A 56,439-nucleotide genomic window follows, 5' to 3' on the forward strand; every position below is an offset into this window, starting at 1 on the left:
GATCCATAGGGCAGTTTGGCCACGTGTTACTGAGCTATCTGCTACGAGTCTAAACTCGTGCAACTAGCATGGCTAAATCGGACTCCAATAGCAATGACCTCCGGCAGGATCAACCGGAATGCTATATGTACTCCCCGTGAGGGGAGGGTCTGTTGGCGGTGAATGTTCGTACACACTCACACATAATGGTCCACGTTCGATGACGCGATGATCGCCGACCGATCGGGCGTCACCGAACTACCAAGGCTAACATCAGATCCCATCTGTACGGCGGACCGCAGGGGTGGAATCCTCATCTCTTGCGGATATAGTCCTACGCCGTCAGGGGTACAAAACCCCTTCGGGTTCGACCTATCCGAGATGACGGGACGAGTTGAACGTCCCGCCGATCACACGTTCTTCGTGTTCACATCCGAATGCCCTCGTACATATAAGGGCGTCGGATCGCCACCACGCCGAAAACCGCATCCGGCGAGGTGGTGTACGATCACAACTGAACGCCCAAGCACGTATAAGGGCTCCGGATCGTCGAAGCCGGTATCACCGGCCACGAACACATCCATAGTGGAGCCCTCGTACTCGTATAAGGCCGTCGGAACGAACCGACGGAACGTTCGAGGGTGGATATGATGCCTCCCTCCGCGCCGGGTTGCGGCCGGAGGGAACGTGGCGGTGTGCGCCACGTCGTTCGCATTACAATCGAATGCCCGGTTCACATATAAGGCCGTCGGACCAGATCGGTATCGAAACCCGGTACCATGGCACGTTTTTCCACGAGAATGTGGCGAGGATGACGGTAATAAATGTAACAGCTCCTCGAGCTCGTCGAGACGTCGAAGTGAAAATGTCACGCGGGCGGAGGTCGGCCGGTCATCCCGCCCTTGTAGGGAGTCGGACCGAATGATACCCGCGTGCTCGCACTCGAGCGTGTACGCGCAAGAAGCCTTCGTATCGCGGGTCGGTACGGCGGGGGATGCATCGATGCCGATAAACCACGTGCGTCGTAAGAGGGAGACGAATGGTCCGGGACCCGTTCGCTTCGGAGTCGACGCCGTCCGCAGAGGAGATCTGCTCTGCGCTGGACGATCCCGACTGTCGTGAGATAATTCGGACTCTCGAGGAGCCACTGACGGCCTCGGAGCTATCGAAGCGGTGTGAGATCCCGCAGTCGACGCTGTACCGGAAACTCGAGGTGTTGACCGAGTCGACGCTGCTCGAGGAATCGACCGAGATTCGACAGGACGGGCATCACGCGAGCAAGTATTCGATCGCGTTCGACGAAATCACGCTCGGACTGGACGAGAATCGAGAGCTCGCGGTCGAGATCGAGCGGCCGGCCCGAACTGCGGACGAACGGCTCGCGGAACTGTGGTCGGAGGTACGAAAGGAAACATGAATCCGCTTCCAGCAGGCCCGACGGAGATGGCACTCGCTCTCGCAGTCGTCAAAACGCTCGTTCTCGTCGTCGGGGGCGTCATCACGTATTTCGCGTTCAAAGCGTACCGTCGGACGAGACAACCGGCACTGGGCTATCTCGCGCTCGGGTTCGGGCTCGTCACACTCGGGTTGGTGCTCGCCGGGATGCTCACCGAGGTGTTTCAGCTACACCTCGTGACCGGGATTTTGCTCGAGAGCCTGCTCGTCCTGGCCGGCTTCCTCGTGATCGCGTACTCGCTGTACGTGCAATAAACAGAGAATACGGATTACCGGTTCAGCGTGTGAATCGCGTGCCCGAGTGCGTTTTCGGCGGCTTCCATGACGGACTCCGACAGCGTCGGGTGGGTGTGGACCGTCGCGGCGACGTCCTCGAGCGTCGCTCCGAGTTCGATCGCGAGGCCGAGTTCGGCGATCAGCTCGGAGGCTTCGGGGCCGACGATGGAAGCGCCGAGGACGTAGCCGTCCGCCTCGTCGGCGACGATTTTGACGAAGCCGTCGGACTCGCCCGTCGTGAGCGCGCGGCCGCTGGCCCGGAACGGGAACTGTCCGACGACGGTCTCGAAGCCGGCCTCCTCGGCGTCGGATTCGGTCATGCCGACGGTGCCGATTTCAGGGTCGGTGAAGACGGCTGCGGGCATGGCCTGGTAGTCGATCGCCGCGGGTTCGCCGGCGATCACCTCGGCCGCGACCTGGCCCTCCGTGCTGCCCTTGTGAGCGAGCATCGGTTCGCCGGCGACGTCGCCGACGGCGTAGATGTGGTCGACGTTCGTGCGCGCACGCGAGTCGGTGTCGATGAAGCCGCGGTCGTCGGTCTCGACGCCGGCGGCCTCGAGATCGAGCGTGTCGGAAACCGGTTGACGCCCGACAGCTACAAGTACCTTCTCGGCGTCGAGCTCGAGGCGTTCGTCTTCGACGGGTTCCGCACTTCCACCGTCGGCAGCGGCCCGATCCGCGGGTTCGGCGACGACGCGGATACCCCCGTCGTCACGGTCGTGCCAGTTCGATGCCGTGTAGCCGAACTCGAAGTCGATCCCTAGATCGTTCGCCCGTTGCTTCACTGGGCGTTTGAGATCGTCGTCGTACCCGGGAAGGATCGAGTCGAGCATTTCGACGACGGTCACGTCGGTCCCGAGTTTGGCGTAGACGCCCGCGAGCTCCATCCCGATGTACCCCGCGCCGACGACGACGAGCGAGTCCGGAACCGACTCGAGTGCGAGCGCCCCTTTCGAGTCGAGGACGGGCTCGTCGGCGTACTCGAAGTTCGGGATCTGAATCGGGCGCGAGCCGGTCGCGATGACCGCGTGTTCGAACTCGAGCGTTTCCGAGCCCTGTCCGTCACCGCTGTGGGAGACGCGGGCGGTGTGGTCGTCCGCGAAGCGGGCCGTGCCCTCGAGGAGGTTGACCTGATTCGCCTTGCAGAGTTTCTCGACGCCGCCGGTGAGCTGGTCGACGACGCCGTCTTTCCAGTCCATCATTCCGGCGAGATCGATCGCCGGATCGGCGTGAATGCCCATCTCCTCGGCGGTAGCCGCCTCGTGTGCGACGTCGGTGGCGGTGATCAGTGCCTTCGAGGGAATACAGCCATAGTTCAGGCAGGTTCCGCCGTAGGCGTCTTTCTCGACGAGCGTGACGTCGAGATCGAGCTGGCCCGCGCGGATCGCGGCCACGTAGCCGGCGGGGCCTGCACCGATAACCAGTACGTCCGTGCCGGTGGTGACGTCTCCGACGACCATCAGTCATCCACCTCAATCGTGTGTAATAGTGTTGCGCTCATGTTCGGTAGCTTCTTGTTCGATCACTCGAGCAATAGGAGGCTCGGGTTCTCGAGGTACTCCATGACAGTGTTCGTAAACTGCGCACCGACGGCGCCGTCGATCAGCCGGTGGTCGAACGACAGAGAGAGCGTCATCACGGACCGCGGTTCGATCGACTCGGTCCCGTCGTCGTCGGTTACGACGCGCGGTTTGCGCTTTATCTCGCCGATCGCGAGGATCCCCGCTTCGGGGTAGTTGATGATCGGCGTCGCATACTCGCCGCCGATGCCGCCGACGTTGGTGATCGTGAACGTCGATCCCTGCAGTTCGCCGGGACTGATCGTTCGGTCGCGGGCCTTCTGGACGACCTCGTTCATCTCCGAGGAGAGCTGCAACAGTCCCTTCCGATCGGCGTCCTCGACCACCGGGACCATCAGTCCGACGTCGGTCGCGGTCGCGACGCCGATGTTGTAGTAATCGCGGTAGACGATCTCGTCGTGTTCCTCGTCGATGACCGCGTTCATCTCGGGGAATTCCTTCAGCGCCGCGACGACGGCTTTCATGATGAACGGCATGTAGGTCAGCCGGATCCCGCGCTCCTCGGCGCGCGGTTTGAGGTCGTCGCGGGCGTCGACGAGTGCCGTCACGTCGACCTCGTCGTGGTGGGTGACGTGTGGGGCGCTGTACTTCGACTCGACCATCGCCTCGGCGATGCGCTTGCGGACGCCCCGGAACGGCTCCCGGCGTTCGCGTTCGCCCTCGGCGAACTCCGTTCCCTTCGTTCCGACCTGCTCGCCGGCTTCGGCCGCCTCCCTGTCCGCTTCCTGCGCCCGTCGCTGCACCTCGGCGTACTCCCGGACCGCGTCGGGCGTGACGAACGCCTCGCCGTCGCGCTCCTCGGTGGCCGGGACTGCGTCGATATCGACGCCTTCCTCCTCGGCGAGTCGCCGGGTGGCTGGCGCGGCGAGCGTCCTGTCGCGGTCTGCGGAATCGACCCGTGCCGGTGGCTCGGACGTCGATTCGCTCGGACTCGAGCCCTCGACTTGCGCTGACGGTTCGTCTCCACCAGCGCTCGTCTCGCTCGAGCCGTCGGCTCTCGACGGCACGGATTCGGCCGCCGGTTCCGTCTCAGCGGAGGGCTGGGCCTGCGCGCCGGCGGCGGCTCCGCCGCTCGCGACCGCCTGCACGTCGGCCGCGGTGATCCGGCCGCCGGGGCCGCTGCCCTCGATACTCGAGAGGTCGATCCCCTCCTCGCGCGCCATCCGTCGCACGCGCGGGGGCGCGAAGATCCGACCCTCGGGCGCCTCGACCTCGTCAGCCTCGGCACCGGTCGCACCGGGACTGCCGGCGGGTTCGCCATCCCCGTCTCCGGTCTCGGTCGCCGTTTCGGACGCATCGACGCCGTCGGGCTCGCTCGCCCGCTCCCCCGTTTCGTCGGGCGTCGGTTCCTCGTCCGCTTCGCCTTCCACGTTGAACGAGATGATCACCGTCCCGACCGGGACCATCTCGCCCTCCTCGACGTGCAGTTCGCGGACCGTCCCGTCGACCGGTGCAGGGACCTCCACGAGCGCCTTGTCCGTCTCAACCTCCGCGACCGGCTGGTCCTCGGAGACCGTCTCGCCTTCCTCGACCAGCCACGAGACCAGCTCGCCCTCAGCGACCCCTTCACCGACGTCCGGTAGTTCGAACTCTCGGACCATGTTAGAACTCCACGGCGTCTCGAATCCCGTCCTCGATGCGCGCCGGCTCGGGCAGGTAGTAGTCCTCGAGCGCGTACAGCGGGAACGGCGTGTCGAAGCCCGTGATGCGCTCGACCGGCGCTTCCTGGTACAGGAGCGCTTCCTCCTGGATGGTGGCGGCGATTTCGGCACCGAGACCGCCCGTCTTGGGTGCCTCGTGGACGACCGCCGCGCGGCCGGTCTTCTTGAACGATTCGACGATCGTCTCCTCGTCGAGCGGCGACACCGTTCGCAGATCGACGACCTCGACGTCGATCTCGCCCGCGAGGTTCTCCGCCGCCTCGAGCGTCGGCCGGGTCATCGCGCCCCACGTGAAGACCGAAATGTCGCTCCCCTCGCGGCGGACGGCCGCCTCGCCGATCGGTACCTCGTAGGATTCGTCCGGCACTTCCTCGCGGAAGGCCCGATAGATGAGCTTCGGCTCGAGGAAGATCACCGGGTCCGGACTCCGAATGGCGCTGGCCAGCAGCCCCTTGGTGTCGTAGGGGGTCGAGGGGATGACGACCTTGAGTCCGGGCTGGTGGACGAACATCGCCTCCGTCGACTCGGAGTGGTGTTCCGGCGCGCGGATCCCGCCGCCGTAGGGGGCCCGGATGACCATCGGACACGTGTATCGGCCGCGGGAGCGCGTTCGCAGGCGCGCCGCGTGCGAGACGATCTGATCGAACGCGGGGTAGATGAAGCCCAGGAACTGCATCTCGGGCACCGGCCGCATGCCGTAGGCGGCCATCCCGATCGCCGTTCCGACGATACCGGACTCCGCGAGCGGCGTGTCGATGACGCGATCCCCGCCGAACTCGTCGTAGAGCCCTTCGGTCGCGCGGAAGACGCCGCCGTTCTTGCCGACGTCTTCGCCCATGACGACGACGTCGTCGTCGCGTTCCATCTCCGTGTGCAATCCGTCCCGCACCGCCTGTACCAGCGTGAGGTTCTCTGATCCTGATTCTGCAGCCATGTTATCCCTCCAGTAACGCGTCGTCGCCGTAATCCTCCCGGATCGATTCGAAGTACTCGAGCTGTCGCCGTAACCGTTTGGGCATCCCCTCGTACACGTGTGCGAAGATTTCCTCGGGATCGGGGCGTTCGACCGATTCGGCCGAATCGACGGCGTCGGCGACCGTCTCCTCGATCCGGGATTCGATCGCGTCGATTCGCTCCTCGTAGAGGATCCCGTTCGACCGCAGATACGTCTCGAGGCGCGGGATCGGGTCCTTCTGTTTCCAGCGTTCGACCTCCTCGTCGTCCCGGTAGACGGACGGATCGTCGGCAGTGGTGTGAGCCCCGAACCGGTACTGGACCGCCTCGATCAGCGTCGGCCGCAGTTCGTCTTCGTCGGGGTCTTTCGCCTTCTCGACCGCCTCCCTGGTGACTTTGTACACCGCCAGCGGGTCCATGCCGTCGACCTGGACGCCCTCGAACCCGTAGGCGGTGGCCTTCTGGGCGAGGGTCGCACTGGCCGTCTGCCGCTCGCGGGGCACCGAGATGGCCCACTGGTTGTTGTTACAGAAGAAGACGTTCGGGGTGTCGAAGACGCCCGCGAAGTTCAGGCCCTCGTGGAAGTCACCCTCGGAGGTCGCGCCGTCGCCGAAGTAACAGATGAAGGCCTTCTCCTCGTCGCGGAGTTTCGATGCCCAGGCCGCCCCGGTCGCGTGGGGGATCTGCGTCGCGATGGGAACGGCGACCGAGAAGATGTTGACGTCCTCGGGCACGTAGTTGCCCTGTTCGTGGCCCATCCAGTATAAGAGGGTTCGCTCGAGCGAGAGCCCGCGAACCAGCCCGACGCCGTGTTCGCGGTAACTCGGGAAGACCCAGTCGTCTTCCGCGAGCGCGTGGGCGCTGCCGACCTGTGCGCCCTCCTGGCCGGACAGCGGCGGATAGGTACCCATCCGCCCCTGCCGCTGGAGGCTGACGGCTCGCTCGTCGAACCGGCGCACGAGCCGCATCTGTTCGTACATCTCGACGAGCCGGTCTTCGGAGAGGTCCGGCACGTCGGCACCCTCTCGGACCCGACCCGCCTCGTCGAGCACCTGTACTCGTTCCTGGGGATCGCGCTGTAGCGTACTCACGGGAAGACCCACCTGTACATACTCGGGGTAACTATCGCTCAGGGTAAAGGAGTTTCCCAAATAGTTTACTATCAATGAGATTCTTGCCAATCAGTCGCAGAACTACTATGCGACGGTAGACGGTTTTGGGTAGAAGTGTGTCGAAATGGTTGTTTCTTCGCATTCGTCGAATATCACGCTCCGTGCGAAGGAGCGATTGGACGAAAGTGGAATTCTCTTGTAATATATCGACGGTCGAGAAGAGACGGACCGAGGAGGGGCACCGCCCGGTCAGGATTCGGTCTGTCGGGGCTGCGTTCGACGCGCGTCGGCTCTCGCCTCTGTAACGCTCTTCCCCTCCCGAAGGACCGCATCGACGAATAACTCGCCGGCTTTGTACGACGAACGCACCATCGGCCCGCTGGCACAGTAGAGGAACCCTAACTCCTCCTCGGCGACCCGACGCCACGTCTCGTACTTGTCCGGCGGGTCGTAGCGCTGTACCTCGAGGTGATCCCGCGACGGCCGCAGGTACTGCCCGAGCGTGACGATGTCGACGCCGCGCTCGCGGCAGTCGGCCAGCGTCTGGTAGACCTCGTGGTCGTACTCGCCGTGACCGAGCATGACCGAGGTCTTGGTGTAAATGTCGCTTTCGCGGTCGACCTGTTCGAGCACCGAGAGGGACTGGTCGTAGCCGGCGCGGCGGTCCCGAACGGGGAATTGAAGCCGTTCGACGGTCTCGACGTTGTGGGCGATCACGTCCGGATCGGCGTCGACGATCTTCCGGACGAGTCGTTCCTCGCCCTGAAAGTCGGGGATGAGGACCTCGACGAGAATGCCCGGATGTCTGTCCTTGATTTCGCGAATCGTTTCCGCGAAGTGGCTCGCGCCCTGGTCGGGCAGGTCGTCCCGATCGACGCTCGTCAGGACGACGTAATCGAGCCCGATCTCGGCGACTGCGTCGGCGACGTTCGCCGGCTCGTCGGGATCGAGCGGCTCCATGCCACCGGTCTGGACGTCACAGAAGTTGCAGGCTCGGGAGCAGCGATCGCCCATCAGCATGAACGTGGCCGTGCCGCCGTCGCCGTTGCCCGTGCCGGCACCGCCGGACCAGCACTCCCCCAGATTCGGGCAGTTGGCCTCTTCGCAGACGGTGTGCAGGTTCCGATCGCGCAGCGTCTCGCGGATGTCGGTGAACTCCTGGCCCGACGGCGGCCGCATCTTCAGCCAGTCGGGCTTGCGCGCGCGGCTCATATCTCCTCATCGGGCCGCGCAGTCAAAAACCGTGGTGGTCATCGGTCCGTCTCGCAGTTGGAACGGGGACGGCCCACCGGAACGGCTGAAAGAAGGCGTCACGACGGGTAACCGGCCCATTCCCCCGATAGCTTTACGGACGGGAACGGAATAGGCTGGGCCGATGGCCCTCGGCTCGACGCCCGACTGGTTTCACAGCAGCGACGACGAGGACGTCGTCTGGGAGAGCCGTCCCCACCCGGTTACGATGGGGGGTGGCCTACCGATCGGGGTGGGACTCGCGCTCGCCGGCTTCATCGTCGCCGGCTGGAGCGGGACGGACGGCGTCGGCCCGCTGACGATCGTCGGCGTCCTCATGACGGTCGCCGGCGGGATCCTCGCGTTCGCGCGCTATCTCGTCTGGACGAACACCCGCTACGTCATCACTACCTCGGAGCTCTACAAGAAACGGGGCATCGTCTCGAGGAACGTCACCCAGTTTCGCCTCGAGCGCGTCCAGAACATCAGCCTGTCCCAGTCCGGGATCGGCCGCCTGCTGGGCTACGGCGATCTGACCGTCTACACCGCCGGGTCGGGCGATCCCGAACTGGTCTTCCAGCGCGTTCCCCAGCCGGACCGGGCCAGCAGCCGACTCAGCGACCAGCTCGAGAGCGTCGCGACCGACGAGAGGGCCGTCTAGCGTTCAATCCCGAAATCGGTACCTCACCCCGTCGAGCAGACTATTCGGGGACGAATCGATTCCCGAACGGATTACTCGGGGTTAAACCACAAGACCCATTATATCAACACACTTCTAGATTCTCTACAATGTCTTCACAGATGGCAACGTCCGAAGAGAGCGGAGTACCGGGAGCCTCGAGAGTCGCGGCGAGTGCGGGACTCGGTGTCTTCGCGGCCGTGATCGGCTATCTCTTCACGTACCTCCTGATCAGTGGGGAGGTCCGTGAGAACGTCAGCGAGAACGTTGCCGAATGGAAGGCCGTGGCCTGGTACTTCTATAACGGCCACATGGTCGACATCCAGAGCACCGGGAGTTTCGGATCGTTCGGCGGGACGGACACCGTGAACTTCATCGCCGAGTCGAGTAGTTCGACTGCCGGGATACTGTACGTCCTGCCGCCGCTCGCGTTGCTCGCAGTCGGCGCGTTCCTGGCCTACCGGTGGAACACGACCGACCTCGGCGAGGCCATCATCGTCGGGACGCCGGTAACGATCGGGTACGCGCTGGTCATGGGCATCGGTGCAGTCGTCACCGAATCCAGCGCCGAGTGGTCCACCTTCGGAATCGAAGGGAGCAGTTCAGTCGCACCGGTCCTCGTGCCCGCGATCCTGCTCGGAGGGATCATCTACCCGCTGGTGTTCAGCAACGCCGGGGCTGCGATCGCCACCGCGTTCAATAGCCGGGAGCGATAGGAGCCACCGACAGTCACCACACAGCCGATCGCGCGATGACAGCGCGGTTCGACGGGAACCGCGAGCGAGACCAGCAATCTACGCGATCGGTGTGTGACTCGATTCGGTCGATGCGGTACTGCGCCTCGAAGGAAACGCCTTTGACTCGGCGCTTCCCCTTTCCGCGTGATGGAGGTCGCCGAGGTTCTCCCCGAATTCGCCGACGCGTTCGCCTTCGAGGAGTTCAACCGGATGCAACGCGAGGCACTGCCCGCACTACTCGAGTCCGAGGACAACGTGGTCGCGAGCGCGCCGACCGCCTCGGGGAAGACGGCGCTCGCGGAGCTGGCGATCTGTAAGTCGCTCGCGGAGGGGGGCACCGCGCTCTTTATCGCCCCGATGCGAGCGCTCACGAACGAGAAGGAAGACGACTGGGACCGCTTCGAGGAGCTGGACTACTCGGTCTACGTCGTCACCGGCGAGCGCGATCTGAACCCGCGCCGTGCGCGCCGGGCGGACATCCTCGTGATGACCCCCGAGAAGCTCGACTCGGCGACCCGCAAACACGATTCGCGACGCTACGACTTCGTCACCGATATCGACGTCTGCGTCATCGACGAGGTTCACCTGCTGGACGCGGACCGGCGCGGATCGGTGCTCGAGGTGACGATCTCCCGCCTGCGCCGGCTCTGTGACCCCCGTATCGTCGCGCTCTCGGCGACGATGCCCAACATCGGCGACGTCGCGGCGTGGCTGGACGCCCCCGAGGAGACCACCTTCGAGTTCGGCGAGGAGTACCGGCCGGTCGAACTCAACGCCGGCGTCAGGACCTACACCCACGGCGACAACTCCTTCGCCGACAAGTACCGCCGCCTCTACCGGGCGCTTGACCTCGCTGAGCCGCACCTCCGGGAGGACGGCCAGTCGCTCGTCTTCGTCTCCTCCCGACAGGATACCGTCCAGGCCGCCAAGAAGGCCCGCGACGAGATCGCCGAGCGCGACATCCCGATGGGCGCTCGCGGCGACTACGATTTCCACACCGAATCGAAAGACGAGATCGACGACGCGACGCTCCGCAAATCGGTGCTCGACGGCGTCGCCTTCCACCACGCGGGACTCTCGAAGAACGACCGCGACCTCGTCGAAGAGTGGTTCAAAGAGGGCCACATCGAACTGCTGTTCTCGACCTCGACGCTGGCCTGGGGCGTCAACCTGCCCGCACGCTGCGTGGTGATTCGGGACACGAAACACCACGACCCCCTCGAGGGCGAAGTCGACATGAGTCCGCTGGACGTGCTCCAGATGCTCGGCCGCGCCGGCCGACCGGGCTACGACGACGTCGGCTACGGCTGGGTCGTCTGCGACAACGCCGAGGCGGACAAGTACCGGCGGCTGCTCCGCGACGGGAAGGAGATCGAATCTCGACTCGCGGAGAGCCTCGAGACCCACCTCAACGCCGAGATCGCGATGGGGACGATCACCGACCTCGAGGACGTGATGGACTGGCTCGAGACGACCTTCTACTACGTCCGCGGCCAGTCCAAACCCGACGAGTACGATTTCCCGAACCTCCGCCAGCGGGTGCGGGACTGCCTCGAGGGGCTGGTCGAGCGGGGCTTCGTCGAGACCGGCGAGGAACTCTCGATCGAGGCGACGCCGCGGGGCGTGTTGACCTCGAAGTACTACCTCAGGCTCGATACCGCCGCCCGGTTCGCAGCGCTGTGCGACCGCGTCGAGAGCGAGGGCGACGACGGCGACGACGGGCGGGACGAACTGACGACCGACGACGTGCTCCGAGTGGTCGCGACCGCGGCGGAGTTCGACTCGGTGTCGGCCCGGCAGGACGAACGGGACGCGATCGACGCGGTCCTCGTCGGCGAGGAGACGGACGACCTCGAGGCGGGCGAGCGGAAGGTGCTCGCGATCCTCCGGAGTGCGGCCAGCGGGACGACGCCGTCGGAACTCCGGAGCGACGCGTGGGTCATCCGGCAGAACGCGACGCGGCTCCTGTCGGCGCTCGGCGCCTTCCTCGACCGGTTCGTCGGCCCCCACGCCGCGAACCTCGCGCGCCGGGTCGAGGCCCGCATCGAGAACGGCGTCGCCGAGGACGCGGTCGGACTGACCGCCATCGACGGCGTCGGGGCCGGGCGAGCGAGCAAGCTCGCGACAGAGGGGCTATCGACCCCCGGCGACGTCATCGGGGCCGGCGTCGCGGGGCTCGTCGACGCCGGACTCTCGGAGGGGGTCGCCGAACGCGTCTACGAGGGCGCCCAGTCGCTCCCCGCGATCGAAATCGAATGGGGGCGGTTCCCCGAGACCGTCGCGACGGGCGAGAACGAGGTCCGCGAAGTCACGGTACGTAACGTCGGGGAACCGGGTCGCGCCGGCATCCGAGTGACCGTCAACGGCGTGGAGATGACGACCACGAACGCGTACCTCCGGGACGAGGAGACCGTCCCCGTCGGGGTGTTCGGTGCGGACGCCGACGAACTCGAGTATACGATCAGCGTGGCGTTCCCCGAGGAGCCGTTGATTCCGATCGAAGCGAGTCGGACGGTTCGGGTCCGGTAGGGGGTCGCGGGCGACCGCCATCACCGCAGCCGCACCGTTCGAAGTCGTTCTCACAGAGAACACAAAAGACGGTTCCGTCGGGTTCGAGGTCGCTACGCGTGCTGATTCTTCGTCAACGAGCGTACGCGATCGCGGAGCTCCGTCGGCGAATCGACGATCTCGTCCGCCGACGACCGATCGATATCGCCGTGGGCGTCGATCCGATAGGCGACGACGGTCGTCCCCGCTCGAGCGGCTGCCTCGATCCCGTTTGCCGAGTCTTCGACGACGATGCACTCCCCGGGCGGAACTCCGAGTTCGGCGGCCGCGTGCTCGAAGACGTCAGGGGCCGGCTTGCTCGCCGCGTCGATGTCGTCGGCACTGATGACGCGATCGAACCGTCCCTCGAGGTCGAAGCGCTCGAGGACCATGCCGATCCAGTCGTGCGGTGAGGAGGAGACGAGCGCCGTTGGAACGCCGCAGTCGTCCAGTTCGGCCAGAAGATCGTGGAGGCCATTCAGTAACTCGGTGCGTTCGGTGTAGATCTCCTCCGCAGCCTCGTCGAACCGTTGGACGAACTCCTCGCGGGGGATCGCGGTTCCGTACGCCTCGTCGAGATAGTCGTAGATCTCGCGGAAGTTCATTCCGCTCGTCTCGGCGAGATCGACGTCTTCGTCGGGGACGGTCGCGGGAAGGATCTCATCGCGCTGGAACGCGACCCAGTAGTCCTCGCTGTCGACCAGGACGCCGTCCATGTCGAACAGTACAGCGGTCATGTACGGCGGCGTATTCGACGGCGCCGTATAGCCGTTTGGCAGGCGCTCGAGTCCGTCGCCGCTCAGCTGACGACCTCGCCGCGGCGTTCGTGCTCCATCTCCGTCTCGACCGCCGCGGCGATCTCCGGCCCGAACTCGCGCTCGAGCAGCCACAGCGCCAGATCGATCCCCGCGGTCACGCCGCCGGCGGTGAGCACGTCGCCGTCGTCCACCACGCGCGCGTCGGCCTCGGTCGTCGCGTAGGCCTCGAGATCGTCCATGGCGACGGCGTGGGTGGTCGCGGGCCGGTCCTCGAGCACGCCCGCGTTCGCGAGGACCATCGCACCGGTACAGACTGAAGCGATCGTCGCGCCGTTGGCGAACCGCTCGGCGACAGCGTCCGCGAGCGCGCCCTCGTTCACGACGGCCCGGACGCCGCCGTCATCGGTGGTCCAGCCGCCTCCGGGAACGAGCAGGATATCGGGCTCGCCGAGGGTTCCGTCCGGTTCGACGCGGAGGCCGTGACTGGCCGTTACGAGATCGGCGGGCTCAAGCGTGACCAACCGCGTCTCGAGGGGGGCTCCGGCCCGGGCGCCGTTCTCGAGGACTTCGTAGGGGCCGATCGCGTCGAGTTCGTCGACGCCGTCGAACAGCACGATTTCGGCAGTCGTCGTGTCCATACTCGATGACTCTCGCCGGTGGAGAAATCCGTTGTGCTCGCGCCGGATGGTGAGGCGGATCGTCGGCCTCGCGATTCCCTGTGACGAAGCGCGCGCACTGCGTCGGTTCGCTCGGAGACGTCGCCCGGCCCGTTCCACTGACCGGCACGGACGGGACCACGTTCGATCCGCGTTGAACGGGACACAAACCGACGAAAACGACCGTCAAATAGATTCAAACTTGCGAAAACCGGGTTCACGGCATCCCCCCTTCAAGACCGTCCGGCCACCGAGAGTCGGATGCAAGCTATGAACCGAACAACGCTCATCGCAGTCGCGCTCGCTGCACTGATCGCGGCGACCGGATTCGCCGCCGCAGCACCCGGAAACGCTCCCGTGTCCGTGGACGCGAACGCGGACAGTCCCGACGAACAGCACGCGAACGAACACGCGGCCGACGACCAGCAGGCCGACGACGGTCAGAACCGAAGTGAAAACGGGGCCGCTGCCGCCAACGGTGCCGACGAACGCGGCGGACAGGGACCGAACGTCGACCTCCCTGAGCAAGTCCCCGACCACGTCTCGCAAATTCACGACCGAATTTCGTCGTTCCTGAACGACGACCTCGACGGCTCGCTCGGCGACGCCGTCAGTGACGTGACGCCTGACGACGAAAGCGACGAGGCTGACGATACCGACGAAGGCGACGCTGACGACGAGCAGACCGAGGAAGACGCTGACGATACCGACGAAGACGACACCGACGACGAACAGACCGACGCATAACTGACTCCCATGCCCACACCCGCTCCGTCGATGGCGATCGGGCTCGAGGACCGGCTGCTGGCGTTCGCCGTCAGCCTGCTGGTCGGCGGCGTGGCCCTCCACGCCGCCACCCACGTCGTCGCGGACACCCGCGACTACGCCCACGCGGTGTTGACTGCGTTGCTCGGCGCGCTGGCCTGGGCCGTCCTCGAGTGGGTCCCGCTGCTCGGCGGCGTGCTGGCTGCCATCGCGTGGGTCGCCGTCGTCAAGTGGCGCTACCGGCTCGGCTGGATCCGCTCGGGTGCAGTCGGAATCACCGCCTGGGCGGCCGCCGTAGTCGTCCTCGCGGCCCTCGAGTTGGTCGGGATCGGTTCGGTCTCGGCACTCGGCGTACCGGGTGCCTGAATCACCTCCCCGCTGACGCGTTCCCCGCTGACGCACCCCTCCATCACCGACGATCCTCCCACTGATGCAGTCCCTCGCCGACCCCCTTCACAGGGATCACTTCTGTTGAAACCGTCTCGGACTGGCCGCCGGGGCGCCCCCTCCCATTTCACTACCTGTCTACGCTGGAACTATTTTAGTCAATATACGGGTGCTGAGGGCGGAATTGAACTGACAGAAACGAAATCAACGGTGGAAAATCGGACGGATCATCGCCGGGGTATATCAGCCGGCGATGATTGCGGGTAATCGTAATGGATTCAATCGACGGCGTCGATCGACGCGATTATCTCAAACTAGCTGGCGGTGCCGTGGCAGGTAGTACCGCTGGACTCAGTGGTTGTCTCGGCGGGAACGAAGGCGGCGAGGCCGGTACCGGTACGCTCGGGACGCAGATCACCGACCAGCCCGGCGACATCGCCGACTTCGAGTCGTGCGTCGTCACGGTTCAGGGAATCTGGATCAAACCGACCACTGAAGACGACAGCGACGACGAGGACGACGGCTCTGCGGACGAGGAGAACGCGACCGAGAACGACAGCGAGACCGACGAGCAGGACGAGTCGAACGTCGACGAGGGCGATGGGAGGGAGTATCACGAATTCGACGAGCCACAGGAGGCCGACCTCGTCGACCTGCAGGGAGAGAACACGCAGCTCGTCGACGAACGAGAGCTGACGGTACGGGAGTACGAGTACCTGCAGCTGGACGTCACCGGCGTCACGGGAGAGCTGAAGGAGGGCGGCGAGGCCGAGGTATCGACGCCCGGAAACGCGCCGCTGCAGTTCAAGGAACGTTTCGAGATTCGAGAGGATCAGCGGACCACGTTCGTCGGCGACTTCACGCCCGTTCGTCAGGGACAGCGGGATCGGTACCTCCTGCAACCGGTCGCGAAAGGAACGCGAGTCATCTACGAGGACAGCGACAGTGACGAGAACAGCACCGAGAACGAGTCCGAAGACGACATGTAACGACCACCCTCGCTCGAGCAGACCAGTCGAAAACGGAGCGGGCGAGTATGACACAATCTATATCTGTCGGGGAAAGAGAGACGGAGGAAATGGCTCCTTTCACCGGATCCCTCGTTGCCTTCCTCGTCGCACTACTTGTCGGCGGGCTGGCAATTTTCATCAGCGCGAAGCTCGTCGTCGGCGTCGACGACTATTCACACGCAGTCATTACGGGTCTCCTCGGGGCCGTCGCCTGGGCGCTGACCTCCTGGATACCGCTGCTCGGTCCGATCGTCGCACTGATCGCCTGGGTCTGGGTCATCAAGTGGCGCTACCCCGGCGATTGGGGGACGGCCGCGGTCATCGGGCTCGTCGCCTGGCTCGCAGCGCTCGGCATCCTCTTCGTTCTCAACAGCGTCCTCGGGCTCGGAGTCGGCGCGTTCGGCGTCCCCGGCGCATAGCTGGCGCCAGTCGAGAGCGTCCGATCGATATCCGGCGCAAATCGACGAAAATCCAGTCGATCGACTACCCAGTTAATGGGGGCAGACCGTCACCGATCGATCGTGATGCAGAGACAAACGATACTGACGATCGCGATCGCGGTGACGCTCCTCGTCGGCGCGACGGGCGCTGCGACGGCACAGCCAGCACAGGGTCCCCCGGACGACCTGCCGGAGCCGGTCCCGGAGTTCGTCTCCGATATTCTCGGGGCGATAAGCGACTTCGTCGGCGGCACCGTCGACTCACTGGGTGACGTCGTTCGAGGACTCACCCCCGGTGGTGACGCAGCCGGATCGAACGGACCCGGACAGTGACATCGGGTTGACTCTTTCTGAGAAAGATCGTCGAATATGACGCCATAGCGCCCACACAGCACCATATACGACTTCCGCATGTTTTAAGCGAGATTGCAAGTACGAATTCGTATGAACGGTCGCGTCCGCTTGACGGCCGTCGTCGTCGCGGTACTCCTCCTCGGAACGGGACCGGTGGGAGCCGCCACCGGGGCCACGACCACTGCACAATCACAATCGAACCCGTTTGCGGTCCAGCAGGACCAGATCGACGCGGACGAGGTCCGAATGGACGTCGCGGTCCGGCCGAACGGAACCGCCGAGTGGACCCTCGAGTTCTGGGTTCACCTGGACGACGACGAGAGCGAGACGGCGTTCGAATCGCTGCAGTCTGATATCCGAAACGATCCCGACAATTACACGCGGAACCTCGCCGACCGGATGGACGAGACGGTCGGCGCGGCGAGCGACGCGACGGGCCGAGAGATGTCCGCCGATGAGTTCACCGTGACGACCGAGCGCCAGTCGCTCGCTCGCGAGTACGGCGTCGTCAGGTACACGTTCCGCTGGGACGGATTCGCAGCGGTCGACGGCGACGAGCTCCGAGCCGGCGACGCCATCGAGGGGATTTACCTCGACGACGGCACGCGGTTGTTGATCGAGTGGCCGGCGGAATACGAACGGACGTCAGTCACGCCCGAGCCGGACGACGAACGGGAGCGCGCGGTGATCTGGCGGGGCGGCGAGACCGATTTCGTCTCCGGCGAGCCCCGCGTCGTCGTTACCGCCGGCGGCGGACTCGGTACGGCGGCCCTCGCGGGAGCTGCGGTCGTCGTCGCGGGACTCGCCGCCACCGGTGCGTGGTGGTACCGCAACCGCGAGTCGACGGCTGGGCAGGCGGCCGGCGGAGAGGACGCGCCCGCGGCCGGTTCCGGATCCGAGTCGGGAGCCGCGTCGGGCACCGCGACGGTATCCCCGACGGCAGACGGTTCGGCGGCCGCGAGCGCGGCGGCGGTCGATACCGAACTGCTCAGCAACGAGGAACAGGTCCTCCAGCTCCTCAGGAACCAGGGCGGTCGGATGAAACAACAGGCGGTCGTCGAGGAGCTCGACTGGACCGACGCCAAGACCAGCAAGGTCGTCAGCGGGCTCCGCGAGGACGGCGAACTCGAGTCGTTCCGTCTGGGTCGCGAGAACGTCCTCTCGCTGCCGGACGAGGACGGCGAAGGGACGAACGAGGCCGACGGTGACGGACCGGCGTGACTCGAGGTGCCGGATACCGCGTTCGCCGGGGCGGGCGACCGGATCGGTCGAAACCGCCGAAACCGACGGACGGAGACGGGTCGAAAACGGCGTTGAATGGCGTTAACCGTCGGTGAACCCAAGTCATCGTCTCGAGTATATATTACCCAACGAAGCAATTGACATCCATGAATCGAACCACGTCGATCACGCTGGCAGTGATGCTCGTCGTCGCGACGGTCGCGGTTCCGCTCGCCGCGGCGAGCGTCGCCTCGAACGGAAGCGTCCAGGACAATACCGAATCCGGAAACGAGTCGATCGAACCCGGCGAACAGTTCGCCGCCGCCGTCGGCGTCCAGAACGCCGAGGTCGAGGGCGACGTCTCGGAACGCGCCTTCGGCGTCAGGATCGCGAACGCCGAGACCGACGAGACGAAAGCCGCCGTCGTCGCCGAGCAGTACGAGGAAAGCGAAGCGCGCCTGGCGAAACTCGAGGACAGACTCGAGACGTTAAACGAGTCCCGCGAGGCCGGTGAGATCAGCGAGGGCCGCTATCGCGGGGAAGTCGCGAAGACCACCGCCGAGATGCGAACGATCGAGCGACAGGCCGCGACGGCCGAGACGACCGCGGCCGGACTGCCCGACGACGTGCTCGCCGACCGCGGCGTCGACGTCGATTCCATCCGGGCGCTGCGAGACCGCGCCGGTGACCTCGGCGGGCCGGATACGGCGTCGATCGCCCGTTCGATCGCCGGTAACGATGTCGGACAGTCGATGGGCGACGATCGCGCCTCCCGCGGATCGGGTGCCGGTGGCAACGAATCCCGGACGGACGGAAACGGAACGAGTGACCAGCGACTCGAGACGAGCGGCTAACGGACCGGCCGGCTGAACCGAGACTGACGACGAGCCGTTCGCAGTGCGAGGCGATCGCGGCGCACTTTCGTTTTTTACGGGACGGGATCGTAGCTGGGTGAGATGGTCGACGCGTACGCGATGCTCGACACCGCAGCTGGAACCACCGAAGAGGTGTGTCAGTCCCTGCGCGACGACGCGGGCGTCACGGAGGCACACGTCATCGCGGGTGATTTCGACATCATGGTCGAGTTGACCGGCGAGGAGCCCCGCGACATACTCGAGACGGTTACCGAATCGATTCGACCGCTCGAGGGGGTCGGGGCGACCCGTACGTACCTCTGTATCGACTGACACCGGAGGGCGATCCGATCGTCGGGAAGGGGGAGCAGTTACCGACGGGTTCGTTCGAACGATCGCGGTCGGATGAGAGATCGTAGTTCCTCACCGGAATCATCGATACCGGATCGATATCCGGCCGATCGGAGCGGGCCACGGGACGCGATGGACGGGTCGAATCGGTCGCTGCGAAACGGGAGCGGTCCAGACACGGACGTGGGTGTCGTCTCGGGGGACCAGATGTGACGCCGACCGGTCTACTCGGACGCCGACCGGGTCGGGTGGACGGGTAATCGACGGATCGAGCGCCGATCCACCGCCGCGTCTCGGCAATTCCTCGACGGTGTGGTGACCGATCGAGGTTCACTTCTGGCGAGCCCGTATCAGCACGAATTTTGAGACACCAATTGGGACCCACGGAACCGTTATATCCGCGTAAATGCGGCCAAATCGGCGAAACTCGTCGCTATCAACTATCCGGATTAAGTGGTCGTCCGAGAAGGACCAGATGCGATGAACGGAACGAAGCTACTCACGGCGGCGATGGCGGCGCTGGTGTTGGTCGGCGGCCTGACCGCCGTCGGCGCGGCGACGCCCGCGGACGTATCGAACGCGAACAGCGGCGAAGCGGAGGCGGCGAACGCGAGCGAGGCGGACGACGACACGACCGAGACAGCCAACGCGAGCGAGAACGCGGGCACCGCTGACGATCGGGCCGGTACCGTCGGACCGGCTGACGGACTTCCCGAACAGGTGCCCGATCACGTGAGCGAGATTCACGACGCGATCGAGTCGTTCCTCGACGGATCGATCGATTCCCTCGGCGAGTCGGTGAGCGACCGCCGATCCGACGATAGCGGCGAGGAGACCAGTGACGATGAAAACGGCGGAGACGGCGACGCTGCAGCCCAGAGCAGCTAACACACGGAAACGGACATCTCGAACTGGACGAAGATCGAACCCAGATCACACGGATTCAAACCTATGACAGAACTCAATCGACGGACGTATCTCAAATCGGCAGGCATCGCAACGGCGGGAACGATCGGACTGGCGGGCTGTACCGGCGCGAACGCGGCGACCGGGACGCTCGCGACGCAGGTCACGGACCAGCCGGGAGACATCGCTGACTTCGAGTCGTGCATCGTCACGATCCAGGGAATCTGGGTCAAACCGAGCGGCGACGGCAGCGACGGCGAAGACGCGGAAGCAACGGACAACGAAACCGACGACCAGCAAGACGGGAACGAGACGGTCGACGAGCAGGACGAAAGCGACGTCGACGAAAGTGATGGCCGCGAGTACCACGAATTCGACGAGCCCCAGGAGGCGGACCTCGTGCAACTGCAGAACGGGAACACGCAACTGGTCGACGAACGCGAGCTCGAGGCCGGGGCCTACGAGTTCCTCCAGCTCGACGTGACGGGCGTCGAGGGCGTGCTCGAGGACGGGGGCGAGGCCGACGTCGGGACGCCCGGGAATGCGCCGCTCCAGTTCAAGCACCGGTTCGAGATCCGCGAGGACCAGACGACGACCTTCCTGGGCGATTTCACGCCCGTTCGTCGGGGCCAGACGGAACGGTACCTCCTCCAGCCCGTCGCGAACGGAACGCAGGTCGAGTACGAGGACGCGACGCAGGATGACGGGTAGCGCAGCGGTGCTGTTCGCCGGCCCGATCAGCTCGCCGCTGACGCTCGTCGTGGCGGCGATCCTGGTGGTCCTCGTCCTGGTGTTCGGCCGGGGCCTGTTGGCGCTGACGTGGCGGGTCGTGCTCAACGCCCTCGCCATCGTTCTCGCCATCTGGGTGCTCGCTGCACTCGGGATCGGCCCGTTTTAAGCCGTAGCGATTCCGAAAGCGCCGTCCGGCCGGCGGCAGTAACGCAACCGAATTCCGGTATCGGGCGATCGGCCAGCTAGTTCTGCTATCGAGTTCGAGCGATCGGTGGCGATCCGCCGGTCGCTCGTCCGCGGGTTTAAGTACGAAACCGCGGCCAACGACCCCATGATCGACGACGCGATCCGCGTTCTCGCGGGCGATTGCACCGTCATCGCCGAAGGCACCGACCGCGAGGAGTACCGCGGCCGAGTGACCACGATCGTCAAACCGGACAACACCGTCCTCGTCCACGACACCGACGGCTACCAGCCCGTGGCGTGGCTGACGCGGGCCGACAGCGTCTCGAGCGACCGACAGGACGGCTTCACGCTCGTCGCGAAGAAAGACACACAGACGTTACGAATCGCCGCCCACGAACGAGATGGGTTCGCACACTACCCCACCTCTGCGGCCGGGACGCCCGTCGGCACGTGTCCCGACTGCGGCGGGGCGCTCGTGCGCTCGAGCGGCGTGCACTGCGTCGGCTGTGGCGACCGCTACGGCGTGCCCGCGGACGCCACGGTCCGGGACGAGCACTGCGATTGCGACTGCGGGCTCCCGAAGATGCGCGTCGAGCGCGGCCTCGCGTTCAACGTCTGCCTCGATAGGGGCTGTGAATCCCTCGACGCGGCGGTCAAACAGGCGTTCGACCGCGAGTGGGCGTGCCCGGAATCGGACTGCGACGGCGACCTCCGAATCCTCCGCCGCGGCGGGCTCATCGCCGGCTGCGAACACTATCCCGACTGCGACACCGGCTTCGCCGTCCCCGCCGGCGTCGTCGACGGCGAGTGCGACTGCGGGCTGCCGGCCTTCGAAACGAGAAGCGGGATCCGCTGTCTCGACGCGACCTGCGATCGGGCACTCGAGGGGGCGCTCGAGGCCGAACCGACGGCCGACGACTGAACGACCCATCGCATAAAACGTACTGGCCACCCGCTCCGAGACGGCGTCCCGACTAGCCGTCGCTGCGGTGGGTGGGACTGAAAGGGGCTGACTCGGTCCGGGACGCCGGACGACGCAAGGACCGCAACCGAACGAAGTGAGGTGAGGACCACAGCGAGTCCTGCGACCGGAGCGAGTCAGGGGCTTTCAAGGTGTTCGAATCGGAGACGATTCAGAATCCGATCACGGTTCTCGGATCGGATCTCACCGAAACGATAGTTCAGTGATAACGTACGGCACACCCGAATAAGAATCGATCCGCAGCCACTTAGTGCCGGCCGGCAAAGCCACGGGTATGTCACTCGAGGGGCGGTTCGACGCGGACGAGGGCCTCGTCCGCGTGGGCAGCGACGCTCGCCAGCGGTATCACGACTCGCGGGGCTACGGCTATCCGCTCGAGGGGAACGAGATCGCCCTCGCGCCGGTCGAAGCGGCCCATCTGCTCTACCGCGGTGATCTCGACAGCATCGTCCACGCGGAAACCGGCGAGCGACTGGGATTCCGCGAGTTCATTTCCCGCGAACCCGGCGACGATTTCGGCGTCCGGTTCCTCGTCTACGCGGACCTGCGCTCGCGGGGGTTTTACCTCTCGCCGGCCGCGGAGCCGTGGGTTCCGGACCCACCCGGTGGCGAAGCCGATTTCGCGGTCTTTCCGCGGGGGAAGGGACCCCGCGACGGCGAGATCGCGTACCCGTTGCGGGTAATCGGCGAGCGGACCGACGTTCCCGCCGCCGAACTCGCCGAGGGCGTGCTGGCTGTCGTCGACGAAGAGAGCGAGATCACCTATTTCGAGATCGATCGCCGGGACCCGACCGGGTCGTCCAGTGGGGATGCCGCGCTACCAGAGGACTGCGAGGCCGGCCTCCTCGCCGATCGCGTCGTCGTCTGGGAGCCCCCCCTCGATCTCTACGAGCGGACGTTCTACGGCCAACCGCTCGAGGGACGGGAGTACGACGAGCCGACGCTGCAGTGTTCGCTGCTCGAGGCGACCTACCTCGCCGAGCGGGGCGCGATCGACCTCGAGGCGGCGACGGTCCGCGAGCGGGGCCGCGAGGTCGAGGGCGAGCGCTTCGATCGGCGGCTGACCGTCTACACGGAACTCCGAGAGCACGGCGTCGTCCCAAAGACGGGGTACAAGTTCGGCGCGGACTTCCGGACCTACGCCGACGTGGAGTCGGTGGAGAACCTCGGCCACTCCGAGCTGCTCGTCCGCGTGCATCCGGCGGCGTACGTCTTCGAGCCGCGGGATTTGGCACTGGACGTCCGGCTCGCCCACGGCGTCCGGAAGACGATGGTGTTCGCGCTCGTCGGCGACGAGTCCGACGGGAGCGAGGAGATCGAGTGGTGGTCGCTCGAGCGCCTGACGCCGTAGCGAACTGACGTTACGCGCGAACCGGTAGTCCGACTGAAATTTATTTTTCCACAACGGAAACGTAAAAGTTCCGACGGCAGAGTGTGAGCGTATGCAACTCGAGGTGATCGGCGTCGGGGGGGCGGGTTGTCGAATCGCCGATGCGATCAGAGCCGCGGAGCCGGCGGGGCACTCGTTTCTCACCGACGTGTTCGCGTTCGATACCGACGAATCGGATCTGCAGCGGGTCGTCGTTCCCGAATCGCATCGCCATCGGTACGGTCGGGGAACCGGACTCGAGGACGGCGACGGTCTCGAGGGCGACTTCGAACGGGGATTCGAGATCGGGCAGGTAGCTGCCGACGGACTTCTGGAGGTGCTGGATCGCGGGACGCCGTCCGCTGCCGACGCGTTTCTCGTCGCCGTCGGTCTCGGCGGCGCGACGGGCGGGGGAACGGCACCGGCGCTCGTCGCTGCACTACAGCGCCAGTACGACGTCCCGGTGTACGTTCTCGCGACGCTCCCGGCCGACCGGGAGTTCGATCCCGACGCCGACGCGGCCGGAACCGGACCGCACGCGGGGACGACCGCGAGGGGCGACGCCGACGCGGTCCCGCGACCGAACGCCGCGACGAACGCGATCACCGCGCTCGACCGACTCGACGGGCTCGCGAACGCGATCGTCGTCTTCGACAACGAGGCGTGGCTTCAGCCCGGCGAGACGGTCGTCGACGCCCGCGATCGCTGCAATCGGGAGCTGGCGACGCGAGTGGGGGCCGTCTTCGCCGGCGGAGGAGCCGGATCGGGCGACGTAACCGCCCAGAACGTCGTCGACGCGGCCGACATCAACCGGATCCTCGGCAACGAATCCGCCATCGTCGCGCTCGGCTACGGCGATCAGGACGCCGACACGGGCGGCTCGCGGTTCGGCCTCGGCCTCGTCTCGGCGGAGCCGGACGTCGACACGGGTGAGGCGGTCAGCGCCATCGAGACCGTCGTCCGGAAGGGGATTCGCGGCAAGCTCACCCTCGAGTGCGACCCCGAGACGGCCGAGCGCGGGCTGTTGATCGTCGGTGGCCCGCCGGCGTGGCTCAACCGGCGGGCGATCGCGGAGGGGCGCGGGACGCTCGAGGCGACCGTGGGCGAAAACGGCGTCCTCGGCGGCGACGCGCCGCGACCCGACGGCGAGGCGGTCTTCGCGGCGGTGGTACTGGCCGACGTCGAGTCCGATCGAGTCGCGAAGCTGCGGGCGGTAGCAGAGACGGCGCGGTAGTGTGGGCTAGTACGACGCGTCGAACTCCTCGAGAAACCGCTTTCCTAACACGACCTCCGTTCCGGCGAGCCCGACCGAACAGAACAGCGTGAGATCGTCTGCGTTCGTGCGGCCCAGATCCGGATTCTCAAGCACGTCGGCGAGTTCGACCAGCCGCTCGCGGTCCTCGCCAGACGCGACGTACGGCCGGTCGTAGGCGTCGACCTGCGGCAGCGAGTCGGTCGCGATGACGTCGGCGCGGTCGACGACCGCGAGCGGGAGTTCGTGGGCGTCTTCGAACCGCGGGCCGATCGTGGTGACGTGGGTCCCCGGCTCGAGCCAGTCGGGATCGAAGACCGGGTCCTCGCTGTTCGTCGCACAGACGAGCGCGTCGGCTTCTCGGACGACCGGTTCGGGGTCGTCGACCGCACGGACGGACGGTTCGACCTCGCTATCGACCGTCTCGGCAAAGGACGCGCGGCTCTCGGCGGTCGGGCTGTAGACCAGCACCTCCTCGAGGTCGCGGGCGGCACACGCCGCGCCGACCTGCGCTCGAGCCTGGAACCCCGACCCGAGGATCCCGAGCGTCTCGCTGTCCGCGCGTGCGAGGCGGTCGATCGCGACGCCGCCGATCCCGCCGGTCCGGAGGCCGCCGATCGCGTGGCCGACGAGTAGGCCTTCGAACGTCCCGGTGCCCGCGTCGAAGACCGCGACCAGTTCCGTGTGCCCGTCGCCGTCGTCCGGATGGGTCTCGTAGACTCGGAACCCCGCCGCGCCGGTCGGCCCGGTGGCCGCGCCCGCGGTGAACACCAGGTCGCCCTCGCCGGCGTCGACGCGCCAGCGCGGCGGGGCCTCGAGGGTGCCGGCAGCTCGTTCCGCGAAGGCGTCGCACATGGCGTCGACGACCGTTCCGTAGTCGAACTGTGAGTAGACGTCGCCGTCGGTGAGAATCGGAAACTCGACCATTGGAGGGCGGTCGAGCGGGCGGAACATAACAGTTCGTGAGAGAAGGGGCCCGATCGCGTCGCTCGCTCCCTATCGCTCGTCGGGAATCGGAGCTCCCTCGTGCTCGAGTAACTGCCGTTTCAGGTCCAGTCCGCCGCCGTATCCGACGAGCGAGTCGACGCCGACGATCCGGTGGCACGGAACGATCACGGGGATCGGATTGCGGCCGCAGGCCTGCCCGACGGCGATCGGCGCGCTGTCGAGCGCCGATGCGATCTCCCCGTACGTTCGCGTTTCGCCGACCGGAATGTCCGTCATCGCCCGCATGACAGCGCCCGTGAAGTCGTCGGGATAGGTGATCTCGAGGTCGAATTCGTCGCGCGTGCCGGCCTCGTACTCCCGTACCTGTTCGCGGATCGTCACCGGGTCCGCATCGATCCGCAACTCGTCGATCTCCCGTTCGTGGCCGAGTATCTGGACCTGCATCGATGATCGATGTAGGAGGTAGCCCCACTTCACTCTCACCGGTCGATGATTTCGGCGACGGCGAAGCCGAAGGCTTTTGCGCGCTGCCGAGCCAAATCGGGATAATGACCGGAGACGACCCACTCGAGGAGTCCGAGTCAGGGGACCCGACGACTGGTGAACCGCTGACCGATGGAGGGGCTGCAGGTGCCGACGACGTCGCGCTGGACCCCTGGGGATCCTCGAGCGTCTCCGACTACCGGAAGCTGTTCGAGGAGTTCGGCATCGAGGAGTTCGACGAGGTCCTCGAAGAGGTACCGAACCCACACTACCTGATGCGTCGCGGCGTCATCTTCGGCCACCGCGACTACCGGCCGGTCGCCCGGGCGTTACGGAACGACGACCCGGCCGCCGTCCTCTCGGGCTTCATGCCCACCGGCGACCCGCACATCGGCCACAAGCTCGTCTTCGACGAGATCATCTGGCATCAAGAGCAGGGGGCCGACGCCTACGGGTTGATCGCCGACCTCGAGGCCAACTCCGCCCGCGGGATGAGCTGGGCGGAGATCGACGAGCACGCGCGCAACTACCTGCTCTCTCTCCTCGCGCTCGGCTTCGATCCCGAGGAGGGCGAACTCTACCGCCAGTCGACCAACCGCGAGGTCCAGGATCTGGCCTTCGATCTCGGCGCGGAGGCCAACTTCTCCGAGTTTCAGGCGATCTACGGCTTCGACGGCGAGACGGACGTCTCCCACATGCAGTCGGTCGTCACCCAGATGGCCGACATCCTCTACCCGCAACTCGAGGAGCCGAAGCCGACCGTGATTCCGGTCGGGCCGGATCAGGACCCCCACGTCCGACTGGCCCGGGACCTCGCCGAGCGGATGCGCTTTTTCAAAGTGAGCGAGGCCTACGCGAGCTTCGAACTCGAGGACGACGAGCGCGCCCTCGTCGCCGAGTTCTACGAGCGGCTCGACCCCGTCGAGTTCGACGACGACGACCTGCGCTGCGTCCACGTCGCCGAGGCGCTCGAGGAGACGCCGCTGTCGGAACTCGACGCGAGCGCCGACACGCTGAGTTCGGTACTGACGAAGCTGAACGAGGCCGGTATGGAGCCCGTTCGGCCGCGAACTCGCTTCTTCGACCGACGCGCGACCGACGACGCGTTCGACGCCCTCATCGACGCCATCGAGGGCGAAAAGCGGGTCTACGAGAGCCACGTCGACGCCTTCGAGATCGACCGCGCCGAGGCCGAGGAACTCGCCCGCGAGATCGAGGTCGATAACGGCGGCTACGGCTTCCAGCCGCCCTCTTCGATCTACCACCGATTCATGACCGGGCTGACCGGCGGCAAGATGTCCTCTTCGATCCCCGCGAGTCACATTTCGCTGCTCGACGACCCGGAGGACGGCTACGACAAGGTGAAGGCGGCGACGACCGGCGGCCGGGAAACCGCCGAGGAACAACGCGAGAAAGGCGGGAAGGCCGACGAGTGCCCCGTCTACGAACTCTACGCCTACCTGCTGGCCGGCGACGACGACGAGTTCGCCAAGCGCGTCTACGACGAGTGCGTCGGCGGCGACCGCCTCTGTGGCGACTGCAAGGAACAGGCCGCGCAGTTGATGAAGGACTTCCTCGCGGAACATCAGGAGAAACGCGAGGACGTCGAGGACCTGCTCGAGAACGCGGACATCGAACTCGAGTCGCCGCGGCGTCGATAACTGAGCTTGGCGGCCGAGCCCTCGATGCGTCGATCACGTCGGGTCGCTTACGTCGGTGAACTCGAATCGGGCCCCGCCGGAGTCGCCCTCGACCAGCTCGACTTGCCAGCCGTGTGCGTCGGCGATCTCCGTGACGATCGAGAGTCCCAGCCCCGTCCCATCGGTCGTCGTCGAATAGCCGCTTTCGAACACCTGATCGCGATCCGCCGGCGAGATTCCGGAGCCGTCGTCCTCGACGTAGAACCCGTCGTCGAGCCCGCCGACGGTGACGGTGATCCCCTCGCCACCGCGCTCGACGGCGTCTTCCGACCCGTCAGAGCCCGACTGGCTCGGCGAGCCGTGTTCGACGGCGTTTCGGAGCAGGTTTTCCAGTAGCTGACGGACGCGACTTTCGTCGGCGAGGACTCGCCCCGGCGAGTCGAGGCGAACGGTCGCGTCTCCAGTGTCGACGGTTTGCCAACACTCCTCGACGAGCTTTCGCAGGGTGACGGTGTCGATCGAATCGACCCGGTCCCCCTGTCGAGCCAGCATCAACAGATCCTCGACGAGTTGTTCCATCCGGTCGATCGCGTAGTAGCAGTGCTCGAACTGCTCCGGATCGCCGGTCTCCTCGGCCAGTTCCAGCGAGCCGGCGAGCAGATTCAACGGATTCCGGAGGTCGTGGCTGACGATACTGGCGAACGCTTCCAACCGTTCGTTCGTTCGCTCGAGTTCGCGTTCGCGGCGCTTTCGCTCGGTGATATCCCGCGAGTTGATCAGATAGCCGTCGATCGGCGTCCCCGATCGATTGGTGCCGATCGACTCGAGCCACCGCCACGACCCGTCCGCGTGTCGGATCCGTAACTCGATCCGATCGGAGGTCGCTCCCGGACGGTCGACCAGGTCTGCGAACTGCGCCGTGACCGCCTCCCTGTCGTCGGGATGCACGTGCTCGAAGGCGTTCTCGTCCTCGAGTGCGCTCGGTTCGTACCCCAGAACCCGTTGGATCGACGGGGTCTGATACTGGACGGTGCCCTCTTCGTCGAGAACCGTGACGAGGTCAGTCATCTCCTCGAGGAGGATTTCGAACACTTCGAGCTCGCGTTCCCGTTGCTTTCGTTCGGTGACGTCGTGGGCGGAGGCGATGAGCGAGACTACGTCGCCCCCGCCGTTCGTAACCGGCCGAATCGTGCCGGAAACCGTGAACGTGTCGTCCCCCTGCGCGGCGTGTTCGCGCTCGTATTCAACGTATTCGCCGTCGGCGGCGCGGTCGATCCACTCCCGAACGTCCGCGGCTGCGTCGGGGGGCCACCACGGCGCGTCCCAGAACGGATCGCCAGCGATCTCCTCGAGCTCGGCGTCGATGGCGCTCATCGCCGTCTCGTTTGCCTGGATGAGCGTCCCGTCGGGCTCGAGCAGGCCGACGAGCATTTTCGGATCCTCGAATACGGCCTCAAACTGTCGTTTGTGCCGTTCTAGCTCCCGTTTTCGTTCGTCGAGTGCGGTAATATCCCGCCCCTCGGGAACGAGCAACGTCACGGTCCCTTGCTCGTCTCGAACCGGACGGACCGAAAAGTCGATCGTCGCGGTTCCGTCCGCTCCCTGCACTTCGACCGTCCGACGAGCGAATTCGCCGTTCGAAGCCCTCGATACGTCCTCCATCACCCGTTTCTGAAGCGCGTTTGAGTGGCTGAACCAGCCGGCCTCCCAGATGGGACGACCGATGACATCGTCCCGATCGAAACCGCCGAACTCGAGTGCGGGGTCGTTGGCCTCGATCAGCGTTCCGTCGGGTTTCAGCAGTCCCGTGAACTGGTACGTGTGGTTGAAGATCGTCTCGTATCGGCGAGTCGCAACCGTCCGGTCGGCGACGTCGCAGACGGACGCTGAGACCCCACCGCCGGGATCGGGACAGACGCGAACCGACAGCCAGCCGTCCGTTCCTGAATAGTACCCCTCGGTCGACGTCGGTTCGCGCTTCTGCATCGTCCGCCGGAACGCGTCCTCGAACCCAGTCCCGACGAAGTCGGGAAGGACGTCCCAGAGGGACCGACCGCGGACTGCGTCCGCGTCGACGTCGAAAATCCGTTCGGCCCGGTCCTCGATCAGGGAGAGCCGCCACTCCGGGCCCACCTCGAGTACCGTGTCGGTCAGCCAGTCCGGACTCGCTCGGTCGTCGGAGTCGCCGCGGCGCAACTCGGATCCGGCGCTCGTCTCGGCTTCCCGTTCGGACAGCGCGAGCGATTGCCGCCGCCGCTCAAGCAAGGAGTGCAGTCGACGGCGGAGGCGCGCCGGCTCGAGCGGCGGTTCGACGACCGCATCGACGAGCGGCGGGTCGTCGCCGGCGGCGGGATCGGAGAGGGAGATTCCGTCGGTATCCGGGTCGCGACGAAGCAGCACGATCGGACAGAACACCGGCTGTCGGCGGCCGACCCGGTGGCGCAGTTTCGCGGCGTACTCGGAGAAGAGACGATCCCCGACGATGGTCAGATCCGCGTCGGAGACGGATCGCTCGGCCGTGATCTCGTAGCGATCGCCCACGAAATCGCGAATCGTCGTTCGTCGGCCCTCGTCCGCGAGCAGTAGCTGTACGGTGTGGAAGTCGTCGGTACTCCCTGTTCGACCAGTCGAGTCGCTCGTCGATCGTTGTCCATTCATTCGTTGGCGGAAGTGGTTCGATTACGGCGGTCCGTCCCACACCGATATTCGATACAGGCGGGTCCGCCGAATCGCTCGTCGCAGCAGACGGTGGTGCCTCGACGGCGACCGACCGCGAGCCGCGACACTGGTCCTCTAGAACGAGCGGATCGTATTGGAAGTTGTGGCAGCAAGCACCCGATTTCGGGATGCGAGCGGTCGCCGTCGTCGGACGTCGCGAAGCGATCGGTCACCGAAACAGCCCGGCCGGACCCGGTGACGACTCTTCACGGTTCAATAGCGGACCTATGTCTATTAGTTCTACTTCCTCTTACCCTATATTTTGCTGTCTAGAGAAGATATATATGAGCGGTTGCGAAACCGTGAGTCACGATGGCCCGGCACCCCCGTGACCCGGACGACGAGCGATTAGTCTGTGCCGACGTGCTCGGCGCGTTCGGCGTCACGGCGGCGGATATCAGGCGGGAAGAGGTCAGCGACGAGCGCCTCGAGGCGGTGCTGGCCGAGGTGCTCGCGGACGAGGTCGACCGGACGTCGGTGCTTCGCCGGACGATCACCTGGGGCGACCGCGGCTTCGCCTGTCCGCCGCAGTACTCGCGAGCCGACCTCGCCGGCGAACTCGAGGCCGTCTTCGACGCGATCGGCTGGTCGTTCGCGGTCGAACCGGCGGAGGCGGGACTGGAACTCACCGCGACCGATCCGCGCGGTCGGAGCCGCGAGGCGTCGGTCACCTACCCCGACACGCCGCTGGGAGAGCACAACCTCCCCGCCGTCCTGTGGACGATCAACGAGACGATTCTCGCGGGGACGGGTGCCCGGTTCGTCCTCCTCTCGCCGGGCCGCAAGCGCTGGCGGGTCGCGCTGATCGAGGAGAGCGAACTCGAGCGACTCCGGGATCACTACGGCCCGCGGATCGCGGCGTTCGATCGACCGCTGTGCCCCGAGGGCGGACTGGCCGCGTACGTGTCGACGGAGAGGGCCGCCGACGCGACCGGGGCCGCCGGCGAGAGTCCCGGAAACGGGGGCGATAACGGCGATCCGTGGCCGTCGTGGGCGCTCGAGCGGGACAGTTGTCGATCGGCGGACGCGACCGGGAACGATGCATCAGTCGGCGACGAATCGGGAAGGAGAGCGCCGACGGTGCGAAGTATCGGGTCGACGGTCGACGGCTCCAGCGACGTCGACGGCTTCGAACTCCGGGGCTCTCCCTCGGTGTCGCGGAGCGACGACGAGGGCGAAGGCGAGGACGAGAGCGACGTCGGGACGGAGACGAACGACCGAACGTCGACCGCAGACGAGTTCGGATCGCTCTCGGGGACCAGTACGACCGCCCGCGTCACGAACGACTCGTTCGGGACCGACGTCGACTGGCAGTCCGAAGACGACCGGTATCAGGCGCTCGGCGCGGCGCTCGGTGCGGGCGGCAGGGTCTCCGTGCGCGGCCTGCTCGAGGACGACGAGTTCCTCCCCGAACTGCCGGCCGTCGAGCCCGACGAGACCCGAATCGAGTTCGAAGACGAGTTCGACCCCGAGGCCGTTTCCGAAGCGGCCGCGGCCGCCGAGGAGTCCGGGTTCGAGTGGGTCGACACCGGCTCCGTCGAGCGGACGCGAGTCTCGAACGGGTAGCGCTACTGGTCGTCCGAGGGACGTTCGGTCGATCGGTGTCCCGACGCGCCGGACGGGGTCAACACCGGTACCTCGACGGTGACGACCGAACCGCTCGGTTCGTTCGCGCCGAACGTCACGGATCCGCCGGCGAGTTCGGCACCCCACTTGGCCAGCCAGAGGCCGAGCCCGCTCCCGTGTTCCAGCGGCGTCTCGGTCCCGCGTTCGAGCGGCGACCGTTCGTAGTCATCGATACCGGGGCCGTCGTCCGCGATCCGGACCCGGACCCAGTCGCCGTCCGGCTCGACCTCGATCCGAACGGAGGGTTCCGAGCCGGCGTTGTGTTCGACGCCGTTTTCGATGAGGTTCTCGAAGACGGGCTCGAGGACGATAGCGACGTAGATATCGTCCAAGTCCCGCTCTCGCTCGATGCGAGCGGCCGGATACCGCTCGCGGACGGTCGCGATGCCGTCGTCGAGGAGCGATGCGAGCGAGACGGGATCGGCCGGCTCCCGTCCTTGTTCGAAGAGTTCGATGGTTTCGCGGGCTTTCGTCGCCAGTTCGTCGATCCGGCTCGCACTGGCCGTGATCTCGTCGGCCACGCCCTGACTCTCCTCGTCCGCGAGGAGGTCGGCGTAGCTGCTGATGACGTTCGTTTCGGTCCGGATGTTGTGCCTGAAGACGCGGTTCAGGACTTCGTGGCGCTGTTGCTGTCGGACGTGTTCGCTGACGTCGTGAAACGTGATGACGTGGCCGATCGTTCGATCGTGAATGTCGGTAATGCGAGTCGCCGTCACGTCGTACAGCCGGTCGTCGTGTGGACTCCGGAAGAGGCGTTGTTCCGAAACCGATCCGTCCGTCGGGACGAGCGACTCGTCCGGCACGACCTCCCGAAGCGGCCGACCGAGCGCGCAGCGGGGCTCGGTTCCGAGAAGCGCTGCACCGGTTTCGTTGCTGTCGACGATGTGATCGTGCCCGTCCGTGACGATGGCACCGTCGGGCATCCGCTCGAAGAGCAGTCGGCGCGCCCGCGGGTTCGGCGACGGACTCATTCCGAAGAGTCGGAACCGAGTGAGGGCCCCGAGATAGGCGACGCCGGAGATCGAGAACGCGACCGGCGTGGGATCGAGCCCCGGAAGCGGAACGGCGTCCATCAGAAAGAGGACGTTGCTCGCCCACGGAGCCATGATTCCGACGAGAAGCGCCGCGCTCTGTCCCCGGAACGGCAGCGAATCGTTCCAGATCAAGCCGAGGAGCGGAACGGACCCGAGCAGTCCGAGCAGGTACGTGTAGGCGGTGATGACCCAGAACCAGGGGCCGGGGCTCCGATCGAGCAGCGACAACCCGTCCTCGACGACCAGCGTCGAGTCGGTGTAGAGCAGGGGATTACCGGTGAGTGCGAAGACCACGGTGAGCAGCGGCACGAGCGAGAGGAGGACCACGTAGCGCGGCCGAACGTACCGATCGCGCCCGGTGTACTCGAGCGAAAAGAGCGCCCAGCCGACCGGGATCGTCACGACGCCGATCCACCGGAGGTTCGCCCAGAAGACTTTCGCGCCGAGCGTCGCCGCCTCGAGGTCGAAGATCAGGAAGGCAGACCACCAGCATTGACCGGCGAGCAGTACGACGAGCGGCACTGCACCCGGTTCGGGTCGTTCCCGCCAGGCGATGAGTGCCGCCGCCGTTCCGATCGCAATTGTCACGAGTAAGACACCAGACAGAATGGGAACGAATACCACCGATAGACGGTAGATATCGCTGGTAGATATTAAGCGTACGGGGAAGCAGCTCCACCTCGAAATATGTTCGAAATCGCCTTTATGTCAGATAAACACTACGATTAGCGCAACGACCAGAAAGACGACGAGATACTCGCACTCGGCTGCCTTCGCCAGCAGTCGCGCGTTTTCTGACCGACCGAGCAGCGACGTGACGCCGATCGAGTAGGCGATTCCGGCGAGCAGTGCGAGCGCCAGCTGAGCGGGTACGCACCCGGCGTGGACTGCGAGCACAACGAGTGCGGCCGTACCGCAATCGATCCCGAGGAGGATCCACCGCGTCCGATCCACACCGACGACCACCGGAATCGTCAGCACGCCGATCGCCCGGTCGCCCTCGACGTCGCGGACGTTCGGGATTTCCGTGTTCGTGAACACTCGGAGAAAGAAGTACGCGAAGACGACCAGCGTCGGAGTCGTCACGACGTCGTCGGCGAACGCGAGGGGGAGGAACGTCAGCGTCACCGCCCACGCGAGCGCGACCACCGTCGTGTTGACGAGAAAGACGTCTTTCAACCGCCGGACGTGCGCGCCGGTCCCGGGAATCCAGTCCGTAGCGTAGCACACCCAGAGTGCGCCCGGGAACAGGGTTATCGCGAGTGCGACCGGGCCGCCGAGCACGGAGAGCGCGACGGCGAGTCCGTACGCGACCGACGCCGACACGTAGAGCACGTCCCGGTGACGTTTGACGAAGGCCGCCTGTTCCGGGTTCGACACCGCGTCGGTATCGGCGTCCGCGAGCCTGTCGTTGGTATAGACCGCGAAGACGATCAGTCCGACGACGATCGCCGCGGGACTCGGCGGCAGGGAGAGGAGTACCGACACGACGACCACCTCGGCCATCGCGATCAGCGACAGATACGCCGAACTGTACACCAGCGCGTTCCACGCGCGTTTCGAACTCGAGGGGAGTCGAGCGAGTACCGCGCCCAGAAGGACGGCCGTCGCGCTACCCTCGTCTGCGAGCGTGTAATTTCTTCTACTCATAATTTTGTTACCATTCGAGAGCGGCCGTCTACTGGCCACTCCGCGGCGAATGTTCTGCAGTACTGACCGATGTAAGTGCGGGCTACAGCGTCGCTACATAACCAGCCGTGAGCGTTCGGACCACTGACCGGAGGCGATTCGGAACGGATTCGTCGGCACCGAGAGAGCCCAGTTCGAGCACGTCGCGCGACGCGACCGGGCTGAGAGGACGCAGTAACGGGTCGCCACCGACACCGACGGGTCGCACACGGGAGCCGTCTCGAGCACAAGGTTTTTGCGCTATCGTCGAGAGGCGAGACGTATGACGCCCGGATCCCACGGAGTCGGTGTCGACAGCCAGAGACGGCGAACGCGGTCGGGATTCGGCTTCTTCTTCGCCCGGTAACCCGGGCCGGTGGATCCGCGAGCGCTCACACCGGGCGCTCGCGGCGAAACCGACCGTTCGAGGTCACGGCGGGACTCGGTCCCGCGCAGTATCGGAACCGCTAACTGACCGACACGCAGGCATACGAACAAGCGAATGCAACTTCCAGCACAACAGGTCGCGGTCCTCGAGGCCGCGAACGCGGACGAGGCACTGTCCGTCGACGCCCTCGCCGCGGCGACCGAGCTCCCCCCGGAGACTGTCACCGGGGCCGTCTTCGAACTCGAGGACGAGGGACTGGTCGCCGTCAGCGAGCGGACCGACGAAACGGTCGCACTGACCGACGAAGGGCGCGACTACGTCGATACCGGGCTCCCCGAAGTTCGGCTGTACGAGGCCGCGCTCGAGGCCGGCGCCGACGCCGACCCCGTTTCGATGGGGCAGGTCATCGGCGCGTCGGGACTCGAGGGCGGCGCGGTCGACATCGCGCTCTCGAACTACGCGCGCAAGGGGTACGGCGCCATCGAGGGCGGCGAGATCACCGCGGATTCCGACGCGGATCCGGACGCCGACGCGGAGGCGAACGCGCTCGAGGCGCTCGCCGACGTCGACGACGCACCGGTCGACGGGGTCGACGTCGATTCGGAGACGCTCGAGTCCCTCGAGCGCCGCGGCCTGCTCGAGCGAACGGAGTCGACGGTCCGCGAGGTGACCCTGACCGAGCGCGCCGTCACTGAGCTGATGGCGGGGATCGAAACCGCCGAGACGGTCGGACAGGTGACCCCCGAACTACTCACGAGCGGCGAGTGGGAGGACGTCGAGTTCGCCGAGTACAACGTCGAGGCCGACGCCGAGCGCTTCGACGGCGGCAAGGTCCACATCCTGCGCCAGACCGCCGAGCGGGTCAAAGACACCCTCGTCGGGATGGGCTTCCAGGAGATGGACGGCCCCCACGTCGACGCGGACTTCTGGATCAACGACTGCCTGTTCATGCCGCAGGATCACCCCGCGCGCACGCACTGGGACCGGTTCGCCCTCGAGCGACCGACCCACATCGACGACCTTCCCGCGGATCTCGTCGACCGCGTCGAGCGCGCCCACAGGGAAGGCGTCGGCGAGGACGGCGAGGGCTACCACTCGCCGTGGGACGAGGACTTCGCCCGGGCGCTCGCGCTTCGGGGACACACCACCTCGCTGTCGACCCGCTACCTCTCGGGCGAGGAGATCGGCGACCTCGAGCCGCCACAGCGGTACTTCAGCGTCGAGAAGGTCTACCGCAACGACACGCTCGATCCGACGCACCTGCTCGAGTTCTTCCAGATCGAAGGCTGGGTGATGGCCGAAGACCTCTCCGTTCGCGACCTCATGGGGACCTTCGAGGAGTTCTACTCCCAGTTCGGGATCGAGGACATCCGGTTCAAGCCCCACTACAACCCCTACACCGAGCCGAGCTTCGAGCTGTTCGGCACCCACCCGACGACCGGCGAACTCGTCGAGATCGGCAACTCGGGGATCTTCCGCGAGGAGATGCTCGAGCCCCTCGGCGTGGAGTGCGACGTGATGGCCTGGGGACTGGCCCTCGAGCGACTGCTCATGCTGATGTACGGCTTCGAGGACATCCGGGACATCCACGGAACGCTGTGTGACCTGGAACTGCTGCGGGACACGGAGGTGACCTACTGATGCCCACGGTCGACATTGACCCCGACGAACTGCGAGACCTGACCGGCCACGACGAAAAGAGCGACGACGACCTGATCGACGACCTGTTCGGCCTCGGCCTCGAGTTCGAGGGTCGAACGGAGGACGGCGAGTTCGAACTCGAGTTCGCGCCCGACCGGCTCGATCGGCTCTCCGTCGAGGGGGTCGCCCGCTCGATGCGCTACCAGTACGGCGATTCGCGTGGCGTTCACGTCCCCTCGCCGAACTCGCCGGAGTGGACGATCGAAGTCGCGGAGTCGGTCCCCGACGAGCGCCCGTACGTCACGGGTGCAGTCGTCCGCGACGTCGATCTGGACGAGGAGGCCCTCGAGTCCCTGATCCAGCTCCAGGAGAAGCTCCACGCGACCATGGGGCGCAAGCGCGCGAAGGGTGCGATCGGGATCCACGATCTGACGATGTTAAAAGGGACTGCCGCCACCGAAGGCAACCCGACCATCCAGTACGTCGGCGTCGAGCCGGACGAAGACCGGTTCGTCCCTCTCGATTCGGATCAGGAGATGACGCCGGCCGACGTGCTCGAGGACCACCAGACCGGCCAGACCTACGCCGATCTCGTCAGCGAGTACGAGCGCTATCCGGCGATCTACGACAGCATCGGGCTGTTCTCGTTCCCGCCGGTGATCAACGGCCGGCGCACCGAGGTGTCGACGGACTCGCGGGACCTGTTCGTCGAGATGACGGGCACCGACCAGTGGACGATCGACAAGATGCTGAACATCGTCTGCTACGCGCTCTCGGCCCGGGGAGCCACGCTCGAGGAAGTTCGGGTGGACTATCCGGATCGCGAGGTCGTCCGTCCCGACCTCTCGATGAAGACGAAGACGGTCGCTCACGACCGCATCGAGACCATCCTCGGCATCGGGCTCGATCCCGACGAAGTGATCGACCTCGCCGAACGGTCGGGCCTCGAGGCAGAGAAAGCAGAGAGCGAGGACGGCAACCTCGTCTACGAGGTGACGATCCCGCCCTACCGCGTCGACGTGCTCCACCCGCTGGACGTCATCGACGACCTCGGGCGGGCCTACGGCTTCAACGAACTCGAGCCCCGCTATCCCGATATCGGGACCGTGGGCGGTCGTCACGAGCGCTCCCGGCTCGAGCGCTCGGTCCGCGAGCAACTCGTCGGGCACGGCTTCGAGGATATGCTGAACTTCCACATGATCAGCGAGGAGGAAAACTACGAGCGCCTCGACGTCTCGCCCGACGGTGACGTCTACGGTGCCGGCGAGGCCGCGACCATCAAAGAGCCCTACAGCGAGGACTTCACCATGCTGCGGACATGGGTCATGCCCTCGCTGTTGATGGTCCTCGAGCGAAACACCCACCGTTCGTACCCGCAGAACCTCGCCGAGATCGGCTTCGCCGCCGAGGTCGACGAGAGCGAGAACACCGGCGTCGCGGAGAGTCGCCGCGTCGGAGCCGTCCTCGCACACCACGAGGCCGGCTACGAGGACGCCAAGGCGCGGCTCCAGGCACTGGCCCGTAACTTCGACGTCGCCCTCGAGACGCCTCCCACCGACCACCCGACCTTCATTTCGGGTCGAACAGCGGCCGTCGTCATCGACGGCGAAGAAGTCGGCGTGATCGGCGAGGTCCACCCGAAGGTGCTCGTCGAACACGACCTCGAGGTGCCGGTGTCTGCCTTCGAGTTCGACCTCGGGGCGCTCCGATAGGGCCCGATCGCTCCCGATCGGGCAGCGAACGCGTCGTTCTCTTCTACCGAATCTCGCCGATGGTCTTCACGAGCTCGCCGTCCTCGTATCGTCGCTGTTCGAACCCGAGGGCGTTACACAGGAGCGTATGGCCCATGAACGAGACGGCGTAGTCCGCCATCCCGAAGGGGTGGAGTTCGGTCTGTCGGGCGGGTGGCAGCACCGATCCGAGGACGGTGATCTCCGCGTCGCCCGCCGAGAGCGTGCCGGCACCGACGCCGTAATCGGCCGGAACGGGCTCGCCGTCGTCGACCTCCCATCGCGGGTGGGTACCGGCGACGGAGCCGCCGGCGTCCGGGAACGCCTCGAGATCGACGGTCGTCGCGGGTTGGTCGATCCCCGTCGTGTAGCCGAGCTGTGATCCCTTCCAGATTTCCCGCTGCCGAGATCTAATTCCCGCGAGCAGGGGATGCTCGAGGTCCCGATCCTCGAGCGTTGCGAACTGCATCTCGCCGTCGCTGACGTCCTGGGGCGCGATCGCAGCGGCGTCGCCCACGTCGAGTTTGCCGAGCAGGTTCACGCCCGCGTCCGTGAGCACGAGATCGCCGCCGAGCTCGACGAAGGCCTCGATCGCGCGCATATACAGCGGATGCTCGATGCCGTCGTCGTGGGAGACGACGAGCGTGTCGTACCGACACGTCGAGAAGTCGTCCCAGAACAGGCGGCCGATGGCGACGTCCAGGACGCTCATCGCCTCGATCTCGCCGTCCTCGAGGAACGGCTCGAGGTCCTCGAAGAACTGCATCGGATCGACGGCGTACTCGCGCTGTTCGTATCCGAGCACCTCCTCGGGGTCGGGAACGTCGCCGTCGGCGTCGATCATCGTCGTGGCGACGCGAATCTCGGTGTCGGAATCGACCTCGATCTGCCACCGGCCGGCCTGCGGACGGCGGACGAAGGCTTCCTCGGAGTCGTGTTTTCGCGCCGCCGAATCCGTCGGATCCGCCTTCGCGGTGAGATCGATCTCTCGGACGGTATCTCCGTCCGGATCCCTGAGACGGATAGTCCCCTCGGTGGCGTGTCGAACGCCGTCGAACTGGACGAACAGGGAGTGCGAGGAGTCGACCGCTTCGACCGTCGCGCTCGACTGGGCCGAGGGACCGGGACCCAGCACCGCGTGACTCCGCCGCACCTCGGTCGCCCGTTCTTGCCCGTAGCCGCCGCCACGACCGGAATGATCGTCGGTGTGGGGAAGATCGGCCGACGAGCGCGTGAGTTCGTCGCTGGTGACGTACGCGGTGTCTCGCCCGCCGGTCGCGACGGTCGCGCTCGTCTCGCGTGCGGTCAGTTCCGCACAGGTTCGCATCGAGAGCCGGTACGCCGTGACGTAGTGACGCGAGGAGTACGGTTTCCACTCCTTCCGAGCGGCGACCAGGTGATTCGAGAGGATCACCTCCGGCGACACTGCGGTCGCTCCGAGCCCGCCGAACGCTTCGGGTTGGCCGGCCCAGTCCGCGAAGCCGCCGGTCACCTGGTAGTTGATCGAATCGTACGTCGTTCCCCAGTCGAAGAGGCCGTCGTAGCTATCGCCATCCGGGACAGCTTCGCTGCCGTCCTCTACCCACTCGTACATCTCTTCGATGGCGGTCGCGACGTCGTCTTCGATCGCGTCGATACCGCCCCAGCGGTCCTGCATCGCCTCGCCGATGCCGACGTTGGTCCCGTCGAGATCGTGTGTCTCGCCGTGATCGAGCGGCGCGTTCGTCTCGAGGTTGAAGACCGCGTGATCCGCGGTGTACATCCCGTGGTAGTCACAGAAGAACGCCACGTCGTCGTAATCGCGCAGGTGGTCGACGATGGCGAGCGCGTCCGGCACGAGATCGTAGTAGTCGTCGGGCGCGCCGTCGGGTTCGGCCGGTCGGAAACCGGGATTCGTCCAGCCGATCGTCGGGTACTGACGGTTGGTATCGATCGGCTGGCCCTCGAAAACGCTCGCGTTGCCGCGCTGGAAGTTGGTGTTGTGTTCCTCGACCCACGGGATTTCGCTCTGGGGCGTCCGCGAGACCCAGCCGTCGGGATTGGTGAACAGAAACACGAGGACGAGATCCTCGAGCAGCGGCTCGACGTCGTCCGCTCGACCCGCTGCGACGTCCTCGAGCAGCCGGCATCCGCTCTCGGTACCGGCGCGTTCGTCGCCGTGAATCGAGAGGGAGTAGACGACTTTCTCTTTCGACGCGAACGAGTCCCCGTCCCGGACGTTCGCCGTCACCTCGGCGACGTAGATCGGTTGCGGGTCCGGATCCTCGCCGGTGAATTGATTGGCCCAACCCGGCGACTCGCCGATCTCTCGAACGCGGACGCGGTCGGGATGGGTGGTCTCGAGGTGTGCGAGCCCCTGCCCGAGTTCGCCGTGCGAGACGTAGTTCCGCGCCTCCTCGACCGGCGGGAAGACGCCGTCGTCGTAGGGCGACTCGAGTTTCCACCACGGGTTCGCCCCGGGGGAGAAATCCAGTCGCTCGATCCCGTCTCGCTCGAGGACGTCCGCCACCTCGTCCGCGGTGAGATGAGCATGGGCCGCCGGCGCGGGCGATTCGCGGACGACCGCCTTCGGGGGCCGGCGGAGATCGGGGTCGGGTTCCGTCGGATACGCGTCCGCGAAGGACTCGAGCGCGCCCCGGGTCGCGAACTCGACGACGGTCGCCGCCTCGTACTCGTCGGACGTGTGGTTGACGACGAACGCGAGTTCGTCGGTCATCGCCTCGCCGCTGACGTCCGCGGTGGCGGATCCGGGAAGCGCGAGCGCGGCCCCCGTCGCCGCCGAGAGGCTCAGGAACGTCCGTCGATCGACGACGCTGTCGGCGAACCTGTCGTCCGAAACGCGTCCGTTGGGATCCTCGGTACCGGTGCTACGATCGTCAGACCGCGGCCATTTTGAACGGTTATTTTTAATAGGCATTAGGTATCGTGGCACTACCCACGCCAATGGACAATCATGCTTTCGTATAAATAAGATGGGAAAGAAGAGGATGTGTCTGGAACGGGTCTCGCCTCTCGAGCGAACCGAATTTGCGCGAGATATCGCTCGGGGTCGGAGATCCGAATCGTAACGTGACCACAGTCTACGTAATCAGTCTCGACCAAGTGGGACGGTCTCGTCACCGCGATTCCCGAACTCAACCGACTCCGTGAGGTTTCTTGAGGGGGACTGGTCCGCGGTTGTGATTCAGCGTTATGCTACCGCGAGCGAGTGAAACGAGCGAGCGGGCCGACGACTGATGTGAACGAACGACCGACGGGAGTGAGAGAACGGAAGGAGGAGTGCTTTTGATCGAAACTGAGCGGGATCTTCGATCCCGCGAGGTCCAAAAGAGCGCTGCGCGCTCTTTTGAAGATTTTGCCGAGGGCCGCCGAAGGCGGCCCGCAGAGCAAAATTTCGTTAGAACTCGTGTTCCACGTCGTCGTCGTCGGCTTTCTGGATGATTATTTTGCCGTCCCGGACTCGGACGAAGACCTCGTCGCCGATATCCATACCCGCGACCTCGAGTTCGTCCTCGTGGAGGTTGAGGTGGACGTTGTGGTAGTTACCGTCGTCGTCTTTCGCACCGCTTGGACTCAGCTTCTTTTTCCGTACCATCGCGGGATTCTATTGCGAACTTCGCCGTAGGATATACTTAAGTGTTTTCGACGCCCCAAATGGTGACTTCGATACGCACACGCCGGCCCGACAATCACGCGACGGCGACGAGCGGTAACTGCAGATATTGCGGTGATATGGCGTTCGCCCGTTACTTAAAGATACCGGCGCAGTCGGTCGATTTCCGGGGATATCTTTATGTCGGATCGTGTGCTGGGCTGACACGGAGGCGACAATCATGGTACGCGAAGACGGTAAACGGAACTTTGCACTGCGCGAATCGGGCGGTGACGAGTCGAGCGTCTTCTCGGGCAACACGCCCCGGCAGGCCGCACTCAAGGCCGCCCGCCGGCTCGAGCCCGGCTCGAGCGAAGCGGAAGCCGAACGAGTCGAACTGAAGCTCCGAGAGAAGGGGACGGACAAGGTCCACATCTACGACGGCTGGGCGTGGGAGGAGACGGCTCCCGACGACAAGCCCGACTGGATGCCAAACGAAATCACGGAGGCGAACGTCTCGAAGAAAGGAATCGACCACCTCGAAGAGTAAATCGTCCGATCGGTAGCTTTCTCCGGAGTCGGTTCGATCGCGAGCGATGTCGTTCTATCGCCCTCGAGGCGTGGGCACGGCCGGAGGGCCTCGAGTCGGTCGCAGGCAGTGAACGCGACCTCGAGCAGAGAGATGGTATCGAACAGGTGAGGGAGTCTCTCCGATCGATCGTTTGCAGACACGGGTGCTATTTTCAATAAGAAATATTTTTTCGCGATATCTGCCCACATATACGAACATAATACACGATAATACGGAACGTATTTGGGAGTATTGTCCCACAGGGTTAGAGGATACGAAGAAGTAGATTTATACAGTAGTCGCCGGATCATCCGCGTGAAATATGTGGAAGAACGTCGAAGTAAGTCCCGAAATACTGGTCAAGGGTGGCCTCATTTCTCGAGAAAAGAAAACGTTCGCCTCGATATTTGCGCTCGAGGTTCTAAAGATAAAAGAGATCTGCCGTGGGGCGGTCGGAGGTGAACAGTCGTGATCAAAATGACCAAGTGGCGGACGCTGGTGCTGGCGACGATCGGGTTCAACTTCTCGTTTCTGATCTGGTTCTCCTTCGCTCCGTTCACGGGGCCGATGGCCGAGGAGTTCGGTCTCTCGCTGGCGGAGATCGGGATCCTAGCGAGCGCGGCGATCTGGCTCGCACCGTTCGGTCGGATCCTGACCGGCTGGCTCTCCGATCGCTGGGGCGCGCCGACGGTGTTCGCCATCGTCCTGACGTACGTGGGCGTGTTCTCCATCGCGAGCGCCTTCGCCCAGTCGTACAGCGTCTTCTTCGTCACGCGACTGATCGTCGCGACGGCGGGGATCACCTTCGTCATCGGCATTCAACACGTCTCGGAGTGGTTCGACGAGGAACGGCTGGGGACTGCGGAAGGGATCTACGCCGGCGTCGGCAACGCCGGTGCCGCCGGCGGCGCGCTAATCCTGCCGCGCGTGTTCACCGAGAGCTGGAGCGGCCCGATCTTCGAGACGAGCTGGCGAGCGGCCTTCTTCTACACCGGGATCGTCTCGATCCTGCTGGCGATCGTCTACTACACGATCGGCGAGGCGGCCAAGTCCGAGGAGCGCCGCCGGGCGACCGCCGAGAGCGCGACGCTCAAACAGTGGCTCCACACTGCCACGCGATACGGGACGGTCGTGCTCGCGCTGGCGTACGTGATGAGCTTCGGCCTCGAGCTCTCGATGAACGGCTGGCTCGCCACCTACTACCGCGAGGGGTTCGATACGAACAACCTCGTCCTCGCGAGTACCTTCGCGGCGACGTTCTCCGTCGCGGCCGGTCTCCTGCGGCCGATCGGTGGCTACGTCAGTGACCTGCTGGCCCGCAAAGAAAAGAACATCCTGCCGGTCTTCACGGGCCGCTACCGCGAGCAGTGGACCTTCGTGACGCTGTGTTTCATCGTGCTCGCGATGATCGGAATGAGTCTGGCCGGATTGACCGGCGAGGTACTGCTCGCCGTCGCGGCCGGCTTCGTCGTCGGGATGGGCTGTGCGTTCGCGGAGGGAGCCATCTTCGCGCAGGTCCCGGCCATGTTTCCCGACAGTTCGGGGAGCGTCGCCGGCGTCGTCGGCGGCGTCGGCACGGTCGGCGGAATCGTCTACCCGCTCGTCTACGCCGCCCCGGTGATGCCGAGCCTCCACACCGGCTACTCCGTGGTCGCGGCGACGATGATCCCGATCGTCTTGCTGTGTGCGTGGGTCTTCCAGCCCCACGTCGCGGCTCGAGCGACGGACGACGGCTTCGTCGTCTCGCGCGAGGACGCGGCCGGAGCGCCGGCCGACGACTGATCGCACCGATATCGACGTCCGCTCGACTCACCCCTCGCGGGACCCGACGGTCTTTTGACCCGTTCCCTGCTACCGAGGGGTAATGGCTGCAGTTACGCTCGGACCCGAAGGGACCTACTCTCACAGAGCGACGAGTGCGATCGCCGACGACGAGGAGATCGACTTCCGACAGTCGGTCACGGCGATCGTCGACGCCGTCGCCGGCGGCGAGTACGATCGGGGCGTCATCCCGATCGAGAACAGTATCGAGGGCAGCGTCACCGAGAGTCTCGACGCCGTGGCCGACTACGACGTCGCCGTCGTCCGCGAGATCGTCACGCCGATCAGACACGCCCTGCTCGCTCAGGGGCCGGAGTTCGACACCATCGCCAGCCACTCGCAGGCGCTGGCCCAGTGCCGGTCCTACCTCGATCGCGAGTATCCCGACGCCACCCTCGAGGCCGTCGCGAGCACGGCCAAGGGCGTCGAGCTCGCCCGTGAGAATCCCTCGGTCGCGGGGATCGGCCATCCGGCGAACGCGGGCGGCGGTATCGAGGTCCTGGCCGAAGACATTCAGGATCAGGACTCGAACGCGACGCGCTTCTTCGCGCTCGCGCCCGCCGAGGAGCGCTCGAAGGGCGGCGGCAAGACCTCGGTCGTGGTCTATCCGAACGCCAACTACCCCGGCCTGTTGCTCGAGTTGCTCGAGCCCTTCGCGGATCGCGACATCAACCTGACTCGCGTCGAGTCGCGACCGAGCGGCCAGCGGTTGGGGGACTACGTGTTCCACATCGACTTCGAAGCGGGCCTCTACGAGTCGCGAACGAGCGAAGCGATCGCGGACCTCGAGGAGATCGCGGAGAACGGGTGGGTTCGGCGGCTCGGCTCGTACGATACCGAACACGTCGTCGAGTAGCGGCTCCGGGAGCTCGGTGAGCGGGTAACTGTTCGGAAGCCGAACGCGGACGCTACGGAGCGGAGAACCTGGTTTGGAACCGAAACGACCGGTCAGTCGCTCGTCGTCGCGTTTGCGGGCCGGAACCACGCCCGGAGACGGTCGGCGTAGGCGGCGACGCCGAGTCCCGCGACGAACGAGAGAAACGCCGGGACGAGGATCCACAGGAGGTCCGGATGCGTTGTACCAGTGTGAAGCGCGATGTTTTCCATACGGGCTCGTATTCGCAGGGCGGGCATAATACGATTGCTGTTGGCAGCACCTGCCGTGACCGGACGGTCGAAACGTCGTTTCGACGATCGGACTGCCAGTCGTCTTCGAAAGGTCCGGGTGCGAGAATCGAACTGCGCGTCTCAGCCGACACAGGCTGAAGGATGACCACTACCCCAACCCGGACACGAGGACACTGTACTCGGTGCTATCACCGCGATCCTATAGTACGTGCTGAGACTCCGCACTGTCTGTAAATCAGGGGAGGATACTTGTGGGTCGAGAGGCCTCGGCGGGAGCGCGTCGGGGCTACCCGAGTCGGCGTCCCCACCGGATCACAAACTGTTTGTCCGTGTCCCGCGGTACCACGAGTATGCCACTCGCACCAGGCGACGACGCGCCGGCCGTGACCGCGCCGAACCAGGACGGCGACGACGTGAGCCTCACGTTCGAGGAGCCGACGGTCGTCTATTTTTATCCGAAAGACGACACCCCCGGGTGTACGATCGAGGCCAATCAGTTCCAGCGCGAGCTCGAGACCTATCGAGACGCCGGCGTCGACGTCTACGGCGTCTCGATCGACGACGTCGACTCCCACCGATCGTTCTGCGAGTCGGAGGGCCTCGAGTTCGACCTGCTCGCGGATCCGGACGCGGAGATCGCGGACGCGTTCGCGGTCGAACTGCGTGACAGCGGCGTGACGACGCGGACGACCTTCCTGCTCGCAGACGGCGAGGTTCAGGCCGTCTACGAGGGCGTCGACCCCGACGGGCACGCGCGAGACGTCCTCATGGACGCACTCGAGGACGGACTCGTCACGCTCCCCGAATAGCCGGCGTCTTCTGTCGTCGTTCCGCGGGCAGAATTTATCCCCGTCGGGGACCTACGAGGGAGTATGCGACGCAATCCGATCGACAATATCGAGGAGATGCTCGACCGCGTGAGCCGACAGGTAGAGGAGGGAATGACCGCCGGCGGGCTGCAGGTCCCCGGCTCGGTCCCGGTCGACGTGGCCGACACCGACGAGGAGTACGTCGTCACCGCCGACCTGCCCGGCTACGAGACCGACGACATCGAACTGACCCTTTCGGACGGCACGCTGCGCCTCGAGGCCAACCGGACCGACGAGGGCGGCTACGCCGAGGGCCGGTATCTCCGGCGCGAACGGACCAAGACATCGGCGAGCCGGCGAATCCGGCTCCCGGAGCCGGTCGATGAGGAGTCCGTCGCAGCCGGCTTCGAGAACGGCGTGTTGACTGTGCGACTGCCGAAGGAGTCCGAGGGCGAGGATTCGAAGCGGATCGACATCGAATGAGAGCCGGTCCGGCAACTCGAGTCCGGACGCAGTTCCCGACCACGTCATCTCACCCGGGAGACGCGAGTCCTCGAACGGGCACAGCGGAGCGATAGCGACGGCATCCACGCGATACCGCCGTCGGTTCTACCCTGTTATCGGAACAGTTCGTGTGATTGTTATGTTCCGGTACCGACTCCTCGCTCATGGTCCAGGTGATCGCACTCGTCGTCGGCGGCGTCTTCCTCCTGATCGGCGGAGTGGTTCTGTCTCGAGCGAGCGAACTCGGCGATCGACGCGAGACGATCGGCGAACTGGCGGCGGCGGGCGACGAGCGGGTCGAACCGGGCGGCGAGGCGACGATCAGCGGTCCGATACGCGTCCTCGAGCCGTCGTCGCCGACGCGGACCGGCCCCGATCCGAACGGAGGTGATTCGGCCGCCCTCTGGGCCTGGCGGGTGCGCCGGAAGGAGAATACGGGGAACGGCAGCCGATGGCGGACCAGCGAGTCCGAACTCGCGGTCGGCGAGTTCGCCGTCGATCACAGCTGGGACCGCGTCCGCGTGGACGCGACGACGCTGGCGACCGACGCGGACGACGACCCCTTCGACTCGCCGGAGCTGTTTCTCGGCGACCCGGACACCGAGTCCTATCTCGGCGACCTCGGCCCGGTCAATCGCTTCTTCGAGCGGACGGGATTGGCGGGCGAGGGCGGTATCGTCAGCGACCTGGAGTTCAACGTGAGCGTCGGCGGGAAGACCTCTATGCCCGATAAGTATCAGGCCACCGTCGTCCGGGACGGCGACGAACTGGTCGTTCGGGGCGAACTGATCGAGACGGGCGACGGATACGTCCTGCGAGGGACCGAAGAGACGCCGCTCGTCGTCGCGGCCGGCTCGCTCGAGGACCAACGAAAACAGGTCCGCTCGGAGGTCCGGCTCCGACGGGCGGCCGGCGGGTTCCTCGTCGGCCTCGGCCTGTTGGTCGCGGTCCTGGGCGTCCTCTGAGTTCGTATTTAGGTCCAGTCGGCGGCGCTAGTACCACGCCCCGCCCGACGAGACGTTGATGTCCTGTCCGGTGACGTGACGCGAGTCGCCGCTCGCGAGGTGGACGGCCAGCTCGGCCACCTCTTCGGGCGGGACCAGTTCGTCGATCAGGAGCGTCTCGAGGACCTCCGCTTCGACCGCCTCGACGGGGACGCCGGCCTCCTCGGCCTGTCGCTCGAAGACCCCCCGGATTCGATCGCCCTCGACCGGGCCGGGGCAGATCGCGTTGACCGTTACCCCATCGTCGCCGAACTCGGCCGCCAGCGCGCGAGTGAGCCCGATCACGCCCATCTTCGAGGCCGCGTAGGGCGTGCGGTTGGCGTAGGGCCGCTTGCCGCCGATCGACGAGATGTTGATGACGCTCCCGTCGTCCCCGTCGCGAAGGTGCGGGGCCGCCTCCCTCGTGGCTCGAGCGATCCCGACGACGTTGACGTCCAGGGTCTCGAGCCACTCGCCGTCCTCGGTCTCCTCGATCGGCGCGGTGGGGCCGGCGATGCCGGCGTTGTTGACGAGACAGTCCAGACCGCCGAAGGTCGCGACCGTCTCGTCGATCGCGTCGGCGACCGATTCCGAATCGGTCACGTCGGTCTCGACCGCCAGCGTTCGGTCGGGCGCGTCGATCAGGTCCGCGGTCTCGTCAATCCCGTCGCTCCGGGCCGCGAGCGCGACGTTCGCGCCCGCATCCGCGAACGCGATCGCGATTTCGCGGCCGAGTCCCTGGCTCGCTCCCGTGACGAAGACGGTGTCGTCTGCTACCATGGCTCCAGATGGGACGAGCCGAGGATAAAACTCCTCGCTTCGCGGCACCGCCGGATCGGATTCGCCGGATCTCGACTGTCGCTCGAGGCTGTCGGACGATCGATTCGCGTATCGCGGAGGCGCTCGCCGGTCGGGCGGGCTAGTGTATGGAAAGGTATAGGGCGGCGTCCCGTCCTATACGTATATAAGCAAATGAGCGACGCGGGATACGACCACGCGACGGTCGAACGGCGCTGGCAAGAGGCGTGGGACGACGCGGACGTCTACCGGACGCCCGACGACGTCGACGATCCGACGTACGTCCTCGGCATGTACCCGTATCCGTCCGGGAAGCTCCACATGGGGCACGTTCGCAACTACACGATCACGGACGCGTACGCTCGCTACCGGCGGATGCGCGGTGACGACGTCCTCCACCCGATGGGGTGGGACGCCTTCGGCCTCCCCGCGGAGAACGCGGCCAAAGAGCGCGACACGAACCCGCGCGACTGGACGTTCGACTGCATCGAGACGATGACCGACCAGATGGAGGCGATGGGCTTTGGCTACGACTGGGATCGGGAGATCGCGACCTGCACGCCCGAGTACTACCAGTGGAACCAGTGGCTCTTCTCTCGGTTCCACGAGGAAGGCCTGGTCGAGCGCCGCGACGCCGAAGTCAACTGGTGTCCCCACTGCGAGACCGTCCTCGCCGACGAACAGGTCGAGGGCGAGGCCGAACTCTGCTGGCGCTGCGATACGCCGGTCGAACAGCGCGAACTCGAGCAGTGGTTCCTCGAGATCACCGAGTACGCCGACGAGTTGCTCGAGTCGATCGACGACCTCGAGGGGTGGCCCAACTCGGTGCGCCAGATGCAGCGCAACTGGATCGGCCGCCAGTACGGGACCGAACTGGATTTCGATATCGAGGGGTACGGGTCAGTTGAGGCCTTTACGACCCGTGTCGACACGATTCACGGCGCGACGTTCTTCGCGCTCGCGCCGGACCACCCGATCAGCGAGGCGTTGGCCGAGGAGGACGACGAGATTCACGAGTTCGTCCACCACGAGGCGGATCCGGAAGGCGACGAGCCGAACGGCGTCGAGACGGACCTGACCGCGACCAATCCCGCCACGGGCGAGGAGATCCCGGTCTACGTCGCCGACTTCGTCCTCTCCGACGTCGGGACGGGCGCGCTGATGGCCGTGCCGGCCCACGACGAGCGCGACCACGCCTTCGCGGAGAAGATGGAGATCGAGGTCCGGCCGGTCATCGCTCCCGAGCCAGAGGATGACGCGGAGCCGACCGCGCCCGACGTCGAGGAGGAGGCCTACACCGAGGACGGCGTTCTGATCAACTCCGGCGAGTACGACGGCCTCGACAGCGAGACGGCCCGCGACCGACTCACCGAGGATATCGAGAGCGCCGAGTGGACCGAACAGTACCAGCTCCGAGACTGGGGGATCTCCCGCCAGCGCTACTGGGGCACGCCGATTCCGGTCGTCCACTGTCCGGACTGCGGTCCCGTGATGGTCCCCGATGAAGATCTGCCGGTCGAGCTCCCGGAGTTCATCAACACCACCGGGAACCCGCTCGACGCCGCCGAGGAGTGGAAGCAGACGAGCTGCCCGGAGTGTGGGGCCGACGCGACTCGCGAGACGGACACGATGGACACCTTCGTCGACTCCTCGTGGTACTTCCTGCGGTACGTCTCCCCCGACCTCGAGGACGCGCCCTTCGACCTCGAGCGGGCCAACGACTGGATGCCCGTCGATCAGTACGTCGGGGGCATCGAACACGCCGTGATGCACCTGCTCTATTCGCGGTTCTTCACGAAGGTGCTGGCCGACCACGAGGGGCTCGAGCACCGCGAGCCCTTCACGAACCTGCTCGCGCAGGGGATGGTGCAACTCGAGGGCGAGAAGATGTCCAAGTCGAAGGGGAACGTCGTCTCGCCCCAGCGGATCGTCGAGGAGTACGGGGCCGACACCGCGCGCCTGTTCATGATGCAGGCCGCCCAGCCCGAGCGCGACTTCGACTGGAGCGAGGAAGGGGTGCAGTCGACCTACGCCTTCCTCGAGCGGTTGCAGGGGATGGTCGAGGAGTACGCGGCGCAACGCGCCGCGGAAGATGCGAGCGGGCGGAGCCCGCGAGCCGACGAACCCGACGGCGACGACGACGCGATCGCGAGCTACGTCGACGCGGAGATCGACGCGACGATCGCGATCGCCAGCGAGGAGTACGACGACCTGACGTTCAACAAGGCGCTGCGGGAGACGCAGGATCTGACTCGGACGCTGCGACAGTACGCCACGCACACCGACCCCCACGCCGAAACGTACGAGCGGGGCCTCTCGGCCGTCGTCCGACTGCTCGCTCCCGTCGCACCGCACATCGCGGAGGAGTTGCACGACGAGCTGGGCGGCGAGGGCTTCGCCGCGAACGCCGAGTGGCCGACCGCCGACGTCGATCGCGACCACGTCGCCAAGCGCCGTCGGCTCGTCGAGAACACCCGCGAGGACATCCGCGACATCGTCGACGTGGCCGGGATCGAGGATCCGACCGGGATCGAGGTCGTCGTCGCGCCCGAGTGGAAGTACGACGCCCTCGAGATCGCGATCGAGAGCGACGCCGACAACCTGATCGGTGAACTCATGCAGGAGTCGCACATCCGCGAGCGGGGCGACGCCGCCGCCGATTACGGGCAGGACCTGCAGGCGGAGCGGGAGGCGCTCTCGATGACGCTCGGTCCGGCCGACGAGCACGCGGCGCTGGAGTCGGCCGCCTGGCTGATCGAACGCGAGTTCGACGCGCCGGTTCGCGTCGTCCGTGCCGACGAGGCCGACGACGACGTGCTCGGAAACGCCGAACCCGGACGGCCGGCGATCGAAATCGACGACTGATCGGCACGCGAGAACCGACGCCGCGGTCCACCCACCGGTCGCTTCGAGCCGGGATGGAAGATCCGGCGGCCGTCCCGTTAGTATCGAGACGGTATCCGATTTGCGTTATTTAATACGTCAGATAGCACAGGACTTCCGCTCCTGTCCCCGATGGGTAGTAGCCCTACGAGAGAGTAACTGACCCCGCGCCGAGACAGTCATTTCAACCGATACATTCAATGGGGAAGGGTGAGCAGTGACAGAGAAGACGTCGGGTAGCGTCGCGCTGCTCGAGCGATCGTGTGACAATATGGCACTCGAGGATATACTTCCAGATCGGTTCAGAGAAACGTACAGTGTAAAGATCGGTCTGATTTTCGTACTGGTCGTCGCCGTGACGGTCATCGTCGCCGCGCTCTTTTTCGGATACGCATCGGGGGCAGTCGGTCCGGCAGTGGAAGACCACTTCAGCGACCGGACGGACGACCGGAGCGACGTCGCGGCGAGTTGGCTCGAGACCAACGTCGAAACGGCGAACGGTCTCGCCGCGGACGCGACCGTCCGGTCGGGGACGGACGACGAGATCAGCCAGCGACTCGCGACGGCACAGTCCACCCGCGGCGATCGAGTTACCGAGATCCACTATCTCGACGGGGACGGCGAGGTACTGGCGAGCAGTGCGGACGGCGCGGTCGGTCAGAACTTCTTCGACGAGGCGGGCGTCGACGGCGCTACCGACGGACCCAGCGCCAGCCACGAGGCAGTGGCGAACGACGGTTCGGTGCTGTCGTTCGTTACGGCAGTGGAGGGCGACGACGAGCGATACGTCGCCGTCTCTGCGCCCACCGACGCGTTCGCGGCCACGCTCGAGACGGACGGACGAACCGTCGTCACGAACGGTGAGGGCGAGACCGTCGCGACGGTCGGCGAGGTCAGCGACGACGTCGCGGTCGGCGATGACGCCGTTCTCGCCGCGGTGTCACCGACCGAAGGCGACGTCGTCACCGGCACCCCCGACGGCACCGACACCGAGTTCGCGGCCACGTCGGCGACGATCGACGTCGGCGGCGACACCCTGACGGTCACCACCTACGATACCGCAGCGACCGTCTACGGCCCACAGCGGGCCGCGACCTCGTCGCTGGTCGCGTTCGTGTTCGTCGTCGTCCTCCACATCGGACTCGTCGGCGTCGTCCTCGGCGGGAACACCTCGCTGTACCTCCGTCGTCTCGGCAGCAAAGCCGAGCGGATGGGCGAGGGCGACCTCGACGTCGATCTCGAGACAAATCGGGTCGACGAGGTCGGCATCCTCTACAACTCCTTCGCGTCGATGCGGGATTCCCTCCGGGAGACGCTGGCCGATCTCGAGGACCAGCGCGAACGCGCTCGCGAGGCCCAGCAGCGGACCGAAGAGCGCAATCGGGAACTCGAGGCCGAAGCCGAACGGTACAGCGAGGTGATGGCGGCGTGTGCCGACGGCGACCTCGAACAGCGCCTCGAGCCCGAGACGGACCACGAGGCGATGATGTCGATCGCCGAGGCGTTCAACGAGATGATCGACGATCTGGAAGACGCGGTCACACAGGTCAAGACGATCGCGGCGGACGTCGCCCGGACGAGTACCGAAGTGCAGACCAGTTCCAGCGAGATTCGACGCGCGAGCGAGGAAGTCAGCACGTCGGTCCAGGAGATTTCGGACGGGTCCTCCAAGCAGGCCGAGGACCTGTCGGTCGCGACGACGGAAGTCAAGGAGATGTCCGCGACCGTCGAGGAGGTCGCCGCCGCGACGAGTACCATCGCGGAACAGACCAGTCAGGTCGACGAGCTGGCGGCGGAGGGCCAGCGGGCGGCCGAGGAGACGACTGCCGAGATGCACGACGCCACCGACCAGACGGAAGCCGTCGCGGAGACGATCCGATCGCTGGACGAGGAGGCCGAACAGATCCAGGAGATCGTCGAGCTGATCGACGAGATCGCCGGCCAGACCAACATGCTCGCGTTGAACGCGGCCATCGAGTCCGCCCGGTCCGAAAGCGCCTCGAGCGAGAGCGGCGGCTTCCAGGCCGTCGCAGACGAGGTCAAGGAGCTCGCGGAACAGACCCAGGAGGCAGTCGAAGACGTCGAAATCATGATCGAATCGATACAAGAGCGCGCGAACGAGAGTGCAACCCAGATCGAGGACGCCGAATCGACGATCGGGTCGGCGACCGGGCGGGTCGATTCCCTCTCGGACAGACTCGATCGGATCGCGGCGGAGATCGAACAGGTGACCGCGGGCGTCGAGGAGATCGATCAGGCGACCGACGAACAGGCCAGCTCCGCCGAGGAGCTGGCGACGATCGTCCAGGACGTCGCGAGCGTCGCCAACGAGACGACGTCGCAGGCCCAGCAGGCCGCGGCGGCCGCCGAGGAGACGACCGCGACGATTACGGACGTCTCCGCCGAGGCGACGCGACTCGACGAGCGGGCGGCGGAGCTCGCGGACGCGGTCAACGAGTTCACCGTCTCGAGGGCGGACGACCCGACTGCCACCGCCGCGGGTAACGGAGGTGGATCCCGATGATACCCGAACTGCGGATGTATCGGATCACGTTTTACGTGATGGCGGCGGCGACGGTTGGCTTCCTAGCATGGGTCGCCCGGTTTCCCAAGGGGAAGCGCCGGTACTACCTTCCGCTGCCGATCCTCTGTGGGATCCTGTCACTGGCCTACTTCGGCATGTCAGTGGGGTTCTCCGAGTTGACGACACCCACGGGGCAGCCGGTCCAAACGAGTCGGTACGTCGACTACTTCATTTCGGGGCCGATGATGGTCACCATCGCGGGCATCGTCGCCGGTGCATCGCGCCGACAACTGGTCGGACTCAACGTCGTCATGATCAGTTGGACCGGGTCCATATTCGCCGGCTACTTCCTCACGGAGCCGGCAGTGTACGCGGCTAATATCGCCAATTTCGTGTTGCTCGGCGTGCTCGCATACCTGTTGATCTGGCCGATCACGAGCCGGTCGGGAGAGCAGAGCGGCGAGCGCGTCCTGCTCTACGGCAAGCTGCGAAACCTGCTGTTGATACTCTTCGGTGCCTACCTCGTCCTCGGCCTCCTATCGCGGCAAGGCTTCGGACTGCTCGACGCCTTCACCGGCATCTTCACCGGGAGTTATCTCGACGCCCTCACCCGGGTCGGGTTCTGTACGCTGGTGCTCCGGGCGACCGACGCCACCGACCAGATCATCGAAAGCATCGAATCGGGCGGTGCAGACGACGGATCGGACGGCGTTACCCTCGAGAGGTCCGACGACTCCGCGGTCGATCCGGCCGATTGACGGCGGCTGCCGTCTCTCTTCGGGAGTTTCTCGAGTTGATTGCAGTGACGAATCGACGACCACCACCGAACCTAACAGATTACTCATATATTTATACACTGGCTCGTCCAACGAGTCGCTACGGACTCGTTGCCTCCGAGGATGAACACACACCGTACGGATCCGGTCCGCTGGCCGTTCGCGAACGGACCGTCGCTGCCCACACCGCACGTCGCCTCGATGACCTGGCGCGACGGACTGTTCGCTCACTGGCCGGTCGACCCCGACGACGTTCGCCCGCACGTTCCCGGGCAGGTAAGCCTCGAGACTCGAGACGGCCGCGCCTGGCTGAGCGTGGTCCCGTTCGTGCTGACGGACGTCGGAGTGCGCGGGACGCCATCGATCGCGCGACTGGCCTTTCCCGAACTCAACGTCCGGACGTACGTCCGGTACCGCGGCGATCCGGGCCTGTTTTTCTTCAGTATCGACGTCGACAACTCGTTCGTCGCCGCGGCCGTCGATCGGACGACTCGGCTCCCCGTCTACCGTGCGAACATGCGCGTCGGAGCCACCGAAGCGAACCACGTGGCCTTCAAGAGTACGCGAGAGCAGCGAACGGGTGACGGTCCCGCGAGGTTCGCCGCGACCTACCGGCCGAACGGGGAGGTGTTCACTGCCGATCCGGACACGCTCGCTCACTGGCTGTCGGCTCGGCACCGGTTCTACGTCCCGGACGGCGATGACATCCTGACCGGCGAGGTTTCGCACGATCCCTGGCCGCTTCAGCCGGCCGCGGCGACGATTCACGAAAACACGATGTTCGAAGCCAACGGCCTACCGACGACGGCCGGCGAACCGATCCTGTATTACGTCGACGAACTGTCGATGACCGGCTCGGTTCCGCGCCGCCTACGCGGTGGATGAGAGGCGGCTGCCGATCGGACGGCTACCGGCCATCGACGCCGACCATGTCGAACCCGAGCCCGTCGCCCGTCTCGGACGCCCGCTCGTAGACGACCCGCGCGGCCGCGACGTCCTGGATCGCGAGCCCGGTCGAGTCGAAGACCGTGATCCCCGTCCCGTCGGTTCGGCTCGCTTTCGAACCCACCACGAGTTCGCCGATCTCACCGTGAATGTCCGCGTCGGTCAGCACGCCCTCGCCGTAGGGGACGTTGATCTCCCCCGAGTGGGTACACTGCTCGTGGTCGTCGATGACGATCGTCGCCGCGGCGAGCAACTCGTCGCGCAGTTCGTGTTTCCCCTCGGCGTCGGCCCCGATCGCGTTGACGTGCGTGTGCTCGCCGACGTCCTCGAGTCCCACGATCGGATCTTCGACGGGAGTCACCGTCGACAGGACGTCACAGTGACCCGCCTCCGAAATCGATCCGGCGCGGACGTCGAACCGATCCGCGTAGGCGTCGACGAACCGCTGGACGCGCTCCTCGTCGGGGTCCGAGACGACGACCTCCTCGATCGAACGGACGTCGCTGATCGCCTCGAGTTGCGTGTACGACTGGACGCCGGCGCCGACGATACCGAGGCTCGAGGCGTCGTCGACGGCGAGGTAGTCCGTCGCGACGGCCGCGGCGGCCCCCGTCCGCTTCATCGTGAGCGTCGTCCCGTCCATGATCGCCAGCGGGAACGCGGTCTCGGGGTCGGAGTAGATCATCGTCCCCAGCACCGTCGGCAGGCCGTGGTCCGCGGGGTTGTCCGGGTGGACGTTGACCCACTTCAGGCCGGCCGCGTCCCACTCGCCCGTGTCGAGATACGCGGGCATCGA

The 56,439-nt window shown here is 65.8% G+C and carries 51 protein-coding genes and 1 rRNA gene (1 of these 52 only partly in view); 34 read left to right on the top strand and 18 right to left on the bottom strand.

Going from position 1 to position 56,439, the window contains the following annotated elements:
• Window positions 1-120: ribosomal RNA gene (locus NDI89_RS16395) — 16S ribosomal RNA — on the bottom strand; the annotation flags it as partial.
• 898 nt (window positions 121-1,018) lie between these two features.
• Here NDI89_RS16395 and NDI89_RS16400 point away from each other — a divergent pair.
• Together NDI89_RS16400 and NDI89_RS16405 are read left to right on the top strand one after the other, a co-directional pair.
• Window positions 1,019-1,396 (top strand): ArsR/SmtB family transcription factor, encoded by a 378-nt coding sequence (locus NDI89_RS16400; RefSeq protein WP_226004593.1) that lies wholly within the window; start codon window positions 1,019-1,021, stop codon window positions 1,394-1,396.
• Window positions 1,393-1,689 (top strand): DUF7521 family protein, encoded by a 297-nt coding sequence (locus NDI89_RS16405; RefSeq protein WP_226004594.1) that lies wholly within the window; start codon window positions 1,393-1,395, stop codon window positions 1,687-1,689. The genes NDI89_RS16400 and NDI89_RS16405 overlap by 4 nt, the downstream gene beginning before the upstream one ends.
• 14 nt (window positions 1,690-1,703) lie before the next feature.
• On the opposite strand, the gene lpdA is transcribed toward NDI89_RS16405, so the two are convergent.
• The 5 genes from lpdA to lipA all read right to left on the bottom strand — a co-directional run bounded on the left by lpdA (window position 1,704) and on the right by lipA (window position 8,229).
• A complete protein-coding gene (gene lpdA / locus NDI89_RS16410) occupies window positions 1,704-3,170 on the bottom strand; it encodes a dihydrolipoyl dehydrogenase (RefSeq protein WP_277522986.1) in 1,467 nt (488 codons plus the stop codon).
• A gap of 62 nt (window positions 3,171-3,232) precedes the next feature.
• Window positions 3,233-4,891 carry a 2-oxo acid dehydrogenase subunit E2 gene (locus NDI89_RS16415; RefSeq protein WP_277522988.1) on the bottom strand — a complete coding sequence of 553 codons (1,659 nt, stop codon included), beginning with the start codon at window positions 4,889-4,891 and terminating at the stop codon, window positions 3,233-3,235.
• Window position 4,892: 1 nt separating this feature from the next.
• A complete protein-coding gene (locus NDI89_RS16420; protein WP_277522991.1) occupies window positions 4,893-5,885 on the bottom strand; it encodes an alpha-ketoacid dehydrogenase subunit beta in 993 nt (330 codons plus the stop codon).
• 1 nt (window position 5,886) lies between these two features.
• Window positions 5,887-6,996 (bottom strand): pyruvate dehydrogenase (acetyl-transferring) E1 component subunit alpha, encoded by a 1,110-nt coding sequence (gene pdhA / locus NDI89_RS16425; protein WP_277522993.1) that lies wholly within the window; start codon window positions 6,994-6,996, stop codon window positions 5,887-5,889.
• A gap of 270 nt (window positions 6,997-7,266) precedes the next feature.
• Window positions 7,267-8,229, bottom strand: coding sequence for a lipoyl synthase (gene lipA / locus NDI89_RS16430; RefSeq protein ID WP_277522995.1), 963 nt, complete (start codon window positions 8,227-8,229; stop codon window positions 7,267-7,269).
• Between the two features lie 163 nt (window positions 8,230-8,392).
• On the opposite strand from lipA, the gene NDI89_RS16435 reads away from it, so the two are divergent.
• The 3 genes from NDI89_RS16435 (at window position 8,393) to NDI89_RS16445 (ending at window position 12,192) form a co-directional block, all read left to right on the top strand.
• Window positions 8,393-8,908, top strand: coding sequence for a PH domain-containing protein (locus NDI89_RS16435; RefSeq protein WP_277522997.1), 516 nt, complete (start codon window positions 8,393-8,395; stop codon window positions 8,906-8,908).
• A gap of 128 nt (window positions 8,909-9,036) precedes the next feature.
• Window positions 9,037-9,642, top strand: coding sequence for a DUF7978 family protein (locus NDI89_RS16440; RefSeq protein WP_277522999.1), 606 nt, complete (start codon window positions 9,037-9,039; stop codon window positions 9,640-9,642).
• Window positions 9,643-9,810: 168 nt separating this feature from the next.
• A complete protein-coding gene (locus NDI89_RS16445) occupies window positions 9,811-12,192 on the top strand; it encodes a DEAD/DEAH box helicase (protein WP_277523000.1) in 2,382 nt (793 codons plus the stop codon).
• 92 nt (window positions 12,193-12,284) lie between these two features.
• Here the strand turns inward: NDI89_RS16445 and NDI89_RS16450 are convergent, their stop codons facing one another.
• Both NDI89_RS16450 and NDI89_RS16455 read right to left on the bottom strand, forming a co-directional pair.
• On the bottom strand, window positions 12,285-12,947 hold the full coding sequence (locus NDI89_RS16450; protein WP_277523002.1) for an HAD family hydrolase: 663 nt from the start codon (window positions 12,945-12,947) through the stop codon (window positions 12,285-12,287).
• A gap of 62 nt (window positions 12,948-13,009) precedes the next feature.
• Entirely contained in the window at window positions 13,010-13,606 is a 597-nt protein-coding gene (locus NDI89_RS16455) for a DJ-1/PfpI family protein (protein WP_277523004.1), read from the bottom strand.
• Window positions 13,607-13,894: 288 nt separating this feature from the next.
• On the opposite strand from NDI89_RS16455, the gene NDI89_RS16460 reads away from it, so the two are divergent.
• The 14 genes from NDI89_RS16460 (at window position 13,895) to NDI89_RS16525 (ending at window position 24,415) form a co-directional block, all read left to right on the top strand.
• Window positions 13,895-14,371: a hypothetical protein gene (locus NDI89_RS16460; RefSeq protein ID WP_277523006.1), complete on the top strand. Its 477-nt coding sequence runs from the start codon at window positions 13,895-13,897 to the stop codon at window positions 14,369-14,371.
• A 9-nt stretch (window positions 14,372-14,380) separates the two neighbouring features.
• Window positions 14,381-14,755, top strand: coding sequence for a hypothetical protein (locus tag NDI89_RS16465; RefSeq protein ID WP_277523008.1), 375 nt, complete (start codon window positions 14,381-14,383; stop codon window positions 14,753-14,755).
• Window positions 14,756-15,048: 293 nt separating this feature from the next.
• Entirely contained in the window at window positions 15,049-15,765 is a 717-nt protein-coding gene (locus NDI89_RS16470; RefSeq protein ID WP_277523010.1) for a DUF4382 domain-containing protein, read from the top strand.
• Between the two features lie 89 nt (window positions 15,766-15,854).
• Window positions 15,855-16,205 (top strand): hypothetical protein, encoded by a 351-nt coding sequence (locus tag NDI89_RS16475; RefSeq protein WP_226004612.1) that lies wholly within the window; start codon window positions 15,855-15,857, stop codon window positions 16,203-16,205.
• 105 nt (window positions 16,206-16,310) lie between these two features.
• Entirely contained in the window at window positions 16,311-16,559 is a 249-nt protein-coding gene (locus NDI89_RS16480; RefSeq protein WP_277523013.1) for a hypothetical protein, read from the top strand.
• A 111-nt stretch (window positions 16,560-16,670) separates the two neighbouring features.
• Window positions 16,671-17,801, top strand: coding sequence for a DUF7345 domain-containing protein (locus NDI89_RS16485; protein ID WP_277523015.1), 1,131 nt, complete (start codon window positions 16,671-16,673; stop codon window positions 17,799-17,801).
• Window positions 17,802-17,968: 167 nt separating this feature from the next.
• Entirely contained in the window at window positions 17,969-18,655 is a 687-nt protein-coding gene (locus NDI89_RS16490) for a DUF7096 domain-containing protein (RefSeq protein WP_277523018.1), read from the top strand.
• 102 nt (window positions 18,656-18,757) lie between these two features.
• Complete coding sequence (locus NDI89_RS16495; protein WP_277523020.1) at window positions 18,758-18,988, top strand: Lrp/AsnC ligand binding domain-containing protein; 231 nt, start codon at window positions 18,758-18,760, stop codon at window positions 18,986-18,988.
• Between the two features lie 498 nt (window positions 18,989-19,486).
• Window positions 19,487-19,894: a hypothetical protein gene (locus tag NDI89_RS16500; RefSeq protein WP_277523022.1), complete on the top strand. Its 408-nt coding sequence runs from the start codon at window positions 19,487-19,489 to the stop codon at window positions 19,892-19,894.
• Window positions 19,895-19,957: 63 nt separating this feature from the next.
• A complete protein-coding gene (locus tag NDI89_RS16505) occupies window positions 19,958-20,623 on the top strand; it encodes a DUF4382 domain-containing protein (protein ID WP_277523024.1) in 666 nt (221 codons plus the stop codon).
• Window positions 20,613-20,810, top strand: coding sequence for a hypothetical protein (locus tag NDI89_RS16510; RefSeq protein ID WP_277523026.1), 198 nt, complete (start codon window positions 20,613-20,615; stop codon window positions 20,808-20,810). Before NDI89_RS16505 ends, NDI89_RS16510 begins: the two co-directional genes overlap by 11 nt.
• A 165-nt stretch (window positions 20,811-20,975) precedes the next feature.
• Window positions 20,976-21,752 (top strand): endonuclease NucS domain-containing protein, encoded by a 777-nt coding sequence (locus NDI89_RS16515; protein WP_277523028.1) that lies wholly within the window; start codon window positions 20,976-20,978, stop codon window positions 21,750-21,752.
• A gap of 334 nt (window positions 21,753-22,086) precedes the next feature.
• The gene (gene endA, locus NDI89_RS16520; protein ID WP_277523030.1) at window positions 22,087-23,163 is read left to right on the top strand and encodes a tRNA-intron lyase; all 1,077 of its coding nucleotides are present in this window, start codon (window positions 22,087-22,089) and stop codon (window positions 23,161-23,163) included.
• A gap of 91 nt (window positions 23,164-23,254) precedes the next feature.
• Window positions 23,255-24,415, top strand: a complete 1,161-nt coding sequence (locus NDI89_RS16525) for an FtsZ/tubulin family protein (protein WP_277523032.1) — start codon at window positions 23,255-23,257, stop codon at window positions 24,413-24,415.
• Between the two features lie 6 nt (window positions 24,416-24,421).
• Here the strand turns inward: NDI89_RS16525 and NDI89_RS16530 are convergent, their stop codons facing one another.
• Together NDI89_RS16530 and NDI89_RS16535 are read right to left on the bottom strand one after the other, a co-directional pair.
• Window positions 24,422-25,360: an ornithine cyclodeaminase family protein gene (locus NDI89_RS16530; RefSeq protein WP_277523034.1), complete on the bottom strand. Its 939-nt coding sequence runs from the start codon at window positions 25,358-25,360 to the stop codon at window positions 24,422-24,424.
• A gap of 69 nt (window positions 25,361-25,429) precedes the next feature.
• On the bottom strand, window positions 25,430-25,825 hold the full coding sequence (locus NDI89_RS16535) for a methylated-DNA--[protein]-cysteine S-methyltransferase (protein ID WP_277523036.1): 396 nt from the start codon (window positions 25,823-25,825) through the stop codon (window positions 25,430-25,432).
• Between the two features lie 104 nt (window positions 25,826-25,929).
• On the opposite strand from NDI89_RS16535, the gene NDI89_RS16540 reads away from it, so the two are divergent.
• Window positions 25,930-27,525 (top strand): tryptophan--tRNA ligase, encoded by a 1,596-nt coding sequence (locus tag NDI89_RS16540; protein ID WP_277523038.1) that lies wholly within the window; start codon window positions 25,930-25,932, stop codon window positions 27,523-27,525.
• A 33-nt stretch (window positions 27,526-27,558) separates the two neighbouring features.
• On the opposite strand, the gene NDI89_RS16545 is transcribed toward NDI89_RS16540, so the two are convergent.
• The gene (locus NDI89_RS16545) at window positions 27,559-30,162 is read right to left on the bottom strand and encodes a PAS domain S-box protein (RefSeq protein ID WP_277523040.1); all 2,604 of its coding nucleotides are present in this window, start codon (window positions 30,160-30,162) and stop codon (window positions 27,559-27,561) included.
• A 372-nt stretch (window positions 30,163-30,534) separates the two neighbouring features.
• Between NDI89_RS16545 and NDI89_RS16550 the strand changes: the two genes are divergently transcribed.
• Window positions 30,535-31,788, top strand: a complete 1,254-nt coding sequence (locus NDI89_RS16550) for a hypothetical protein (protein WP_277523042.1) — start codon at window positions 30,535-30,537, stop codon at window positions 31,786-31,788.
• Between the two features lie 2 nt (window positions 31,789-31,790).
• On the opposite strand, the gene NDI89_RS16555 is transcribed toward NDI89_RS16550, so the two are convergent.
• On the bottom strand, window positions 31,791-33,464 hold the full coding sequence (locus NDI89_RS16555) for a histidine kinase N-terminal 7TM domain-containing protein (protein WP_345781976.1): 1,674 nt from the start codon (window positions 33,462-33,464) through the stop codon (window positions 31,791-31,793).
• A 126-nt stretch (window positions 33,465-33,590) separates the two neighbouring features.
• Window positions 33,591-34,532 carry a UbiA family prenyltransferase gene (locus tag NDI89_RS16560; RefSeq protein WP_277523046.1) on the bottom strand — a complete coding sequence of 314 codons (942 nt, stop codon included), beginning with the start codon at window positions 34,530-34,532 and terminating at the stop codon, window positions 33,591-33,593.
• Window positions 34,533-35,052: 520 nt separating this feature from the next.
• Here NDI89_RS16560 and pheS point away from each other — a divergent pair.
• Window positions 35,053-36,579: a phenylalanine--tRNA ligase subunit alpha gene (gene pheS, locus NDI89_RS16565; RefSeq protein ID WP_277523048.1), complete on the top strand. Its 1,527-nt coding sequence runs from the start codon at window positions 35,053-35,055 to the stop codon at window positions 36,577-36,579.
• Window positions 36,579-38,291 (top strand): phenylalanine--tRNA ligase subunit beta, encoded by a 1,713-nt coding sequence (gene pheT, locus NDI89_RS16570; protein ID WP_277523050.1) that lies wholly within the window; start codon window positions 36,579-36,581, stop codon window positions 38,289-38,291. Before pheS ends, pheT begins: the two co-directional genes overlap by 1 nt.
• A gap of 43 nt (window positions 38,292-38,334) precedes the next feature.
• Here the strand turns inward: pheT and NDI89_RS16575 are convergent, their stop codons facing one another.
• Window positions 38,335-41,226 carry a M14 family metallopeptidase gene (locus NDI89_RS16575; RefSeq protein WP_277523052.1) on the bottom strand — a complete coding sequence of 964 codons (2,892 nt, stop codon included), beginning with the start codon at window positions 41,224-41,226 and terminating at the stop codon, window positions 38,335-38,337.
• Window positions 41,227-41,706: 480 nt separating this feature from the next.
• Window positions 41,707-41,904 carry a SymE family type I addiction module toxin gene (locus NDI89_RS16580; protein WP_006431836.1) on the bottom strand — a complete coding sequence of 66 codons (198 nt, stop codon included), beginning with the start codon at window positions 41,902-41,904 and terminating at the stop codon, window positions 41,707-41,709.
• 238 nt (window positions 41,905-42,142) lie between these two features.
• On the opposite strand from NDI89_RS16580, the gene NDI89_RS16585 reads away from it, so the two are divergent.
• The 4 genes from NDI89_RS16585 to pheA all read left to right on the top strand — a co-directional run bounded on the left by NDI89_RS16585 (window position 42,143) and on the right by pheA (window position 45,149).
• Window positions 42,143-42,451: a non-histone chromosomal MC1 family protein gene (locus NDI89_RS16585; RefSeq protein WP_277523056.1), complete on the top strand. Its 309-nt coding sequence runs from the start codon at window positions 42,143-42,145 to the stop codon at window positions 42,449-42,451.
• A 343-nt stretch (window positions 42,452-42,794) separates the two neighbouring features.
• The gene (locus NDI89_RS16590) at window positions 42,795-42,944 is read left to right on the top strand and encodes a hypothetical protein (protein ID WP_277523058.1); all 150 of its coding nucleotides are present in this window, start codon (window positions 42,795-42,797) and stop codon (window positions 42,942-42,944) included.
• 5 nt (window positions 42,945-42,949) lie between these two features.
• Complete coding sequence (locus NDI89_RS16595; protein WP_307729431.1) at window positions 42,950-44,254, top strand: MFS transporter; 1,305 nt, start codon at window positions 42,950-42,952, stop codon at window positions 44,252-44,254.
• A gap of 82 nt (window positions 44,255-44,336) precedes the next feature.
• Complete coding sequence (gene pheA, locus NDI89_RS16600; RefSeq protein WP_277523063.1) at window positions 44,337-45,149, top strand: prephenate dehydratase; 813 nt, start codon at window positions 44,337-44,339, stop codon at window positions 45,147-45,149.
• A gap of 92 nt (window positions 45,150-45,241) precedes the next feature.
• Here pheA and NDI89_RS16605 read toward each other — a convergent pair whose 3' ends face one another.
• Window positions 45,242-45,400 carry a hypothetical protein gene (locus NDI89_RS16605; protein WP_226004636.1) on the bottom strand — a complete coding sequence of 53 codons (159 nt, stop codon included), beginning with the start codon at window positions 45,398-45,400 and terminating at the stop codon, window positions 45,242-45,244.
• 371 nt (window positions 45,401-45,771) lie between these two features.
• Here NDI89_RS16605 and NDI89_RS16610 point away from each other — a divergent pair, with 371 nt between their 5' ends.
• The 3 genes from NDI89_RS16610 (at window position 45,772) to NDI89_RS16620 (ending at window position 47,699) form a co-directional block, all read left to right on the top strand.
• Window positions 45,772-46,230 carry a peroxiredoxin gene (locus NDI89_RS16610; RefSeq protein ID WP_277523066.1) on the top strand — a complete coding sequence of 153 codons (459 nt, stop codon included), beginning with the start codon at window positions 45,772-45,774 and terminating at the stop codon, window positions 46,228-46,230.
• Window positions 46,231-46,293: 63 nt separating this feature from the next.
• Complete coding sequence (locus NDI89_RS16615) at window positions 46,294-46,713, top strand: Hsp20/alpha crystallin family protein (protein WP_277523068.1); 420 nt, start codon at window positions 46,294-46,296, stop codon at window positions 46,711-46,713.
• A gap of 185 nt (window positions 46,714-46,898) precedes the next feature.
• The gene (locus tag NDI89_RS16620; RefSeq protein ID WP_277523071.1) at window positions 46,899-47,699 is read left to right on the top strand and encodes a hypothetical protein; all 801 of its coding nucleotides are present in this window, start codon (window positions 46,899-46,901) and stop codon (window positions 47,697-47,699) included.
• Window positions 47,700-47,726: 27 nt separating this feature from the next.
• On the opposite strand, the gene NDI89_RS16625 is transcribed toward NDI89_RS16620, so the two are convergent.
• Window positions 47,727-48,497 (bottom strand): SDR family NAD(P)-dependent oxidoreductase, encoded by a 771-nt coding sequence (locus NDI89_RS16625; protein ID WP_277523073.1) that lies wholly within the window; start codon window positions 48,495-48,497, stop codon window positions 47,727-47,729.
• Between the two features lie 192 nt (window positions 48,498-48,689).
• Between NDI89_RS16625 and leuS the strand changes: the two genes are divergently transcribed.
• The 4 genes from leuS (at window position 48,690) to NDI89_RS16645 (ending at window position 55,583) form a co-directional block, all read left to right on the top strand.
• Window positions 48,690-51,380, top strand: coding sequence for a leucine--tRNA ligase (gene leuS, locus NDI89_RS16630; protein WP_277523075.1), 2,691 nt, complete (start codon window positions 48,690-48,692; stop codon window positions 51,378-51,380).
• Between the two features lie 289 nt (window positions 51,381-51,669).
• A complete protein-coding gene (locus tag NDI89_RS16635; protein WP_277523076.1) occupies window positions 51,670-53,922 on the top strand; it encodes a methyl-accepting chemotaxis protein in 2,253 nt (750 codons plus the stop codon).
• Window positions 53,919-54,680, top strand: a complete 762-nt coding sequence (locus NDI89_RS16640) for a bacteriorhodopsin (protein ID WP_277523077.1) — start codon at window positions 53,919-53,921, stop codon at window positions 54,678-54,680. Before NDI89_RS16635 ends, NDI89_RS16640 begins: the two co-directional genes overlap by 4 nt.
• Before the next feature lie 141 nt (window positions 54,681-54,821).
• Window positions 54,822-55,583, top strand: coding sequence for a YqjF family protein (locus tag NDI89_RS16645; protein ID WP_277523078.1), 762 nt, complete (start codon window positions 54,822-54,824; stop codon window positions 55,581-55,583).
• Between the two features lie 22 nt (window positions 55,584-55,605).
• Here the strand turns inward: NDI89_RS16645 and NDI89_RS16650 are convergent, their stop codons facing one another.
• Window positions 55,606-56,439: the 3' portion of an ornithine cyclodeaminase family protein gene (locus NDI89_RS16650; RefSeq protein ID WP_277523079.1), read on the bottom strand. It continues 162 nt past the right edge of the window; the window shows 834 of its 996 coding nt (coding positions 163-996); its start codon lies beyond the right edge, outside the window; it ends in the stop codon at window positions 55,606-55,608.

The organism is Natrinema salsiterrestre (assembly GCF_029502005.1).
In the GTDB taxonomy this organism is placed as follows: domain Archaea; phylum Halobacteriota; class Halobacteria; order Halobacteriales; family Natrialbaceae; genus Natrinema; species Natrinema salsiterrestre.

Excerpts from the sequence above, each read along its gene's own strand:
- NDI89_RS16510 (WP_277523026.1), top strand. The coding sequence starts at position 20,613 with ATGACGGGTAGCGCAGCGGTGCTGTTCGCCGGCCCGATCAGCTCGCCG.
- NDI89_RS16505 (WP_277523024.1), top strand. The coding sequence starts at position 19,958 with ATGACAGAACTCAATCGACGGACGTATCTCAAATCGGCAGGCATCGCA.
- NDI89_RS16470 (WP_277523010.1), top strand. The coding sequence starts at position 15,049 with ATGGATTCAATCGACGGCGTCGATCGACGCGATTATCTCAAACTAGCT.
- NDI89_RS16525 (WP_277523032.1), top strand. The coding sequence starts at position 23,255 with ATGCAACTCGAGGTGATCGGCGTCGGGGGGGCGGGTTGTCGAATCGCC.
- NDI89_RS16580 (WP_006431836.1), bottom strand. The coding sequence starts at position 41,904 with ATGGTACGGAAAAAGAAGCTGAGTCCAAGCGGTGCGAAAGACGACGAC.
- NDI89_RS16415 (WP_277522988.1), bottom strand. The coding sequence starts at position 4,891 with ATGGTCCGAGAGTTCGAACTACCGGACGTCGGTGAAGGGGTCGCTGAG.
- NDI89_RS16535 (WP_277523036.1), bottom strand. The coding sequence starts at position 25,825 with ATGCAGGTCCAGATACTCGGCCACGAACGGGAGATCGACGAGTTGCGG.
- NDI89_RS16440 (WP_277522999.1), top strand. The coding sequence starts at position 9,037 with ATGTCTTCACAGATGGCAACGTCCGAAGAGAGCGGAGTACCGGGAGCC.
- NDI89_RS16435 (WP_277522997.1), top strand. The coding sequence starts at position 8,393 with ATGGCCCTCGGCTCGACGCCCGACTGGTTTCACAGCAGCGACGACGAG.
- NDI89_RS16560 (WP_277523046.1), bottom strand. The coding sequence starts at position 34,532 with ATGAGTAGAAGAAATTACACGCTCGCAGACGAGGGTAGCGCGACGGCC.
- NDI89_RS16605 (WP_226004636.1), bottom strand. The coding sequence starts at position 45,400 with ATGGAAAACATCGCGCTTCACACTGGTACAACGCATCCGGACCTCCTG.
- NDI89_RS16475 (WP_226004612.1), top strand. The coding sequence starts at position 15,855 with ATGGCTCCTTTCACCGGATCCCTCGTTGCCTTCCTCGTCGCACTACTT.
- NDI89_RS16420 (WP_277522991.1), bottom strand. The coding sequence starts at position 5,885 with ATGGCTGCAGAATCAGGATCAGAGAACCTCACGCTGGTACAGGCGGTG.
- NDI89_RS16625 (WP_277523073.1), bottom strand. The coding sequence starts at position 48,497 with ATGGTAGCAGACGACACCGTCTTCGTCACGGGAGCGAGCCAGGGACTC.
- NDI89_RS16490 (WP_277523018.1), top strand. The coding sequence starts at position 17,969 with ATGAATCGAACCACGTCGATCACGCTGGCAGTGATGCTCGTCGTCGCG.
- NDI89_RS16485 (WP_277523015.1), top strand. The coding sequence starts at position 16,671 with ATGAACGGTCGCGTCCGCTTGACGGCCGTCGTCGTCGCGGTACTCCTC.
- NDI89_RS16500 (WP_277523022.1), top strand. The coding sequence starts at position 19,487 with ATGAACGGAACGAAGCTACTCACGGCGGCGATGGCGGCGCTGGTGTTG.
- NDI89_RS16550 (WP_277523042.1), top strand. The coding sequence starts at position 30,535 with ATGGCCCGGCACCCCCGTGACCCGGACGACGAGCGATTAGTCTGTGCC.
- NDI89_RS16640 (WP_277523077.1), top strand. The coding sequence starts at position 53,919 with ATGATACCCGAACTGCGGATGTATCGGATCACGTTTTACGTGATGGCG.
- pheS (WP_277523048.1), top strand. The coding sequence starts at position 35,053 with ATGCAACTTCCAGCACAACAGGTCGCGGTCCTCGAGGCCGCGAACGCG.
- NDI89_RS16515 (WP_277523028.1), top strand. The coding sequence starts at position 20,976 with ATGATCGACGACGCGATCCGCGTTCTCGCGGGCGATTGCACCGTCATC.
- NDI89_RS16575 (WP_277523052.1), bottom strand. The coding sequence starts at position 41,226 with ATGCCTATTAAAAATAACCGTTCAAAATGGCCGCGGTCTGACGATCGT.
- NDI89_RS16480 (WP_277523013.1), top strand. The coding sequence starts at position 16,311 with ATGCAGAGACAAACGATACTGACGATCGCGATCGCGGTGACGCTCCTC.
- NDI89_RS16455 (WP_277523004.1), bottom strand. The coding sequence starts at position 13,606 with ATGGACACGACGACTGCCGAAATCGTGCTGTTCGACGGCGTCGACGAA.
- NDI89_RS16540 (WP_277523038.1), top strand. The coding sequence starts at position 25,930 with ATGACCGGAGACGACCCACTCGAGGAGTCCGAGTCAGGGGACCCGACG.
- NDI89_RS16445 (WP_277523000.1), top strand. The coding sequence starts at position 9,811 with ATGGAGGTCGCCGAGGTTCTCCCCGAATTCGCCGACGCGTTCGCCTTC.
- lpdA (WP_277522986.1), bottom strand. The coding sequence starts at position 3,170 with ATGGTCGTCGGAGACGTCACCACCGGCACGGACGTACTGGTTATCGGT.
- pheA (WP_277523063.1), top strand. The coding sequence starts at position 44,337 with ATGGCTGCAGTTACGCTCGGACCCGAAGGGACCTACTCTCACAGAGCG.
- NDI89_RS16530 (WP_277523034.1), bottom strand. The coding sequence starts at position 25,360 with ATGGTCGAGTTTCCGATTCTCACCGACGGCGACGTCTACTCACAGTTC.
- NDI89_RS16595 (WP_307729431.1), top strand. The coding sequence starts at position 42,950 with ATGACCAAGTGGCGGACGCTGGTGCTGGCGACGATCGGGTTCAACTTC.
- NDI89_RS16460 (WP_277523006.1), top strand. The coding sequence starts at position 13,895 with ATGAACCGAACAACGCTCATCGCAGTCGCGCTCGCTGCACTGATCGCG.
- NDI89_RS16545 (WP_277523040.1), bottom strand. The coding sequence starts at position 30,162 with ATGAATGGACAACGATCGACGAGCGACTCGACTGGTCGAACAGGGAGT.
- NDI89_RS16645 (WP_277523078.1), top strand. The coding sequence starts at position 54,822 with ATGAACACACACCGTACGGATCCGGTCCGCTGGCCGTTCGCGAACGGA.
- NDI89_RS16615 (WP_277523068.1), top strand. The coding sequence starts at position 46,294 with ATGCGACGCAATCCGATCGACAATATCGAGGAGATGCTCGACCGCGTG.
- NDI89_RS16635 (WP_277523076.1), top strand. The coding sequence starts at position 51,670 with ATGGCACTCGAGGATATACTTCCAGATCGGTTCAGAGAAACGTACAGT.
- NDI89_RS16495 (WP_277523020.1), top strand. The coding sequence starts at position 18,758 with ATGGTCGACGCGTACGCGATGCTCGACACCGCAGCTGGAACCACCGAA.
- NDI89_RS16465 (WP_277523008.1), top strand. The coding sequence starts at position 14,381 with ATGCCCACACCCGCTCCGTCGATGGCGATCGGGCTCGAGGACCGGCTG.
- pheT (WP_277523050.1), top strand. The coding sequence starts at position 36,579 with ATGCCCACGGTCGACATTGACCCCGACGAACTGCGAGACCTGACCGGC.
- NDI89_RS16620 (WP_277523071.1), top strand. The coding sequence starts at position 46,899 with ATGGTCCAGGTGATCGCACTCGTCGTCGGCGGCGTCTTCCTCCTGATC.
- NDI89_RS16590 (WP_277523058.1), top strand. The coding sequence starts at position 42,795 with ATGTGGAAGAACGTCGAAGTAAGTCCCGAAATACTGGTCAAGGGTGGC.
- NDI89_RS16450 (WP_277523002.1), bottom strand. The coding sequence starts at position 12,947 with ATGACCGCTGTACTGTTCGACATGGACGGCGTCCTGGTCGACAGCGAG.
- lipA (WP_277522995.1), bottom strand. The coding sequence starts at position 8,229 with ATGAGCCGCGCGCGCAAGCCCGACTGGCTGAAGATGCGGCCGCCGTCG.
- NDI89_RS16610 (WP_277523066.1), top strand. The coding sequence starts at position 45,772 with ATGCCACTCGCACCAGGCGACGACGCGCCGGCCGTGACCGCGCCGAAC.
- NDI89_RS16400 (WP_226004593.1), top strand. The coding sequence starts at position 1,019 with ATGGTCCGGGACCCGTTCGCTTCGGAGTCGACGCCGTCCGCAGAGGAG.
- endA (WP_277523030.1), top strand. The coding sequence starts at position 22,087 with ATGTCACTCGAGGGGCGGTTCGACGCGGACGAGGGCCTCGTCCGCGTG.
- leuS (WP_277523075.1), top strand. The coding sequence starts at position 48,690 with ATGAGCGACGCGGGATACGACCACGCGACGGTCGAACGGCGCTGGCAA.
- NDI89_RS16585 (WP_277523056.1), top strand. The coding sequence starts at position 42,143 with ATGGTACGCGAAGACGGTAAACGGAACTTTGCACTGCGCGAATCGGGC.
- NDI89_RS16405 (WP_226004594.1), top strand. The coding sequence starts at position 1,393 with ATGAATCCGCTTCCAGCAGGCCCGACGGAGATGGCACTCGCTCTCGCA.